General features: G+C 62.6%; 57 protein-coding genes and 1 tRNA gene (1 of these 58 running past the window's edge). 39 read left to right on the top strand and 19 right to left on the bottom strand.

Features of this window, described 5'->3' with window-relative positions; genetic code table 11:
* Positions 1–373, bottom strand: partial view of a nucleobase:cation symporter-2 family protein gene (locus AQS8620_RS08730; protein WP_085836486.1) — the 5' portion only. 1016 nt of this gene lie to the left of the window's left edge; the window shows 373 of its 1389 coding nt (coding positions 1–373); the start codon lies at positions 371–373; the stop codon falls past the left edge of the window.
* A gap of 322 nt (positions 374–695) precedes the next feature.
* Here AQS8620_RS08730 and AQS8620_RS08725 point away from each other — a divergent pair, with 322 nt between their 5' ends.
* The 5 genes from AQS8620_RS08725 to tpiA all read left to right on the top strand — a co-directional run bounded on the left by AQS8620_RS08725 (position 696) and on the right by tpiA (position 4028).
* Positions 696–1070 carry an SUF system Fe-S cluster assembly protein gene (locus AQS8620_RS08725; protein WP_085836630.1) on the top strand — a complete coding sequence of 125 codons (375 nt, stop codon included), beginning with the start codon at positions 696–698 and terminating at the stop codon, positions 1068–1070.
* Between the two features lie 176 nt (positions 1071–1246).
* Entirely contained in the window at positions 1247–1933 is a 687-nt protein-coding gene (locus AQS8620_RS08720; protein ID WP_085836485.1) for a hypothetical protein, read from the top strand.
* Entirely contained in the window at positions 1926–2669 is a 744-nt protein-coding gene (locus tag AQS8620_RS08715) for a DUF3307 domain-containing protein (protein WP_085836484.1), read from the top strand. Before AQS8620_RS08720 ends, AQS8620_RS08715 begins: the two co-directional genes overlap by 8 nt.
* A gap of 23 nt (positions 2670–2692) precedes the next feature.
* Positions 2693–3067, top strand: coding sequence for a HesB/IscA family protein (locus AQS8620_RS08710; protein WP_085836483.1), 375 nt, complete (start codon positions 2693–2695; stop codon positions 3065–3067).
* A 211-nt stretch (positions 3068–3278) separates the two neighbouring features.
* Entirely contained in the window at positions 3279–4028 is a 750-nt protein-coding gene (gene tpiA / locus AQS8620_RS08705; protein WP_085836482.1) for a triose-phosphate isomerase, read from the top strand.
* Between the two features lie 53 nt (positions 4029–4081).
* Here the strand turns inward: tpiA and AQS8620_RS08700 are convergent, their stop codons facing one another.
* On the bottom strand, positions 4082–5239 hold the full coding sequence (locus AQS8620_RS08700; RefSeq protein ID WP_085836481.1) for an FAD-dependent oxidoreductase: 1158 nt from the start codon (positions 5237–5239) through the stop codon (positions 4082–4084).
* A 275-nt stretch (positions 5240–5514) separates the two neighbouring features.
* Complete coding sequence (dksA, locus tag AQS8620_RS08695) at positions 5515–5937, bottom strand: RNA polymerase-binding protein DksA (RefSeq protein ID WP_085836480.1); 423 nt, start codon at positions 5935–5937, stop codon at positions 5515–5517.
* A gap of 213 nt (positions 5938–6150) precedes the next feature.
* Here dksA and AQS8620_RS08690 point away from each other — a divergent pair, with 213 nt between their 5' ends.
* The 6 genes from AQS8620_RS08690 (at position 6151) to AQS8620_RS08665 (ending at position 11007) form a co-directional block, all read left to right on the top strand.
* On the top strand, positions 6151–7002 hold the full coding sequence (locus AQS8620_RS08690; protein ID WP_085836479.1) for an AAA family ATPase: 852 nt from the start codon (positions 6151–6153) through the stop codon (positions 7000–7002).
* On the top strand, positions 6999–7475 hold the full coding sequence (locus AQS8620_RS08685; protein ID WP_085836478.1) for a GNAT family N-acetyltransferase: 477 nt from the start codon (positions 6999–7001) through the stop codon (positions 7473–7475). The genes AQS8620_RS08690 and AQS8620_RS08685 overlap by 4 nt, the downstream gene beginning before the upstream one ends.
* Positions 7472–8866: a DUF2927 domain-containing protein gene (locus tag AQS8620_RS08680; RefSeq protein ID WP_085836477.1), complete on the top strand. Its 1395-nt coding sequence runs from the start codon at positions 7472–7474 to the stop codon at positions 8864–8866. The genes AQS8620_RS08685 and AQS8620_RS08680 overlap by 4 nt, the downstream gene beginning before the upstream one ends.
* A 31-nt stretch (positions 8867–8897) precedes the next feature.
* Entirely contained in the window at positions 8898–9062 is a 165-nt protein-coding gene (locus AQS8620_RS08675; protein WP_085836476.1) for an apolipoprotein acyltransferase, read from the top strand.
* Positions 9063–9065: 3 nt separating this feature from the next.
* A complete protein-coding gene (locus AQS8620_RS08670; protein ID WP_085836475.1) occupies positions 9066–10250 on the top strand; it encodes a vWA domain-containing protein in 1185 nt (394 codons plus the stop codon).
* 76 nt (positions 10251–10326) lie between these two features.
* Positions 10327–11007 (top strand): M48 family metallopeptidase, encoded by a 681-nt coding sequence (locus AQS8620_RS08665; RefSeq protein WP_085836474.1) that lies wholly within the window; start codon positions 10327–10329, stop codon positions 11005–11007.
* On the opposite strand, the gene AQS8620_RS08660 is transcribed toward AQS8620_RS08665, so the two are convergent.
* The 4 genes from AQS8620_RS08660 to AQS8620_RS17065 form a co-directional block, all read right to left on the bottom strand.
* The gene (locus tag AQS8620_RS08660; RefSeq protein ID WP_085836473.1) at positions 11004–11555 is read right to left on the bottom strand and encodes an RSP_2648 family PIN domain-containing protein; all 552 of its coding nucleotides are present in this window, start codon (positions 11553–11555) and stop codon (positions 11004–11006) included. The two genes, AQS8620_RS08665 and AQS8620_RS08660, sit on opposite strands and share 4 nt — an antisense overlap.
* Complete coding sequence (locus AQS8620_RS08655; RefSeq protein ID WP_085836472.1) at positions 11555–12763, bottom strand: RSP_2647 family RNA methyltransferase; 1209 nt, start codon at positions 12761–12763, stop codon at positions 11555–11557. The genes AQS8620_RS08660 and AQS8620_RS08655 overlap by 1 nt, the downstream gene beginning before the upstream one ends.
* Before the next feature lie 66 nt (positions 12764–12829).
* Positions 12830–13483 (bottom strand): DUF6778 family protein, encoded by a 654-nt coding sequence (locus AQS8620_RS08650; RefSeq protein ID WP_143267485.1) that lies wholly within the window; start codon positions 13481–13483, stop codon positions 12830–12832.
* A 224-nt stretch (positions 13484–13707) separates the two neighbouring features.
* Positions 13708–13854 carry an RSP_7527 family protein gene (locus AQS8620_RS17065; protein ID WP_159453221.1) on the bottom strand — a complete coding sequence of 49 codons (147 nt, stop codon included), beginning with the start codon at positions 13852–13854 and terminating at the stop codon, positions 13708–13710.
* 573 nt (positions 13855–14427) lie between these two features.
* Between AQS8620_RS17065 and edd the strand changes: the two genes are divergently transcribed.
* The 4 genes from edd to AQS8620_RS08630 all read left to right on the top strand — a co-directional run bounded on the left by edd (position 14428) and on the right by AQS8620_RS08630 (position 20173).
* Positions 14428–16233 carry a phosphogluconate dehydratase gene (gene edd / locus AQS8620_RS08645; protein WP_085836470.1) on the top strand — a complete coding sequence of 602 codons (1806 nt, stop codon included), beginning with the start codon at positions 14428–14430 and terminating at the stop codon, positions 16231–16233.
* 48 nt (positions 16234–16281) lie between these two features.
* A complete protein-coding gene (locus AQS8620_RS08640; RefSeq protein WP_085836469.1) occupies positions 16282–19119 on the top strand; it encodes a [protein-PII] uridylyltransferase family protein in 2838 nt (945 codons plus the stop codon).
* 79 nt (positions 19120–19198) lie between these two features.
* Complete coding sequence (locus AQS8620_RS08635) at positions 19199–19483, top strand: hypothetical protein (RefSeq protein ID WP_085836468.1); 285 nt, start codon at positions 19199–19201, stop codon at positions 19481–19483.
* A gap of 171 nt (positions 19484–19654) precedes the next feature.
* On the top strand, positions 19655–20173 hold the full coding sequence (locus tag AQS8620_RS08630; protein ID WP_085836467.1) for a protein tyrosine phosphatase family protein: 519 nt from the start codon (positions 19655–19657) through the stop codon (positions 20171–20173).
* 94 nt (positions 20174–20267) lie between these two features.
* Here AQS8620_RS08630 and AQS8620_RS08625 read toward each other — a convergent pair whose 3' ends face one another.
* The gene (locus AQS8620_RS08625; RefSeq protein WP_085836466.1) at positions 20268–20909 is read right to left on the bottom strand and encodes a bifunctional 4-hydroxy-2-oxoglutarate aldolase/2-dehydro-3-deoxy-phosphogluconate aldolase; all 642 of its coding nucleotides are present in this window, start codon (positions 20907–20909) and stop codon (positions 20268–20270) included.
* A 240-nt stretch (positions 20910–21149) separates the two neighbouring features.
* Here AQS8620_RS08625 and AQS8620_RS08620 point away from each other — a divergent pair, with 240 nt between their 5' ends.
* From AQS8620_RS08620 to ilvN, 7 genes are all read left to right on the top strand, one after another.
* A complete protein-coding gene (locus tag AQS8620_RS08620; RefSeq protein WP_085836465.1) occupies positions 21150–21620 on the top strand; it encodes a YbaK/EbsC family protein in 471 nt (156 codons plus the stop codon).
* 145 nt (positions 21621–21765) lie between these two features.
* Entirely contained in the window at positions 21766–22197 is a 432-nt protein-coding gene (locus tag AQS8620_RS08615; RefSeq protein ID WP_085836464.1) for a DUF2852 domain-containing protein, read from the top strand.
* A gap of 223 nt (positions 22198–22420) precedes the next feature.
* Positions 22421–22879: an RDD family protein gene (locus AQS8620_RS08610; RefSeq protein ID WP_085836463.1), complete on the top strand. Its 459-nt coding sequence runs from the start codon at positions 22421–22423 to the stop codon at positions 22877–22879.
* Between the two features lie 138 nt (positions 22880–23017).
* Positions 23018–23866: an arginyltransferase gene (locus AQS8620_RS08605; RefSeq protein WP_085836462.1), complete on the top strand. Its 849-nt coding sequence runs from the start codon at positions 23018–23020 to the stop codon at positions 23864–23866.
* A gap of 552 nt (positions 23867–24418) precedes the next feature.
* Positions 24419–26164: an acetolactate synthase 3 large subunit gene (locus AQS8620_RS08600; RefSeq protein ID WP_085836461.1), complete on the top strand. Its 1746-nt coding sequence runs from the start codon at positions 24419–24421 to the stop codon at positions 26162–26164.
* An 11-nt stretch (positions 26165–26175) separates the two neighbouring features.
* Positions 26176–26448 (top strand): hypothetical protein, encoded by a 273-nt coding sequence (locus AQS8620_RS08595; protein WP_143267484.1) that lies wholly within the window; start codon positions 26176–26178, stop codon positions 26446–26448.
* Positions 26449–26461: 13 nt separating this feature from the next.
* Entirely contained in the window at positions 26462–27025 is a 564-nt protein-coding gene (ilvN, locus tag AQS8620_RS08590) for an acetolactate synthase small subunit (RefSeq protein WP_085836459.1), read from the top strand.
* Positions 27026–27325: 300 nt separating this feature from the next.
* On the opposite strand, the gene AQS8620_RS17150 is transcribed toward ilvN, so the two are convergent.
* A complete protein-coding gene (locus AQS8620_RS17150; RefSeq protein WP_200809608.1) occupies positions 27326–28165 on the bottom strand; it encodes a helix-turn-helix domain-containing protein in 840 nt (279 codons plus the stop codon).
* 419 nt (positions 28166–28584) lie between these two features.
* Between AQS8620_RS17150 and AQS8620_RS16885 the strand changes: the two genes are divergently transcribed.
* The gene (locus AQS8620_RS16885) at positions 28585–28776 is read left to right on the top strand and encodes a hypothetical protein (RefSeq protein ID WP_143267483.1); all 192 of its coding nucleotides are present in this window, start codon (positions 28585–28587) and stop codon (positions 28774–28776) included.
* Positions 28777–28974: 198 nt separating this feature from the next.
* On the opposite strand, the gene AQS8620_RS08575 is transcribed toward AQS8620_RS16885, so the two are convergent.
* On the bottom strand, positions 28975–30543 hold the full coding sequence (locus AQS8620_RS08575) for a DHA2 family efflux MFS transporter permease subunit (RefSeq protein WP_085836456.1): 1569 nt from the start codon (positions 30541–30543) through the stop codon (positions 28975–28977).
* 5 nt (positions 30544–30548) lie between these two features.
* The gene (locus tag AQS8620_RS08570) at positions 30549–31721 is read right to left on the bottom strand and encodes an HlyD family secretion protein (protein ID WP_085836455.1); all 1173 of its coding nucleotides are present in this window, start codon (positions 31719–31721) and stop codon (positions 30549–30551) included.
* 205 nt (positions 31722–31926) lie between these two features.
* On the opposite strand from AQS8620_RS08570, the gene AQS8620_RS08565 reads away from it, so the two are divergent.
* Complete coding sequence (locus tag AQS8620_RS08565; RefSeq protein ID WP_085836454.1) at positions 31927–32640, top strand: TetR/AcrR family transcriptional regulator; 714 nt, start codon at positions 31927–31929, stop codon at positions 32638–32640.
* A 2-nt stretch (positions 32641–32642) separates the two neighbouring features.
* On the opposite strand, the gene AQS8620_RS08560 is transcribed toward AQS8620_RS08565, so the two are convergent.
* Together AQS8620_RS08560 and AQS8620_RS08555 are read right to left on the bottom strand one after the other, a co-directional pair.
* Positions 32643–33281: an NrsF family protein gene (locus AQS8620_RS08560; RefSeq protein WP_085836453.1), complete on the bottom strand. Its 639-nt coding sequence runs from the start codon at positions 33279–33281 to the stop codon at positions 32643–32645.
* The gene (locus AQS8620_RS08555) at positions 33278–33865 is read right to left on the bottom strand and encodes a sigma-70 family RNA polymerase sigma factor (protein WP_085836452.1); all 588 of its coding nucleotides are present in this window, start codon (positions 33863–33865) and stop codon (positions 33278–33280) included. The genes AQS8620_RS08560 and AQS8620_RS08555 overlap by 4 nt, the downstream gene beginning before the upstream one ends.
* Before the next feature lie 216 nt (positions 33866–34081).
* Between AQS8620_RS08555 and AQS8620_RS08550 the strand changes: the two genes are divergently transcribed.
* From AQS8620_RS08550 to AQS8620_RS08535, 4 genes are all read left to right on the top strand, one after another.
* Complete coding sequence (locus AQS8620_RS08550) at positions 34082–34354, top strand: BufA1 family periplasmic bufferin-type metallophore (RefSeq protein WP_085836451.1); 273 nt, start codon at positions 34082–34084, stop codon at positions 34352–34354.
* 67 nt (positions 34355–34421) lie between these two features.
* Complete coding sequence (gene bufB, locus AQS8620_RS08545) at positions 34422–35273, top strand: MNIO family bufferin maturase (RefSeq protein WP_085836629.1); 852 nt, start codon at positions 34422–34424, stop codon at positions 35271–35273.
* Complete coding sequence (locus tag AQS8620_RS08540; protein WP_234990430.1) at positions 35260–36009, top strand: HvfC/BufC N-terminal domain-containing protein; 750 nt, start codon at positions 35260–35262, stop codon at positions 36007–36009. The genes bufB and AQS8620_RS08540 overlap by 14 nt, the downstream gene beginning before the upstream one ends.
* Positions 36006–36470: a DoxX family protein gene (locus AQS8620_RS08535; RefSeq protein ID WP_085836449.1), complete on the top strand. Its 465-nt coding sequence runs from the start codon at positions 36006–36008 to the stop codon at positions 36468–36470. The genes AQS8620_RS08540 and AQS8620_RS08535 overlap by 4 nt, the downstream gene beginning before the upstream one ends.
* A 75-nt stretch (positions 36471–36545) precedes the next feature.
* Here the strand turns inward: AQS8620_RS08535 and AQS8620_RS08530 are convergent, their stop codons facing one another.
* Positions 36546–37979 (bottom strand): alanine/glycine:cation symporter family protein, encoded by a 1434-nt coding sequence (locus AQS8620_RS08530; protein ID WP_234990429.1) that lies wholly within the window; start codon positions 37977–37979, stop codon positions 36546–36548.
* A 471-nt stretch (positions 37980–38450) separates the two neighbouring features.
* Here AQS8620_RS08530 and AQS8620_RS08525 point away from each other — a divergent pair, with 471 nt between their 5' ends.
* Positions 38451–40163: a Hint domain-containing protein gene (locus AQS8620_RS08525; protein WP_085836447.1), complete on the top strand. Its 1713-nt coding sequence runs from the start codon at positions 38451–38453 to the stop codon at positions 40161–40163.
* Here the strand turns inward: AQS8620_RS08525 and AQS8620_RS08520 are convergent.
* On the bottom strand, positions 40141–41073 hold the full coding sequence (locus tag AQS8620_RS08520; RefSeq protein ID WP_085836446.1) for a LysR family transcriptional regulator: 933 nt from the start codon (positions 41071–41073) through the stop codon (positions 40141–40143). The genes AQS8620_RS08525 and AQS8620_RS08520 overlap by 23 nt on opposite strands.
* 157 nt (positions 41074–41230) lie before the next feature.
* On the opposite strand from AQS8620_RS08520, the gene AQS8620_RS08515 reads away from it, so the two are divergent.
* The 7 genes from AQS8620_RS08515 to AQS8620_RS08485 all read left to right on the top strand — a co-directional run bounded on the left by AQS8620_RS08515 (position 41231) and on the right by AQS8620_RS08485 (position 49099).
* On the top strand, positions 41231–42724 hold the full coding sequence (locus AQS8620_RS08515; RefSeq protein ID WP_085836445.1) for an ABC transporter substrate-binding protein: 1494 nt from the start codon (positions 41231–41233) through the stop codon (positions 42722–42724).
* A gap of 103 nt (positions 42725–42827) precedes the next feature.
* Complete coding sequence (locus AQS8620_RS08510; protein ID WP_085836444.1) at positions 42828–43778, top strand: ABC transporter permease; 951 nt, start codon at positions 42828–42830, stop codon at positions 43776–43778.
* Entirely contained in the window at positions 43775–44593 is an 819-nt protein-coding gene (locus AQS8620_RS08505) for an ABC transporter permease (RefSeq protein ID WP_085836443.1), read from the top strand. The genes AQS8620_RS08510 and AQS8620_RS08505 overlap by 4 nt, the downstream gene beginning before the upstream one ends.
* Complete coding sequence (locus AQS8620_RS08500; protein ID WP_085836442.1) at positions 44590–45402, top strand: ABC transporter ATP-binding protein; 813 nt, start codon at positions 44590–44592, stop codon at positions 45400–45402. Before AQS8620_RS08505 ends, AQS8620_RS08500 begins: the two co-directional genes overlap by 4 nt.
* Complete coding sequence (locus AQS8620_RS08495; RefSeq protein ID WP_085836441.1) at positions 45395–46204, top strand: ATP-binding cassette domain-containing protein; 810 nt, start codon at positions 45395–45397, stop codon at positions 46202–46204. The genes AQS8620_RS08500 and AQS8620_RS08495 overlap by 8 nt, the downstream gene beginning before the upstream one ends.
* A 75-nt stretch (positions 46205–46279) precedes the next feature.
* Positions 46280–47707 carry an amidase gene (locus AQS8620_RS08490; protein WP_234990428.1) on the top strand — a complete coding sequence of 476 codons (1428 nt, stop codon included), beginning with the start codon at positions 46280–46282 and terminating at the stop codon, positions 47705–47707.
* A 21-nt stretch (positions 47708–47728) separates the two neighbouring features.
* Complete coding sequence (locus AQS8620_RS08485) at positions 47729–49099, top strand: aminotransferase family protein (RefSeq protein ID WP_085836440.1); 1371 nt, start codon at positions 47729–47731, stop codon at positions 49097–49099.
* A 3-nt stretch (positions 49100–49102) separates the two neighbouring features.
* Here AQS8620_RS08485 and AQS8620_RS08480 read toward each other — a convergent pair whose 3' ends face one another.
* The 4 genes from AQS8620_RS08480 to AQS8620_RS08465 form a co-directional block, all read right to left on the bottom strand.
* Positions 49103–50035, bottom strand: a complete 933-nt coding sequence (locus AQS8620_RS08480; RefSeq protein ID WP_085836439.1) for a Csu type fimbrial protein — start codon at positions 50033–50035, stop codon at positions 49103–49105.
* The gene (locus AQS8620_RS08475) at positions 50035–52548 is read right to left on the bottom strand and encodes a fimbria/pilus outer membrane usher protein (RefSeq protein WP_085836438.1); all 2514 of its coding nucleotides are present in this window, start codon (positions 52546–52548) and stop codon (positions 50035–50037) included. Before AQS8620_RS08475 ends, AQS8620_RS08480 begins: the two co-directional genes overlap by 1 nt.
* Positions 52549–52630: 82 nt before the next feature.
* On the bottom strand, positions 52631–53062 hold the full coding sequence (locus tag AQS8620_RS08470) for a fimbrial biogenesis chaperone (RefSeq protein WP_085836437.1): 432 nt from the start codon (positions 53060–53062) through the stop codon (positions 52631–52633).
* A 46-nt stretch (positions 53063–53108) separates the two neighbouring features.
* Complete coding sequence (locus AQS8620_RS08465) at positions 53109–53603, bottom strand: Csu type fimbrial protein (protein ID WP_085836436.1); 495 nt, start codon at positions 53601–53603, stop codon at positions 53109–53111.
* 569 nt (positions 53604–54172) lie between these two features.
* On the opposite strand from AQS8620_RS08465, the gene AQS8620_RS08460 reads away from it, so the two are divergent.
* From AQS8620_RS08460 to AQS8620_RS08455, 3 genes are all read left to right on the top strand, one after another.
* Positions 54173–54262: transfer RNA gene (locus AQS8620_RS08460), tRNA-Ser, on the top strand.
* Positions 54263–54395: 133 nt separating this feature from the next.
* Entirely contained in the window at positions 54396–54665 is a 270-nt protein-coding gene (locus tag AQS8620_RS17305; protein WP_370737888.1) for an Arm DNA-binding domain-containing protein, read from the top strand.
* Positions 54634–55130: tyrosine-type recombinase/integrase (locus AQS8620_RS08455; protein WP_370737887.1), on the top strand; the 497-nt coding region annotated here is incomplete at its 3' end. The genes AQS8620_RS17305 and AQS8620_RS08455, both read left to right, overlap by 32 nt.

Raw genomic sequence — 55130 nt, 5'->3', positions numbered from 1 at the left:
CGAAAATCATCGCCAGAATGTCTTCGGGGGTGCCCCCTTGGCCTTTGACCGCAAATCCGGCGGCCAGCACCGCGCCCAGAAAGGCAAAGGATGTCCCCTGCAAGGATAACAGGCCCGAGCCAACAGGCCCGAAGCGGCGGCACTGGATGAAGGTGGCCACGCCGGAGACGAAAAACGCCATCGCGATGAGATAGGGCACATGCGCGCCAAGCCCCAGCGCCCCGCCGATGATCAGCGTCGGAGTGGCAATCCCAACGATGGAGGCCAGCACATGCTGGATCGCTGCAAGGGCGGCTTTGGGCGGCGGCGGCACGTCGTCAAGGCGGTAGACCAGTTGAGAGCTCGTGGGTTGGGGGCTGGCTGTGTCGGACATCGGGAACCTCGCGTCGGTGGTTTGCGTCAGGAGCAGGTCAGGAGCAGTCGGGCCGCAACGCAGGCGCTCCGCCTGCCCGTTCAGCCTGCCCGTTCAGCCTGCATCCTCAGCCTGCGCGCCGCTGCGGGGCGGCGAAAGCCGCCTTGCGCGGGGAACAACCGGTATTTGCATCATCGGGCGGGCAAAGCGGTCAAATCATGCCCATTTTCTGAAACCTTGCTTAAATTCCCGGCAAAGAAAGGAGCGGCCGCGCGGACGGAGTGGCCCTAGACCTCGGGGCGACAAAACCCTATATGATTAGTCGGAAATGCACGAGGATATCATGAGCGAAGACGCCACTCCCGTTGAAGGGCCCGTCGAGGGCACACCGCTGATCAAACCGTCAAGCACCGACAACCCGCTGCACGAAGCGATTGTCGAGGCCTGCCGCACCGTCTACGACCCTGAAATTCCGGTCAATATTTTTGATCTTGGCCTGGTGTACACGATCGAAATCTCCCCCGAGAGCGAGGTGCGCGTGATCATGACGCTCACCGCGCCGGGCTGTCCGGTCGCCGGCGAGATGCCCGGCTGGGTGTCGGATGCGGTCGAGGCCGTTCCCGGCGTCAAACAGGTGGATGTCGAACTGACGTGGAACCCGCCGTGGGGCATGGACATGATGTCCGACGAAGCCCGCCTTGAGCTGGGCTTTATGTAGCGCAGCGGCGAGACAGCGATGACAGGCGCGCCCTTCGGGGCGCGTTTTTGTTTGGCGCGCGCGTTTTGTGCGGCAAGGCCGTGCGCAGGGCCAAACAAGCAACCCCAAAAGGGTGCGTATCGCCAAACGCATCCTAAAAAGGTTGCAAATGGTCAAAAGCATCCTATTATGGATGCATGAAAGCCCCTCTTTCCCAAACCATCGCCGTCCTGACCGGCGACCTCGTCCAGTCAAGCACCCTGTCGCCAAGCGCCCTTGAAGAAGCATTTGACGCGTTGCAGCGCTGCGCCGCGCTGCAAGAAAGCTGGGTGGGCGACAGCCTGCGCTTTACGCGTCATCGCGGCGACGGCTGGCAGGTCGCCCTGCCCACGCCGCAATTTGCCCTGCGCGCGGCTTTGGCCTTTCGCGCCCATCTGCGCGCGCTGGGCGACACCAACGGCGCGCCAATCGACAGCTATATCGGGATCGCAACCGGCCCTGCGCTGGGCGATCTGGGCAGCGATCCGGGCCGCGATCTGAACGGGCGGTCGGATATGGTGTTTGTCGTCTCGGGGCGGGCACTCGACCGGATCAAATCCGACAAGGACGCCACCAAAGGCCCACCCGCGTATTTGCGCCTTGCCAGCCCGCAGCCAAGTCTGCGCGCGGTGACGATCCTTGTGGATTATATGTCGCGCGGCTGGACCCCTGCGCAGGCCGAGGTCTGCGCGCGGATGCTGGCCCCCGCGCCACCCAGCTATACCGATCTGGCAAAAGCGGTTGGCAAATCGCGCCAAGCCGTCACAAAGTCGCTGACGGCGGCGGGGTGGTTCGAACTGGCCGCCGCCTTGGCCCTGGTCGAGGAGGAAATGGACAATGTTTGACACGCTTGCGGTCCTGCTTTTGGCGCATGTTCTGGCGGATTACGTGTTTCAAAGCGGCGCAATGGTGGCGCGAAAACACCATCCCCGCGTCCTACTGGGCCATGCGCTGATCGTCTGGCTCTGTGCGGTAGCGTTGATCGGGACATTGGACGCGTGGCAACTGGCGGCGCTGGCGGGTGCGCATCTCGCCATCGACGTGATCAAGGTCTACGCCGCCACCCATCGGCAAGCGGGCGAGACGGCGGGACTGTATCTGGCGGACCAACTGGCGCATCTGGTCACGCTGGCCGCTGTGGCGGGGTTTGCGCCCGACCTGTTTGCCAGCGGGGTCTGGGCGGATCTGCCCTGGATGCCACGGGCCTGTCTCTTGCTGGCGGGGGCGATTTACACCACCCGTGCGGGCGGGTTTGCCGTGGGTCAGTTGATGGCCCCTTTTGGCGCGGGACGCCCCGAGGCCAGCCTGCCACGCGGCGGCGTGATGATCGGGCTGTTGGAGCGCGGGCTGATCTACCTAATGTTTCTCGCCGGACACCCCGCTGGCATCGGCTTTTTGATCGCGGCCAAATCCATCCTGCGCTTTGAGAGCGGATCGAAAGACAGCGCCACGGCGGAATATGTGATTATCGGCACGCTGGCGTCTTTTGGCTGGGCCATCGCGGTGTCCCTTGGCATTTGGGCCATTCACAATGGGATGATTGGTGCGCCCCTCCTTGAGATCATGGGCACAAGCGACTAGATTGGGGTCAAAGGAGACCTGCCATGTTCGCTATTCCCGGAAAACAGGCCGTGACCATTTCGCCTGCCGCCGCCCGCCAGATCGCCCGCCTGATGTCCAAGGACAACAGCGAAGGCCTGCGCATCGGCATCAAGAAAGGTGGCTGCGCCGGCATGGAATACACGATGGAATATGTAAACGAAATCAACAGCCTAGATGAGGTTGTTGAACAGGATGGTGCGCGCGTGATGATCGCCCCCATGGCGCAGATGTTCCTTTTCGGCACGGAAATCGACTATGAAACCTCGTTGCTGGAAAGCGGGTTCAAGTTCCGCAATCCCAATGTGGTCGAGGCCTGCGGATGTGGCGAGTCGATCAAATTTGCCGATCTGGAACCCCCTTCGGCGGGCGCAGCCTAACCCTTTGCGCCCTGCACAGGCGGCGACCGATTGCGCCGGTGTGATATGCGGGCGTGATTTGCCCCGCATTATTTCGCCGCAATCGGGCCCGCGCGGCTCAGGCCTGCGCGTTTTGCGCTTTTCCTCAGACGCTCGCGTGCTACTCCTTTGACCAGATTTTCTGTCAAAGCTCATTTGACGGAAGTGACTGTCAAACGCAGGGGAGTTGAGGATGGCTGAGCGCCGCATGTTGATCGCCGGAAACTGGAAAATGAACGGGCTTGCGTCCCAGATCGCGGAGGCCGAGGCCGTCGCGGACACATGGCGCGCGCCCAAATCCGAAGTGCTGATCTGCCCGCCTGCGACCCTCGTCGGGGCCTTGGCCTCGGCATTGGGGGGCAGCGCCGTGGCCGTGGGCGGTCAGGATTGCCACGCCGAACCCTCCGGCGCGCATACGGGCGATATTTCGGCGCAGATGCTCAAGGATTCAGGCGCGCGTTTCTGCCTGACCGGCCATTCGGAACGCCGCACCGATCACGGCGAAAGCGATGCGGATGTGCAGGCGAAATCGCATGCGGCGCAAGCTGCGGGGCTGATCGCAGTGATCTGCATCGGCGAAACGCTTGACGAGCGCGAGGGCGAAAAGACGCTCGACGTTATCCGCGCGCAACTCGCAGGCTCTGTCCCCGACACGGCCACCGCCGCCAACACCGTCATCGCCTATGAACCGGTTTGGGCCATCGGCACCGGCCTTGTGCCGACCATCGCGCAAATCAGCGAGGCCCATGATTTCATGCGCGCCGAACTGGTTGCCCGCTTTGGCGCGCAGGCAAACGACATGCGCCTGTTGTATGGCGGTTCGGTGAAACCGGCCAATGCGGCCGAAATTTTTGCGGTTGAAAACGTCGATGGCGCGCTGGTGGGCGGGGCCTCCCTGAAGGCTGCCGATTTCAACGGGATCATCGCCGCAGCCGAAGGCTGAGCACGCCCGCGCCTTCGCACCGCGCCAAAGGCGGCCCCGATCGCGGGACCGCCTCAGGCGGTGGGGTCGAAATTATACAGCCAGTCAAAGCGCTCGACCACGGCCTTGGGCGCGAACCGCCCTGCGCCGCGCAACAGGGTATGGGCAAGCTGGCGCTTGGGGCCGCTGAGGTGATAGTTGCGCGCATTGGCATTGGCGGCCTCGATCACACGGATGACACGCGGGCGGCGCTCGGCCTCGTAAAAGGCAAGCGCCTCATCCATGGGCAGCGCCGCAAGCCGCGTGGCCAGCGACCAGCCATCCTCAAGCGCCATCACCGCCCCCTGCGCCAGAAACGGCAGCGTCGGATGCGCCGCATCCCCCAATAGGGCAAAGCGCGGACCGACCCAGTGGCGCGCGACCGGATGGCGAAACAGCCCCCAGCGATGGACACGCGCGACGCGCGCCAAAAGCCCCTGCACCTCGGGCGCAAAGCCGCCGAATGCCGCCCGCAGCACCGCCGGATCATCCTCGTGCGACCAGCTATCGGGGGTCCATTCGGCCTGTTCCTGCACCGCGACGATGTTGACCTGGGTGCCGTTGCGCAGCGGATAGGTCACCAGATGCCGCCCCGCCCCCATGTACAGCCGCGCTTCCGCCGGTTCGCCACCGATCGCGGGCACCACGGCGCGCCAGGCGGTTTGACCGGTGAAGAACGGCGTGCTGGATTTGTTGAGCATCGGGCGCAGGTCGGAATGCAGACCATCGGCCCCGATCGCAAGCGCATGGCGCGCCGTGGTGCCATCTGCGAAATGCAGCGTCACGGCCAGATCATCCGACGTATAGGCCGTCACCTTATTGCCCGTCACGATGCGCACGCCCACGCCGCGCGCGCCCTCGGCCAAAAGATCCAACAGATCGGCGCGATGCATGAGCAGAAAATCCTGCCCCGGCAAATGGCGTGCAAAATCGAGGTTGATCACCCCGCGCGCCGAGCGCCCGTCGATCAGGCGCACACCCTGCGAGCGGACCGCGCGCGCGCGCGCATCCAGCCCCAGCGCGTCCAGAACCCGCACCCCGTTGGGCGAAATTTGCAGGCCTGCGCCCACTTCCCCCAACTCGGGCGCCTGTTCGTAAACGGTGACTTTCGCACCGCGCAACGCAAGCGCGCGCGCGCAGGCCAGCCCCGCAATACCCGCGCCGGAAATAGCGATATCGAGACCAAAGAGCATGGGCAGACCTTTCAGGGCCAAAGTCGGGCACCACAAATTCAGAAAGAATGACGGCGGTGGTCAAGTGCTCGCAGCAAAACAGCAGGGCACAAAAAAACACCGGTACACATGCACCGGTGTCTATCATACCTTTGGAACACTGGGAATGCTGCAATGCAGCAAAAACCCGATATTCGACAAGAGCGTGGCGTCACTTTGGCCAGCGCGCCAGAGCGCACGCCAAATAGTGCGTCGGATGCAGCCCCCGGCGCAGTCCCCGGGGCCAGTCGTCGCGGTCAGTCGTCGCGGTGCACTTTTTCGCGCCGCTCGTGGCGTTCCTGAGCCTCCAGCGACAGGGTCGCGATGGGGCGGGCATCCAGTCGCTTGAGCGAAATCGGCTCGCCGGTGTCTTCGCAATAGCCGTATTCGCCCTCTTCGATCCGGCGCAGGGCCGCGTCGATTTTGGTGACCAGTTTGCGTTGGCGGTCGCGCGTGCGCAATTCCAGCGCGCGGTCGGTTTCCTCCGACGCACGGTCGGCGACATCGGGAATGTTGCGGGTGCCATCTTGCAGACCTTCCAGCGTGTGCCGGCTTTCGTCTTGCAATTCTTCCTTCCAGTCGAGCAACTTACGGCGGAAATATTCGGTTTGACGGGCGTTCATGAACGGTTCGTCATCAGTGGGCCGGTAATTTTCCGGCAAAACGACTTCGGCTTCCATACTCTGCTCACCTTTTGCGACGCGGATGTCGAACGGGACATTAACGCCGCTGTTCTCTTCCAGTTATCCGAGGACCGGACCTGTCCGCCCCCCGACAATTGGCGCTCGTTTACTGCTTTTAGGCGAGGTTGTCACTACCCGAACACGTGCCCTTGTAGGTTTCCGACAGGCTGATAGATTTAGCGCGGTGATATGACAGGGTGCTGAAATTATATGCAATTTTCCTCAACTTCGAGCTATGTGGCGCCGCGCGACCTGACGGTTGCGGTGAACGCGGCCATAACGCTGGAGCGCCCCTTGCTGGTCAAAGGCGAGCCGGGCACCGGCAAGACAGAACTTGCGCGCCAGATCGCACAGGCGATGGGCATGGAGTTGATCGAATGGCAGGTCAAATCGACCACCCGCGCCCAGCAGGGTCTCTACGAATATGACGCGGTCAGCCGCCTGCGTGACAGCCAGTTGGGCGACCCCCGCGTCGAAGATGTAAGCCACTACATTCGCAAGGGAAAACTGTGGCAGGCCTTTGAGGCGCCCCAGCGTGTGGTGCTGCTCATCGACGAAATCGACAAGGCCGACATCGAATTTCCCAATGACCTTCTGGCCGAACTCGACCGGATGGAATTCCATGTCTACGAGACGGGCCAGACGGTGCGTGCGCGCCAGCGGCCCGTTATTCTCATCACCTCGAATAACGAAAAAGATCTGCCGGATGCGTTTTTGCGGCGCTGTTTTTTCCACTACATCCGCTTTCCCGATGCCGAGACCCTCGCAAGGATCGTCGCCGTTCACTTTCCCGACATCAAATCCGATCTGCTCGCCGCAGCCCTTGAGCAGTTCTTTGAAATCCGTGACACTGCGGGACTGAAGAAAAAGCCGTCCACGTCGGAAATGCTCGACTGGCTCAAACTGCTGTTGGCCGAGGACCTTGCGCCCGCCGACCTGAAACGCGACGCTGCGACTGCCCTGCCCAAACTGCACGGTGCGCTTTTGAAAAACGAACAGGATGTGGCGCTTTTCGAACGCCTCGCCTTTATGGCCCGTGGCCAAAGGAACAGCCCCCGATGAGCGACACACACGTCCAGCCGCCTCTGTCGCTGCGCCCGATCACCGCCCGCGACTGCGCCGTTTGGGAAGCGATGTGGGGGGACTATCTGGCGTTTTACAACACGTCCCTGCCCCCTGAAACCTACGCGGCCACCTTCGCCCGCCTCACCGACACAAGCGGCGTTGACCTGCATCGCGGGATCTTTGCCTGCGACGCGGATGGCACCCCCGTGGGGCTTGTCCACTATCTGTTTCACGTTCACGGCTGGACGCCCAAACAGGTGTGCTACCTGCAAGACCTCTGGGTCACGCCACAAGCGCGCGGCAAAGGTGCTGCGCGCGCCCTGATCCAAGCGGTTTATGACGCCGCTGACGCTGCCGATGCGCCGCAAGTCTACTGGATGACCACTAAGGACAACACGCAGGCCCGCCATCTCTATGACAAGGTTGCAACCCTGACCCCGTTCATAAAATACGCGCGGCCCACAACATGAGCAAACGCCACCTCCTGACCGGATTGGGCGCGGCCCTGTGGCTTGCCGCCTGCGGCACGACCGGCGAATTTGACGGCGATGTGGCCTCGTCGCCCCCCAACACCACCCGCGCAGCGGCCGCCCTGCCCGATCTGCCGCCGATGAAAGTGTTTCAGGCCCGCGCGCAAGCCCGCCCGACCCGAAGCAACGCAACGATTGCGCGCGACATTCTGGAACTGACCTTCAGCCTCGAGCGCGGCACCGCCCTGCCGGTTCTCACCCGTTTCGAGCATCCCGTGCGCGTGCGCGTCACCGGCGCGCGCATTCCGGCCTCGGTCGGCCCCGATCTGGACGGGTTGCTGCGCCGGTTGCGCGCCGAGGCGGGCATCGACATCACCCGCGTGGGACCGCGCGACGATGCCGACATCACGATCGAGATGATTTCGCACGCCGCCCTTGAGCGCCACGTCAGTCAGGCGGCCTGTTTTGTCGCGCCCAACGTATCGGGGTGGAAAGAATACCTTGCGACCCGCCGCTCGCAGACCGCGCAATGGACGGCGCTGACCGAACGCGGACGTCTGGGCATTTTCATTCCCGAAGATACCAGCCCGCAGGAAATCCGCGACTGCCTACATGAGGAACTGGCCCAGAGCCTTGGCCCCCTCAACGATCTCTACCGGCTGACGGATTCGGTGTTCAACGACGATAATTTCCACTCGGTTCTGACCGGGTTCGACATGCTGGTGCTCAAAACCATCTACGACCCTGCGCTGCGCTCGGGTATGAGCCGCGCGCAGGTGGCGGCCGCCCTGCCCGCCATTCTGGCACGTCTCAACCCCGCGGGCGGCAGCGCCCCCGTTGCGCCGCCAATGGCCACGCCCCCCAATTGGACCGAGGCAATCCAGACCGCGCTGTCCGCCACGAATGCGCAGTCGCGCAAATCCGCCGCCCGCCGCGCCGCCGCCATTGCGCGGGCCAACGGCTGGAGTGACGCCCGCGCGGGATTTTCGCTTTACGTGCTGGGGCGGATGACGATCGGCTCCGATCCCGACCTTGCGCTGACCTCTTTCTTGCAGGCCGACGCCCTGTTCGACCGCCTGCCCGACGCGCAGTTGCACCACGCCAAAGTCGCGATGCAGCTGGCCGCTTTCACCTTGACCGCGGGCCAGCCCCGTTCGGCACTGGATCTGGCGGACGGGGCCATTCCGGCGGCACGTCAGGCCGAAAACGGCGCGCTTTTGGCCTCGCTTTTGATGATCAAATCGGAGGCGCTGGCACTGCTGGGGCGCTCGACTGAGGCGCGCGCAGTCCAACTCGACAGTCTGGCGTGGGCACGCTATGGGTTTGGTTCGGATACGGAGGTGATCGAAAGCGCCGCCGAAATCCACAGGTTGGCGCATCTGTCGCGCTAACCCTTTTGAAACACAGGACAAAGGACGCCCCATGATCGTGATCGCGCTTGCCATTCTTGGCGCTCTCATCGGCGGCTTCACCGCCAAACGCCGCACAGGTACAGCCCTGGATATCGCGCAATATGCCGCCGTTTACGCCATCGGCTTTGCCATCGTCGGGCTGTTTGCCACTGTGATCCTCGACCGCTCGGTCTGACGGATGTTCCTGCCGTTTTTCGAAGGTTTGCGAAAGACGGGCGTGCCGGTGTCGCTGCGCGAATTCCTCGGGTTTCTGGAGGGGTTGCGCGCGGGGCTGGTCAGCTACGACAGGGAGGCGTTCTATTTTTTTGCCCGCACCGCCCTGGTAAAGGACGAGCGGCATTTTGATCGCTTTGACCGTGCGTTTTCGCAAATCTTTCAAGGTCTTGAGGCCATTCCCGACTCGGCTGTGATCGAGGCGATGGATCTGCCCGCCGACTGGCTTACCCAAATGGCCCAAAAGCATCTCAGTGCACAGGAGCGCGCTGACATTGCCACAAGCGGCGGGTTCGAGGCGCTGATGGAGCGCCTGCGCAAGCGTCTGGCCGAGCAAAACGAACGTCACGAAGGCGGCTCGAAATGGATCGGCACCGCAGGCACTTCCCCCTTCGGGGCCTATGGGTACAACCCCGAAGGCGTGCGCATCGGTCAGGACGACAGCCGCCATCAGCGCGCGGTAAAAGTCTGGGACAAGCGCGAGTTTCGGGATCTGGACGGCGCGCAAGACCTCTCAAGCCGCGCGATGAAACTGGCGTTGAAACGGCTGCGTCGCTGGGCACGCGACGGGGCGGCGCAGGAACTGGACCTCGACGGCACCATTCGCGCCACCGCCGAACAGGGCTGGCTTGACGTGCGCACCCGCCCCGAGCGGCGCAACGCGGTCAAAGTATTGATGTTCTTTGATATTGGCGGCTCTATGGACGCGCATGTCGATGCGGTACAAGAGCTGTTCAGCGCGACACGCGATGCCTTCAAACATCTGGAATTCTTCTATTTCCACAATTGCCTTTATGAGGGGGTGTGGCGCGATAACGCGCGGCGCTGGTCGGCGCGCACGCCTACGATGGAGCTTTTGCGCACCTATGGGCCCGATTGGAAATGTATTTTCGTCGGCGATGCGTCGATGTCGCCCTATGAAATTGCCGTGGCCGGTGGCGCAAGCGAACATTGGAACGCGGAACCCGGCGCCGTCTGGCTGGAACGCGCGCGCGCGCAATGGCCCGCGCATCTGTGGCTCAATCCCGTCCCGCAGGATCATTGGCGCTACACGCAATCCATCACGATGCTGCACGCGCTCTTTGAGGGTCGCATGGTGCCCCTCACGCTCGACGGGCTCAGCACCGGCATGACACTACTGGGGCGCTAGTGGGGCGCTCGCGCAAAGTCACGCACCCCGAACACGGGGGCTTGAGAGCGGGACCGCGAGAGCGCATATCTAGAGCATGTTAAAACTCGCCCCGCTTTTGCTCGCCATCGCCTACGGGTTTGTGATGTATCGCTTTTCGGTGATGCGGACCCGCAAGGCGCTGGATGCACAGTCCACCGCTTTGGCCGATGCGGGGCTGGAGCGCGCCTTTGCCCCGCTGGCGCAGGCGCTGGACGTGATCCGCATTCCCGTCAATATTTACGAAATCGAGCCGGTGAACGGTTTGGCCGCCCCAGACGGGCGGATTTTCATCACCCGTGGATTTTACAAGAAATACCTTGCAGGCGAGGTCGATGCCGATGAGCTTGCGGCGGTGATCGCCCATGAGCTTGGCCATGTCGCCTTGGGCCATTCGCGCCGCCGGATGATTGATTTTTCAGGACAAAATGCGATCCGCGTCGGGTTGATGATGGTGATCGGGCGGATGGTTCCCTGGATCGGTCCGCTGCTGGTCAACGGGTTGATGCGCCTGATTTCTGCCCGCCTGTCGCGCGGCGATGAATATGAGGCCGATGCCTATGCTTCGGCTCTGTTGATCAAAGCGGGAATCGGCACAGCGCCGCAAAAGTCGCTGTTTCGCAAACTGGAAGGGCTGACGGGGGCCACGGGCGCTGCGCCTGCGTGGTTGCTGAGCCATCCCAAAACCGGCGAGCGGATCGCCGCGATCACCGCCAACGAGCGCAAATGGGGCGTTTAGCCGATCGCTTTTGCCAGACGCGGCAGGCGCGCCTTTTTCAGCAGGGCGCGCGGAGTCCAGGCCTGCCCTGACAGGCGCTCGGCCTCGCCGCGCACCTCCTCCACCGCTGCGCTCACCAGATCGGGCGCGTCGGACCAGAATTCCCAGAGCAGCCCGTCCGGATCACGCCGCGCCAGCCCTTCGGCCTGAAGCAGGTGGCGCGGAAAATCCTTGTTGTTGAGGGTGATGATCGCGTCGGCGTGGCCCGCAATGGCGGCGGCAAGCACATGGATGTCGTCCTCGTCGGGCAGATGCAGGCGGTTTTCCAGACCGGCGTGCACCGCCACTTCGGCCTTGGGAAAAGCGGCGCGCACAAGGGCGACCTCGCCGCGCGCCTGGGCTTCCCCCGTGGGGCCGATCTTGCGGGCCGCGCGCGCCCATTCCTCGAGGATTCGCGCGGACCAGAGCGGCGTGAACAGCCCCCTGCCCGCCACTTTGAGCAAAATCTCCCGCATCACGGTGGGATAGAGCACGCAAGCGTCAAGCAGCAGTTTGGGGCGGGCCAGCATCACAGCATCCGGAACACAAGCGCCTTGAGATAGCCGCTTTCGGCCAGCTGCGGCATCAGCGGGTGATCGGCGCCTGCGAATCCGGTGTAGATCAGCTGGGCGGTGCGCCCCGCGCGACCGATGCCACGGATACAGGCGGTGCGAAACGCGTCCAGATCGGCGGCATGGCTGCACGAACACAGCACCAGATAGCCGCCCTCTTCAACAAGAACCGAGGACATCCGCGCCACGCGTTCATACGCCCGCAAACCTTTTTCAAGCGCAGGTTTCGACGGGGCAAAGGCGGGGGGATCGCAGACCACCACGCCGAATTTGCGCCGCTCGGTTTCCAGCGCGGCCATCGTGTCGAAGGCATCGCCCTTGCGGGTGGCAAAGGTCGTGCCTGCCTTCATCGCCTTGGCACCCAGTTCGGCCAGATCGAGCGCGGGTTGCGAGCTGTCGACCGAAATGGCCGATTTCGCGCCACCGGCCAGCGCCGCCAAGGCAAAGCCGCCAACATGCGAGAAGACGTCGAGGACTTTTTGATCTTTCACGAGCCCCTGCACAAAGGCGTGGTTGGGGCGCTGGTCGTAAAACAGACCGGTTTTCTGCCCGCCCAGAATATCGGCCATATAGGTCGCGCCATTCATCAAAACGGGAATCGGCCCCGTGATCTCGCCTTTGAGAACAACGGTTTCCTCAGGCAACCCCTCAAGGCTGCGCGAGCGGCCCGTGCCGTTTTTGACGATGGCTTTCACGTCGGTTGCAACGGCCAAAGCGGCGGCAATATCCTCGATCATCGCTTCGGCCCAGGCGGCGTTGGGCTGGATCACGGCAACATCGCCAAAGCGGTCGATCACCACCCCCGGAAGGCCATCGGCCTCGGCGTGGACAAGGCGGTAGAAGGGCTTGTCAAACAGGCGCGTGCGATGGTCGAGTGCCATTTTCAACTTGGCCACCAGCCACGCGCGATTGATCACCACGCTTTCGTCGCGTTCGAGCATCCGCGCGAAAATACGGCTGTTGGGGTTGACGGCAACCGTGCCGAGGAACTTGCGCTCAGCGTCCTCGAGGCGCGCAATCGTGCCCGCAGCGAGCGCCTTGGTGCGGCGGTCGGTCACAAGTTCGTTGTCAAATACCCAAGGGCTGCCGTGGCGGATCGCGCGGGCATTGGCTTTGGGCATGAGGCGAATGGTCGGCAGGTCGGCCTGCGAAATCTCTTGGGTCATGCCCCCTCATATCGCCGTTTGTGCGGCGGCGGAAGGGGCAAGACCTCTGTGCGTTCGACCCGCGCCTCAGATCGGCTGGGGCGTGGTCAATTCGCGCACGATCACTTGGGCCAGATGGTCCGTGATACGCACCTTTTGGGTCTGCCCTGCACGCTCGGCGCGGATTGCGTCCAAACCGCCAAAGGCATTCAGTGTGCCGTCCACCATATGGGCGGGAATCAGCACCTCGCCGCTGCGCGCATCGCGCACGGTCATGGCAAAGATCACATTGTGATCACCCCCGATGGAATGGCGGGTCTTTTCGGTGAGCGAATGAAAGCGCGTCAGGGTGATATCGACGATGACCGCCCGCTGCCCCGACAGGGTCGCCGCCCCTGCGTTCAAGCCTTGGGCAAGGATCGCCTCGACCTGTGCGTAGCGGTCCCCAAGGGCATCCCCCCGCCAGACGATATCGGCTTTGGGGTAATAGGCATCGGCCTCGGACACTTCGAGTGTGCGCGGAACGGTGATATTCACTTTTGCCACGTTGAAATCGGGCAGGACATAGGCCTGAGCGCCCGCTTGCAGGCCCGTCACCGGCGTATCAATCGGCAGGCCGCGCGTGGCGGTTTCCACCGTGGTACAGGCTGTTGTCCCCAAGACCAAGGCCAGCGCGAGCGCCAGCTTGCCTGTAAACTGCTTGCCTGTGAAAATCCGATCTACCTTGCCTGCACGTCCCATACTGCTCTCCTGTCCTTCGCTGCGGATTTTCCATCCGTTGAGGACATCATGGTTAACAAGCATGGCAAAATTAGGGTTAAAAACGCAAAAATCCCGGGCAGGATGCCCAGGATTTTTCACGGTTCGTGTAGTCACACCGGTCTTTCAGACACACGGTTCTCGCAGACACACGGGCCAAAACCCAAAGCGTCGTTGGCCCCTGTTGACCCCTGTGTGATCTGACCTTAGGCGGCTTTATGCGCACCTTTGGGGGACACGGAGAACAGATCGCGCAACTTGGCGCTGACCAGAACGGCAAAGGAACGCATGGCCGCAGCGCGCATTTGGCGTGCTTGGAGTTCAACGTCTGCAGTGTTCAAAGGCGTGTACATATCTTTAATCCTTTTGATCGCCAGTCCGGTGTTTACCGTCGCCCTGCGGGCCGTTTTGGCGGTTGGTTTATGTGGGTGCTGCGCATCTGCGCTGCCTTGAGATGACATTACGCCCGGTGCGCGCGCCTCACCACAGCCAATGCCGTATGCCCGCTATGCAGTTGCAGCAAAGCAAGTTTCCAAATTGTTAATTAAGCAAAAACAGTAACTTGCGCAAATCCTGCGACCCAAACCCTTTTCAGCCTTGCGCCCTGAGACTAGCCGCCCGACTGCGAGCGCATAGCTTCACCACGTTTTGCAACCCAAGTGCGAAAGCCCCGCCGCCCCTTAGCCGCGCAGGGTGCGTCCAGAACGACTCGTCGCGCGCGCTCTACGCGCCCTTGCCGGATTTTTGCGCGCCTGAAAATCCGCCGCAGCGGCCCGCCCGCGCCCCAAACCGCGCCGAAACCATGGCAATCCGACGCAAGCCACCGAATATGTTAGCGCTATCACTTGCACGTTAGCGCTAACGAGCGTAGGCTGGGATCACACAAACAGCAGCCTGAAACAGTCGTCTACGGGAAGGCCCTCCTTATGACCCTCAATGCCACTCTTGCCGATGTCACCGCACGGATCACCGAACGCTCGCGTGATACCCGCCGCGCCTATCTTGAACGCCTTGACCAAGCCGCCGCGGCCGGTCCGGTGCGCGCGCACCTTTCGTGCGGCAACCAAGCCCACGCCTATGCCGCAATGGCGGATGACAAAGCGACGCTGGCCGAAGGGCGTGCCGCCAACCTTGGCATTGTGACGGCCTATAATGACATGCTGTCGGCCCACAAACCCTATGAATCCTACCCCGAACTGATCCGTGAGGCCGCGCGCGAAGCCGGTGCCACCGCCCAGGTCGCCGGCGGTGTGCCCGCGATGTGTGACGGTGTGACCCAAGGCCAGCCGGGCATGGAATTGTCGCTGTTCTCGCGCGACACGATCGCGCTGGCGGCAGGCATTGCCATGTCGCACAACTGTTTTGACTCGGCTCTCTATCTGGGTGTCTGCGACAAGATCGTTCCCGGCCTGATCATGGCGGCTGCGACCTTTGGACATATTCCTTCGGTGTTCGTGCCCGCCGGTCCGATGACCTCCGGCCTGCCCAACGACGAAAAAGCGCGCATCCGCAACCTGTTTGCGACCGGTGAAATCGACCGCAAGGGCCTGATGGAGGCTGAAATGGCGTCCTACCACGGCTCGGGCACCTGCACGTTTTACGGCACCGCCAACACCAACCAGATGCTGATGGAGGTCATGGGCCTGCACCTGCCCGGCGCGTCTTTCGTCAACCCCTTCACCGAATTGCGCGATGCCCTCACCAAACAGGCCGCCAAACGCGCGCTGGAAATCACGGCCCTTGGCAATGATTTCATCCCCGTGGGCCGCATTCTCGACGAAAAGGCCTATGTCAACGGATTGGTCGGGCTGATGGCGACGGGCGGCTCCACCAACCTTGTGCTGCACCTGCCGGCCATGGCGCGCGCTTCGGGCATCCTTCTGGATTTGCAGGACTTCTCCGATCTTTCCTCGGTCGTGCCCCTGATGGCCAAAGTCTATCCCAACGGTCTGGCCGATGTGAATCACTTCCACGCCGCGGGCGGGCTTGGCTATATGATCGGCGAGCTGCTGGATGCGGGGTTGATGCATGAAGACGTCAAGACCGTGATGGGCGAGGGCCTGTCGGGCTACGCGCGCGACCCCAAAATGATCAACGGCGAGCTCACCTTTGTGGAGGGCACCCGCGAAAGCCTGAACGACAAGATCCTGCGCCCGGCCTCTGATCCCTTCCAGCCCACCGGCGGTTTGAAAGAACTCAAGGGCAATCTCGGACGCGGGGTGATGAAAGTCTCCGCTGTCGCGCCGGAAAAACACGTCATCGAAGCGAAATGCCGCATTTTCCACGATCAAAAAGACGTCAAAACAGCGTTTCAGGCGGGTGAATTTACCGAAGACACCGTGGTTGTGGTCCGCTTCCAGGGGCCGCGCGCCAACGGCATGCCCGAGCTGCATTCGCTGACACCCACCCTGTCGGTCTTGCAGGACCGCGGGCTGAAAATGGCGCTGGTCACCGATGGTCGCATGTCAGGCGCATCGGGCAAGGTTCCCGCCTGTATCCACGTCGCCCCAGAGGCGGCCATGGGCGGGCCGCTTGCGCGGCTGCGCGACGGCGATCTGGTGCGCGTCGATGCGACCTCGGGCGTGCTGGAAGTGCTGGAAGCCGATTTCGACAGCCGCGACCCTGTTGTGGCCGATCTGAGCGGCAACCAGTTCGGCATCGGGCGCGAAATGTTCTCGCTGTTTCGCAACAATGCGGGCAACGCCACCGAAGGCGCCTGTTCGATCCTCTAGGCCTGAGGGCTCTTGCAAACACCCCTGCCCCGCGACAGTCTGCGGGGCATGGATACTGCTTCACGCCTCACCCGCCTGCCCCGCCCCTTTGACCCCGATCGCGGCGCGGATGCCCGTGCGCTGACGCCGGATTTGACCGGCCCGCTCAGCGATTTGGTCGCCGGTGCGGCGGGCTGCGCCCCCTATCTGGCTGGGCTGATCGCCCGCGAAGCCGCGTGGATCGTCCCCGCGCTGCAGGCACCCGAGGCGGCCCTGGACGCGGAACTGACCCGGATTTCGCAGCTTGAGGGCGATGCGGTCAGCGCCGGTTTGCGCAGCGCCAAGCGGCGCATCGCGCTGCTGGCGGGTCTGTGCGATCTGGGGGGCGTCTGGTCACTTGAGGCGGTGACCCGCGCGCTGACGCGGCTGGCCGATCAGGCGACACACACAGCCCTGACCACCCGCGTGGCCCATGAAATCCGGCGCGGCAAAATTCCCGGTGCCCATGCAGATGACGCGGCCACGGCGGGCGGAATGACGGCAATGGCGATGGGCAAAATGGGGGCCTTCGAGCTCAATTATTCTTCCGACATCGACCTGATCTGCCTGTTTGACGAAAGCCGCTTCGAGCGCGGTGACCAGATGGACGCGCGCGCCGGTTTCATCCGTGCCACCCGCGCCGCGATGGCGCTGCTGAGTGACCTCACCGAGGGCGGCTATGTGTTTCGCACCGATCTGCGGCTGCGCCCCGACCCTTCGGTGACGCCGGTCTGTTTCGCGATGGAGGCCGCCGAGCGCTACTACGAAAGCGTGGGCCGCACCTGGGAACGCGCCGCCTTCATCAAAGCGCGCGCCTGTGCGGGCGACATGCAGGCGGGCGCGCAGTTCCTCGAACGCCTGACGCCCTTCGTGTGGCGCAAGCACCTCGATTTTGCCGCCATCGACGACACCTTTGATATGCGGCGCAAAATCCGTGATCACAAAGGCCTCGGCGGTCCGTTGCAGCTGGAGGGGCACAACATGAAACTCGGCGCGGGGGGCATCCGCGAAATCGAGTTTTTCACCCAGACCCGCCAGTTGGTAGCCGGCGGGCGCGATCCCTCCTTGCGCGCACGCGCCACCGTGGACGGGCTTGCCGCCCTCGCGCATAAAAACTGGATCACCCAGGATGTCGCCCAGAGTCTGACCCGGGATTACCGCGCCCACCGCGAGGTCGAACACCGCCTGCAAATGCTGCGTGATGCACAGACCCATTGCCTGCCGACCGCCCCCGAAGACTTCGCGCGTCTCGCCGCGTTTATGGACACGGATGTCGCCAGCCTGCGGCGCGACATTCTTGAGCGGGTGGAACGGGTGGGCGCGCTGACGGAGGATTATTTCGCCCCGACCGCCCCCGCCCCCGCGCCGCAGCTTCCGGCGGAAATGAAGGTCATCACCGACCGCTGGACCAGCTATCCCTGCCTGCGTTCCGAGCGCGCGCGCGCGATTTTCGACCGCCTCAAGCCCGACCTCTACCGCCGCCTGCAAGCATTGGACGCACCGCTCGATGCGCTCACCCATCTGGACGGCTTTCTCAAAGGGCTGCCCTCGGGCGTTCAGCTTTTTGCTCTCTTCGAAGCCAACCCCCCACTGGTCGATCTGATCCTCGACATCGCGGGCACCGCCCCGCATCTGGCGCGCTACCTGTCGCGCAACGCCGATGTTCTGGACGCCGTTATCGGGGGCAGTTTTTTCGAACCCTGGCCCGATCTGGCGACGCTGACGGGCGATCTGGGTCGTGCGCTGGCGCGATGTGACGACTATGAGGCCAAGCTGGACATGACCCGCCGCTGGGCGCGTGAATGGCACTTTCGCACCGGCGTGCACCAGCTGCGCGGCCTGATCGACGCCGACCAGGCGGGCCGCCAATATGCCGATCTGGCGCGCGCCTGTGTCGATGGCATCTTTCCGGTGGTGCGCGACATGTTTGCCGCCAAACACGGCGCGCCGCCGGGCAATGGCGCGATGGTGCTGGGCATGGGATCGCTCGGGGCGGGACGCCTGACCGCCGCCTCCGATCTGGACATGATCGTGATTTACGATGCGGAAGGGATCGAGGCCTCGGATGGCAAACGCCCCCTGCCCACGCGCAGCTACTACGCCCGCTTCACCCAAGCGCTGATCACGGCCCTCACCGTTCCCATGGCCGAAGGCAAGCTCTACGAGGTCGATATGCGCCTGCGCCCCTCGGGCAAACAGGGGCCCGTGGCAACCTCGCTTGCCGCCTTCGAGCGCTATCAGCGGGAAGAGGCGTGGACCTGGGAACATCTGGCGCTGACCCGCGCCACCCCCGTCGCGGGCGCGCCGGCACTGCGCGCAGCCGTTGAAGAGCGGCGGCGCGCCATTCTGAACGCCAAGGGCGCCCCCGCGATGACGCGCACCGACACCGCCACGATGCGCGCGCGCCTTGCCAGTGCCAAACCGGCCCATTCGGTCTGGGACCCGAAGAATGGCGCGGGCCGGCTGATGGATATCGAACTGACCGCCGAAGCCTGCGCCCTGATGGCCCATTCCCCGCAAAGCTGTGTCTATGCGCAGCTGGAGGCTGGCGTTGACATCGGTTGGCTGACGCGCGCGCAGGCGGATCAGCTGGGCGAGGCCTACCGGCTGATGTGGACCCTGCAATCGAGCGCGCGCCTGCTTAGCGGCGAGCGTTTCGACCCCGATCTGGTCGGCGTGCAGGGCCGCGACTTTGTCGCGCGCGCCGCCGGCGTGACCAGCATCGACGCTTTGGCCGCGCGCATCGCCACCGCAACCACACAGACCGGCGCGCTGATTGCGCAGCTTTTGCCCCCGCCACCAGATGCGCCACCAGATACGGCCCCAGATACGCCCCCAGATACGTCCCCGGATGTTCCCCCGCGCTAAGGCGCGCTTGCCCTTGCGCGGCGCAGGGCCTATCACACAGCTTCGAGCAAAGCGCCACCGCCCCGAGAGGAGTTGCGACATGTCCTATTATGGTCCCGACGACGCGCTGCGCGACATCGACCCCAGCGGGTTGATCCGCGAAGCCTACCGGATCGACTCGCTGCACATCAGTGAAGCGCGCTCCATCTTTCTGGATTGGGCACTGAAATTGCCGCTGGGCAGCGCGCCCGATGTCGCCATCACGCGACTTCTGGCGGTGCTTGCGGGGCGTGCACCTGCGGATCACCCGATGACCCAGATCCTGCGCGACGGGCTGCGCCCTGCGACACGCGCGCGGCGCGGCGGGCGGGCCGGACGCGGATAAACCTATTCAAATTGCTGTCATTCATGCCGTTTTAGACAGGTGTTTTAGCGCTTCTTTAAGGCCGATGTCGCAGGGTGGCTCCGTAACGTAACGTGCCCTGTTTCGCACCGCGCCCGTGGCTTTTCGCACCGGCTCCCGTGTTGCCAAGGGACGCCTGACGCGGAGAGCAGGATGAAAATCAAGCGTTTGAACGGGATGTTCACGATCTCGACCCAGGTCGACCCCGATAAAATTGGCAAGCTTGCGGGCCTTGGCTATCGCAGCATCATTTGCAACCGTCCCGATGACGAGGAACCCGGTCAACCCAGCTTTCGCCAGATCGACGCCATGGCCAAACAGCACGGGATTGTGGCGATCTATTTGCCCATCGTGCTGTCCGACCTGAGCGACGTCCAGAAAAACGAATTTTCGGCCGCAATCGAAGTCATCCCCAAACCGATTGTCGCCTATTGCCGGACCGGCGCGCGCAGCGCCGCCCTCTGGAATGACTTCGACGCCCGCCAGAACGATTACACGGGTCGCGAGCGGCGGCGCAAAAGCGCGCAAGATATCGCGCCCCTGACGCAGGTGGCCCAAACCGGTGCGCAGCTTTCAGAGCCGCGCGACAGCGACACCGTCAACGGGCGCCCGCTGAGCGCGCGCGAAGCTGCCTATATCGCGCGCTTTGCCACCCGTGCGCAGGCCGGCTAACCCCTGTAACGCGCCCGCACAATGTCGGCGATAAAAAACGGCGCCCCAAGATCGAAGCGCCGTTTGGCATGATTTGCGCTAAAGCGAAGGCGGTTCAGCGCCCGAGGCTTGCGGCCTCGCGGGCGAGTTCCTCGATGGCTTTCCAGTCACCTTTCTCCACCAAAGCCGCCGGCGCGACCCAAGAGCCGCCGCAGCACAGCACATTGGGCAAGGCAAGGTAATCGTTCACATTTTTCATCGAGATCCCCCCCGTGGGGCAGAATTTCGCGGCAGCAAGGGGCGAGGAAAAGTTCTTGAGCGCCGGTGCGCCGCCATTGGTTTCAGCGGGGAAAAATTTCATCGTGGTATAGCCGCGCTCAAGCAGCTTCATCACATCCGAAGGCGTGGCCGTGCCGGGCAAAAGCGGCAAATCCGCCGCTTCGCAGGCGGTCAACAGCGTGTCGGTCAGCCCGGGCGAAACGCCGAACTTTGCCCCCGCGGCAACGGCATCCTTGACGTTTTGCGGGGTCAGCAATGTGCCTGCGCCCACAACGCCGCCCTCGACTTTGGCCATTTCGCGGATCACATCCAAGGCGGCCGGCGTGCGCAGCGTCACTTCAAGGGCGGGCAAACCGCCCGCGACCAAGGCCTCGGCCAAGGGGCGCGCATGGGCCACGTCATTGACGATCAACACCGGAACGACGGGGGCCAACTGGCAGATTTCAAGCGATTTGGCGGAGGCTTCTTGCGGGGTCATGGCAAATCCTTTGAGCAGGGCGCACCCCTTTCACACGAAAGGAGGGCTGTGAGTCCGTTAGCGCTAACTAGACGCAAATCCACAGAGAAATCAACCGGATTTGCCCAAATACAGCCCCGTCCGCCTGTCCCGTTACGACCGCGGCGCGATCCTGCGCGCGCTTGGACGAGCGCTGGACAGTGCAGGGGCGATTTGCCAAAGTCGGCGCGCCGTTTTTTACACACTACAAGGACCGTCGCCATGAGCAAGAGCCTCAAACGGGTCATCGCCGCCCTCGATGGCGCAAAGGTGGCCAGCCGCCCGATTGAAATGAGCGGCGAAACCCGCACCGCAGCCCAAGCCGCGCAAGAGGCGGGCTGTTGCCTTGATCAAATCGCCAAGTCCATCCTGTTTCGGGGGGCAACCTCGGATAAGGCCGTCCTGTTTGTGACCGCAGGGGGCAACCGCGTCGATCCTGCCAAAGCCGCGCAGGTGGCGGGCGAGCCACTGGAGCGCGCGGACATAAAATGGGTGCGCAGCGTAACCGGTTTTGCCATCGGCGGGGTCGCCCCCATCGGCCATCTCGTGCCGCCGGTCATATTTTTCGACCCCAAACTGTTGGGATTCGATGAAATCTGGGCGGCTGCAGGCACGCCGCGCCATATCTTTGCCATCTCCCCCCAAGATTTATTGTCAATTTCCAGCGCACAAATAGCTGATTTCACACAGTAAATACATTTAATGTAAAAAACATTCACATGAACACTTGCGCAGGTCGCCCGCAATGCCAATCTAGGGAATGTAAACGACATTCACATCAACACCCGAACCGGCCCAATCAACACCAACCGGCGCGGCACAGTCCGAAAGGCACCAAATGAGCGATACGATTTCCACCGCATCCCTGCCCGCCACAAGCTGGCTCGGCAAAACTGAAAACTGGCTTGATTCCAAAGGACGTGGCGCATGGATCGCCGCAATGGTCTTGGGCTTCATCTTTTTCTGGCCCCTTGGCCTCGCCCTGTTGGCCTATATGATCTGGAGTAATCGCATGTTCAAAAAATCCGGCCCCTGCCGCGCCCGCGCATCCTCCTTTACCAGCAACGCCTACAGCAGTTCGGGCAACAGCGCCTTTGACGCCTACAAGCTGGACACATTGCGCCGCCTCGAAGACGAACAAGAGGCCTTCCAGGCCTTTCTGGAGCGCCTGCGCTCGGCCAAGGACAAGGCAGAATTCGACCAGTTCATGGACGACCGCGCCAAACGCGCTGCGCAAAGCCGCGCGCAAACCGACGCAGAAATCGCCTGACACCGTCCGCGTTACCACTGGGCCAGTTTCCACCGGTTCTGTTTCGCCCCCTGTTTCGCCGCGCCACCAGCGCGGCGGGACCTTTTTTCGGTCCGGCCACGGAGACGGGTCGGGCCCGAGACGGGGCATAATTTCGCGCGCCGCGTGCCATTTCACATTCCAGCACTATCTTCAGTCCCGCGGCTTTCCTGCGAAACCCACCAAAAAAGGCTTTGATGTTTTCATGAGCGATCCCTCCCCCTCTCAAAACTGGGGCCTGCCCGACCCGCAAACGCAGGCTGAATTTTATGCCGATGTGGCGCTCAAACGCGCGCTGGCATGGGTCGTTGATGCCCTCATCATTGCGCTGATGACCGGCGTGATCGTCCTCTTCACAGCCTTTATCGGTTTGTTTTTCCTACCAGTCCTGTGGATGATCCTCAGCTTCACCTACCGCGTCATTTCCATTGCGCGCATGTCTGCCACCCCCGGAATGCGCCTGATGGGAATTGAATTTCGCACCGCATCGGGCGCGTTGTTCGATGTTGGATCGGCCTTTGGACACACGGCTCTCTATGCGATCTGGGTCTCCACCGGCATCGCGCAATTTGCCTCCATGGTGATGATTGTGGCCACAGAACGGCGCCAGTCCTTGTCGGATATGATCCTCGGGTCGGTCGTGATCAACCGCGCGCAGCTTTAGGCGACAGCCGCGCTTTTGCGCAGTCCCTGCCTTGGGGCCGCGCAGATAGGCACAGTTTGGGGAAAATTTGACAAACCGTCGGGCTAGGAATGGCAACCTCCCCTTGCTAGGGTGCCATTCTTGATTACATAATGCCCCATGCGCCACACACTCCCGATCGCTCCACAGTTCTATGTGACGGCTCCCCAGCCCTGCCCCTATCTCGATGGGCGCATGGAGCGTAAGCTGTTTACGGCGCTGCAAGGGGAAGTGGCCGAAACGCTGAACAACAGCCTGTCCAAACAGGGGTTTCGACGCTCGCAAAACGTGCTGTACCGCCCCTCTTGCGCCGATTGCTCGGCCTGCCTGTCGGCGCGCATCCGTGTGGCGGATTTCAAACCGACCAAAAGCCAGCGTCGCGCGCTGGCCAAGAACCGCCATTTGCGCCGCTCTGCCAAAGCCCCTTGGGCGACAGAGGCGCAGTATGACCTCTTTCGCGACTATCTGGACACCCGCCACTCGGATGGTGGCATGGCCGATATGGATGTTTTCGAGTTCGCAGCGATGATCGAGGAAACGCCGATCCGCTCGCGGGTGGTGGAATATCACGCGCCGCTGGAAGGGTTCGAACGGCGCACGGAACTGGCCGCGACCTGTCTGACCGATGTGCTCGATGACGGGCTGTCGATGGTCTATAGTTTCTATGCCCCCGACCGTGTCAAAGACAGCCTTGGCACCTACGTCATTTTGGATCACATCGAGATCGCCCGCGAAGCCGGCCTGCCCTATGTCTACCTTGGCTATTGGGTGCCGGGATCGAAAAAGATGGGCTATAAGGCCAAATTCTCGCCGCTGGAAATTTACGTGGGCGGCGCGTGGCGCGACATGGGGGATCCGGCGCAATATTCCCCCGACATGCCCCCTTTCGAGGCCGACCCCATCGCCGAGCAAGTCGCAAAGATCGATCTGCCCGACCTCGCCGGTCCCCGCCCGCTCGAGCGCGACTAGCCGCCACGGACCGCGCCCCGACCCGCTGCGCCCCCGTCTGCCCGCCGTCCTGTTAGCGCGTCGTGCCACACCCCTGCCCGCCGTCATGTTACGCCCGCCAAAAACCCGCCCTCGCGGGACGCCCTTTGTTGTGCTGCGTCGGGGCCTCTGGCCCTATGGGGGCGCCTTTTGGCGGCCTTTGGCGCGGTTATTTTTCGCTTTCCATCGCGAATTCGTCAAGTTTTGCAATATTGTTGCGCAAAAATATGCCCCAGCGACACAAAACATGCGGTTTTGGCGGTTGACGCCCTTTTGTGGGAATCGTAATGTCCCCAACGTATCTAAAGGAGCCCCGATGATGACCCTCGTCGTCGTACTTGTAGGAAAGACGCGCATGGGCCTCAGTTGAGGTTGACCCAATCCGGTTCCCATGCGCCCCCGCCAGATCGTCGGGGGCTTTTTTATTTCTAAGACCCAAACACACCAACCCCTTGCGCAGGCCTGCCCCTCAAGACATCCCCGCGCCCGACCCAAAGCCTAAAGACACGCCAGAAGCGTGAAACGGAGAGAGTGATGACACGTCAGATGACCGGAGCGAAAATGGTCGTTCAAGCCCTGAAAGATCAGGGCGTGGACACAATATTCGGATACCCCGGGGGCGCTGTCCTTCCGATTTATGACGAAATTTTCCAGCAGAACGATATCAAGCACGTTCTGGTGCGTCATGAACAAGCGGCGATCCACGCCGCCGAAGGGTATGCGCGTTCCACGGGCAAGGTCGGCGTCGCGCTTGTGACTTCCGGTCCGGGGGCGACCAACGCCGTGACGGGTTTGACCGATGCGCTGCTCGACAGCATCCCGCTGGTGGTGTTTTCCGGTCAGGTTGCGACCTTCATGATCGGCACCGACGGGTTCCAGGAGGCTGACACCGTTGGCATCACCCGCCCCTGCACCAAGCACAACTGGCTGATCAAAGACACCGACAAACTGGCCGATACCGTCCATCAGGCGTTTCACGTCGCCACATCGGGCCGTCCGGGGCCGGTGCTCATCGACCTGCCCAAAGATGTGCAATTTGCGCAGGGCGAATATGTCCCTCCGCAAAAGGCCAAAAAATCCTACTACCAGCCCAAGGTGAAGGCCTCGATCGAGGAAATCACCGATCTCGTTGCGCTGATCGAAAAAGCCGAACGGCCGCTGTTTTACACCGGGGGCGGCGTGATCAACTCCGGTCCGGCTGCCTCGCAATTGCTGCGCGAACTGGTCGATACCACCGGCTTTCCCATCACCACGACGCTGATGGGCCTCGGGTCCTATCCTGCCTCCGGCAAGGGCTGGCTCGGGATGCCCGGCATGCACGGTCTCTATGAGGCGAATATGGCGATGCACGACTGCGATCTGATGATCAACGTCGGCGCGCGGTTCGACGACCGGATCACCGGCCTTGTGTCGGCCTTCTCGCCCGGCTCCACCAAGGTGCATATCGACATCGACCCCTCCTCGGTGAACAAGATCATCCGTGTCGATCTGCCGATCATCGGCGACGTCGGCCACGTCCTTGAGGACGTTTTGAAGGTGTGGAAGTCGCGCGGTCGCAAGACCAAATCCGCCGCCCTGAAACAGTGGTGGGCGCAGATCGAGACGTGGAAAGACATCCGCTGCCTCAACTACACCAATTCCCAAACGGTGATCAAACCGCAATACGCCCTCGAACGGCTGCAAGCCCTGACGGGTGGCATGGATCGCTACATCACCACCGAGGTCGGCCAGCACCAGATGTGGGCGGCTCAATACCTCGGGTTTGAAGCCCCCAACCGCTGGATGACATCGGGCGGGCTGGGCACGATGGGCTATGGGTTTCCCGCCTCCATCGGTGTGCAGATGGCCCATCCCGAGAGCCTTGTGATCAACGTGGCGGGCGAGGCAAGCTGGCTGATGAACATGCAGGAAATGGGCACGGCGATGCAGTACCGCCTGCCCGTCAAACAGTTCATCCTGAACAACGAACGCCTTGGCATGGTGCGCCAGTGGCAGGAGCTTCTGCATGGCGAGCGCTATTCCTCGAGCTGGTCGGAAAGCCTGCCCGATTTCGTGAAACTCGCCGAAGCCTTTGGTGCAAAGGGCATTTTGTGCTCGGACCCCAAGGATCTCGACGATGCGATCATGGAAATGATCAAATACGACGGTCCGGTGATCTTTGACTGCCTCGTCGAAAAGCACGAAAACTGCTTCCCGATGATCCCGAGCGGCAAGCCCCACAACGAAATGCTGCTTTCGGCAGAGGCCGAAGCCTTTGAAGGTGGCGGGGCGCTGGTGTGATGCGGTTCGGTGTGACATTTTTCGCGCTGTCGCTGCTGGCGGCCTGTTCGGCAGGCCCCGATGCCGTCACAAGCGAGCAAACGGTCGGCCCCTTCACCTATCAGGTGAGCGTGTCGGGCACGAATGCTGTCGCGCGCAATTTTCACACCGGGCGGCTCAACTTTGCCGAGCTTCAGGAAAACGCCGTCATTGCGATTGAACGCGCGTCAGGGTGTTCCCTGCGCACGATCGTCAAACGCGGCGAGCTTAACACATTTGACGCCACGCTCAGCTGCGCGTCCTGACGGGAGAGACCCCATGTCTGCACTCAAGATCGAAAAAGGCTCGTCGAGCCACTCCGTTTACGCCCTGCGCGACCCCTTCGCCGAGCGCGAGGAAAAACACACGCTGGCCGTGCTGGTTGAAAACGAACCGGGCGTTCTGGCGCGCGTCATCGGCCTGTTTGCCGGTCGCGGCTACAACATCGAAAGCCTGACCGTGGCCGAAATCGACCACAAGGGCCACCGCTCGCGCATCACCATCGTCACCAGCGGCACGCCAGAGGTGATCGAACAGATCAAAGCCCAGCTGGGGCGCATCGTGGTGGTCCATGAAGTCCATGACCTCACTGTCGAGGGCGCAGCCGTCGAGCGCGAGCTGGCGCTGTTCAAAGTGTCCGGCACGGGCGACAAGCGGATCGAGGCCCTGCGCCTTGCCGAAATCTTTCGCGCGAATGTCGTCGACAGCACCTTGGAAAGCTTCATGTTCGAGTTGACCGGCCCCTCGGACAAGATCGATGCCTTTGCAGAGCTGATGCGCCCCTTGGGCCTGACAGAACTTGCCCGCACAGGGATCGCTGCCCTCGCCCGCGGGACGGCCTAACCGCCCCTTTACGCAAGGTCGCCATTGCGAATTTTAAAAAACGGCTGCACATTTCTGTGCGGCCGTTTTTATTTCCACCGCGACAGAGTCTGGAATTCCATACCTTTGCGGCAAAACATCAATATAAATTCTGGATTTGATTAATCTATATTTAACGAAACCAGCCCATTCCCGACAAAAAAGGGATGAGGTTACGGAAACAAAAACACGGCTTCATGAAATAAACAGGCGCCAAATAAGTCAGGAAAAATGACATTTTTTTCATCCCAATGCTGGCGGCGCGCCTCGGGTTTTATGACTTTACTGTGCTCTGTTAAAATACAATCGGATCGCATCCGCCTGGCCCGCGATCGGATGTAATCCGCACCTGCGCCCGGCAGCAATCAAATCCGAAAACCCGCCGTCAATCCGCTCCAGTATCGTCTTCGCACTCATCTCCATGTCGGGGAAAAAGCGATGGGTCAGCATCGAAGTCCCATGCATCAGGCGGGGGTTCCCCATCCAGGCCGCTTCGTAAAAGCAGTAGTTCACGATGCGGTTTTTGGAGGACACCATGATCAAGGACACCCCCCCCAGATGCCCCAGGGCCAGCCCCTCGATCCGGCGTTCGCGCAGGCTGTTCGACAGGCCCAGACGGGCCGCAATATGGCCAGGATGAAGGGCCGCGACTTCCGTGCGCCCCTGCAAATTCCGCCGCACACGCATCAGATGGACCGTCACATTGCGCAGATCTCCAAAGGCTTGTCGGTATTGCAGATAAAAGCCGGACGTGAGTGCATTCTCGCCCACCTCTGTCAGCCCCCCGCTTTGCATCAGGCGCTGCAACGCTGGCTCATATGTCAACGCCTCGCGCACAGGTTCCGGCGGGGTAATGACATCGAGCGGCTCCAGCAGGATGCGGGCATCCACGCCGAAATAGGTACAAATCCTGTGCAAGACATCGGGGCGCGGAAAGGCTTCGCCAGAGAGGTAGCGGTTGAACTGCGTGCGGTTGATCATCAGGTCGCGGCAGACCTGCGAGACAGATTTCTCCAGCGCAACCAGGCTGCGCAAATTCGATCCAAGCACTTGACGAAGCGCAGACGGATCGGAACCGGCCATAGCAGAAGAAGCCCCGGAAACGGGCGTTTTTCGGTTCATTTGCCCTCTCCCCTGAGCAATAAACAATTCCGGCTCGTTTCGAAATTATAAAAGAAAATTCATGCGAGCTATACTAAAGAATATTGTTCACGAATTTCAGAATAAAATCAAGCATCCTAAAAGAATGCCGCAGCAGACCATGCGATTTGACGCGCGATAGCGTCAACTATTTCCCCCGATTGACACAAGCCGCCCCCTAAATTTGCAAATTATTTTATGACATTATCGTAAGATCAGGTTGGAGGTTGCTTATGTATGGCGTTGTTCTTTGGACAGATAAAAAAAGAGGCCGCGCCGTTGTTTGGTGCGATGATCACGACCGTCTGGCCTTTATGCGCGACAGATCTGCCCTCACGGATTCGACTCACGCCCCCCAGCCCGGTGACCTCGTGAAAATCCGCTGCCGCGATGAAGGCCAGATGCGGTACTGCACGGCCGTCACCCTTGTTGGCAGTGGCAATTTCGCAAATCTTCCCCGATCGCTGGTGGAGGCAACGCAGGCGGTCGTGTCGCAGGCACGCCGCTCGCAGGATGCCCAGATCGAGGATCTTTCACGTCATATCGACGTCAGCAGATCCGCGCCCTGTGTTATCCAGATCGCGCAGGGCTGAACCGGACCGGAAAAGGCGCTCTCCCCGTTCGCCTGACCGCTTCGTGTGTCCCGCATGGGACAAGCCCCGCGCCAGAAACCTTTCCGGCGCGGGGCGATTATTCGGCCGCCCCTCAAGGCCCTGCTCAAGGCCGCCCCTCAAGGCCCTGCTCAAGGCCATTGTCGTGCGCGGCGCTCTGGGCGGCCCTAATGGGCGGCCCTAATGCGCGTCCACTTTCGCGCCTTTGGGCGGCGCTTTCATCAGCAATGCCATCACTGCCAGCCCCACGAACAGACCCGTGATCAACACAAAGACATCGATGAACGACATCACATAGGCCTGCTGTTTCACCCGACCGGCAATCTGCGACAAGGCCCCGACACTGCCGTCAAGCCCGTGCGCCGTCAGATTGGCCGCCAGCATGTTGATCTGGCGCATCGCCTCGTTGCTGGACCATGTCACCGCCTCGCTCAGGCGCTCGGAATGCAGCGCAGTGCGGTTGGTGAGCAACGTGTTGATCACCGCCAGACCGACCGCCCCGCCAAGGTTGCGCATAAGGTTGTACAGCCCCGAGGCACTTTTCATTTTGTCGCGTGGCAGCGTCCCGAGGGCAAGGTTGTTGATCGGCACCATGCAAATCATCAACGACAGCCCGCGCAGGATTTGCGGCCACAGCAATTCGTGAAAATCCCAATCCGCCGTCATCCCCGTCAACATCCAAGTCGAGGAGCCAAAGCCCAGGAAGCCCAGAAGCAACATCAGCCGCAAATCCATTTTCGACGACAGGATGCCCGCGATGGGTGCCGAGGCAAACATCGCCAAGCCCGACACAAAGACGGTCTCGCCGATCATCAGGCTGTCATATCCGCGAATGGCCGACAGGTAGAGCGGGTAGAGATAGGTCAGCCCGTAAAGGCCGATCCCCATGACAAAGGAAAACATCGACCCGACGACAAAGTTGGTGTCGGTGAAGGCGCCAAAGTCGACCACCGGATCGTCACGGGTAAAACTTCGATAAAAGGTGACCACTGCCCCCACCACCATGGTGAGTGCCAAAATGGCCACGGTGCGATCGGCGAACCAATCGTTGCCCGGACCTTCTTCGAGGACATATTCCAGCCCCCCCAGAAAACAGGCCAAAGCCCCAAGACCGATCCAGTCGAAATTGTCGAACAGCTTCCAGTTGGGCTTGTCGAAATCGATCAGCGCATAGGCCCCGAACGACACGGCAATCCCCGCCGGTACGTTCACCAGAAACAGCCAGTGCCACGACAGCGTATGGCTAAGATAGCCGCCCACCGTTGGCCCGACCGTGGGCGCAAGCGTGGCCACAAGCCCCACCATCGGCGAGACGATATTGCGTTTGGAGGCGGGAAAGATCGTAAAGGCTGCGGCAAAGACCGACGGGATCATCCCCCCGCCCAAAAACCCCTGCGCCGCGCGCCACAGGATGATCTCGTTCACGCTGCTCGAGGTGGCACACATGAAAGACGCAAGCGTAAAGCCCGCCGCCGACAGGGTGAACAGATTGCGCGTGCCCATCATCCGCGCCAGAAACCCCGACAGCGGGATCATGATCACCTCGGCAATCAGATAGGATGTCTGCACCCAGCTGACTTCATCGGTGCTGGCCCCCAGCCCCGCCTGAATATCGGTAAGAGAGGCCGACACGATCTGGATGTCGAGAATGGCCATGAACATGCCGAAAACCATGACCAGAAAGGCCGCGATCTTGCGCGGGGTCAGGACCGGTTCTTCTTCGGTCGAAAGTGTCACTACGTCCGCCATGACATTTACTCGGCCAGCGTGTCAGCGGGGGCGGCCGCGGTCGTCTCCTGTGCTGTCACGGTGGTGGCATCCGCGGGTGCGGTGCGGCTGTCGACGGTGACGATGGCCGAAAGACCCGCCCGCAGCTGGCCGGTTTGCACCACGCTATCGGGCAAGGAAATGCGCACCGGAACCCGTTGCACGATCTTGGTGAAGTTGCCGGTCGCATTATCGGCGGGCAACAGCGAGAACACCGATCCCGTCGCAGGGGCGGTCGAGGCCACTTCGCCCTCGAATTCATGATCGGGCAGCGCATCCAGGGTCACATGGACCTTCGAGCCGGCAAGCACGCCTTCCATCTGGGTCTCTTTGAAATTGGCCTCGATGTAGAGACCGTGGTCGGGCACCACCGCCGCAAGCCGCGTGCCGGCGCTGACCAGATCGCCCTCTTCCAGCGCGAGGTTGGAAATGATGCCGTCGAACGGGGCGCGCAATTCGGTGTAGTTGAGGTTGCGCTGCGCCTGATCCACCGCAAGTTTCAGCTCGTGCTGGGCGCTGACCTCTTCGGCGCGCTCGGCTTTGATCACGGCGACCTGTGCATTGGCCGAGGTGACGGCGGACTTGGCGGACACGAAATTGGCGTTGGCCGTGGCAAAGGTGGCGTTGGCATCGTCCAGCGTTGCCTGGCTCGCGATTTTGCTTTTGGCAAGCGAACTGGCGCGATCGCGCGCTGTGGTCGCATTGTCGAGGGTGGTCTGGGCCGCATCGCGCGCGGCCTCGGCCTGTTCCACGGCGGCCTGAGCGGCCTGGACTTGCGCGTCGATCCGCGCCAACGTGTCACCGGCACTGTCGAACTGGCTTTGCGCCGTTTCCAAGGCGATCTGATAGTCACCGTTGTCCAGCGTTGCAATCACCTGACCCTTGGTCACATGGTCGTTGGCATCCACATCGACCGAGGCGACATAGCCCAGGATACGGCTGGACACGATGGCGATATCGGCAGTGACATAGGCATCGTCGGTTTCGACCATAAAGCGGCCATCGGTCCACCATTTGTACCCCTCGAACCCGATGCCCGCGAGCACCACAAGGGCGACGCCCATCAGGATGGCCTTTTTGCGGCTTTTGGGTTTTTGAGCGGGCGGGACTGCGGTGTCTTGCTCGGGCGGGACGGGAGAAATGCGTTGGGGCTGGGACATAAGGAGGCCTTAGGGAGAGGTTTTATCGGATCACGGGCAGAGGTCTTGGAGGCCGCAAAGCGCGGCAGGGAGGGAGACCGCTCCAATCGAACTGCTTGGTTCACTTTGGTGACATAGAGCGGTGAGCGGAGTCGATCAAGGGTTTATCGAACCGATAAGTTCGATTAGATGGAATTCACCTGTCCCCGAGGAGGCCCGACCTTTCATGAGTGACGATTCTGCGCCTGCATCCGCCCCTAAATCCGCGGCCAGCCCCGATAGCGGCACAGCGCCCTGTGCAGGCCCGCACAATGGCGCCCCGAAGCGCCGCCATCTGGCTGGGGAAGATCCCGCCAAACGCGCCCAGATTCTGAAGGGTGCGCAAAAGGTGTTCATGGAAACCGGCTTCGAACGCGCCGCAATGGGCGAAATCTGTCGCGCGGCGGGCGTCTCCAAGGGCACGCTCTACGTGTATTTCGAAAACAAGGAGGACCTGTTTGTCGCCCTGGTCGAAACCACCCGCGATGCGTTTTTCCAAGGGATGGACGCGAAATTATGCTGTGCGGGCGATACAGAAACCAAGCTGCGCGCCTATGGGATGTCGCTGGGCACCTTGATGTGTACGCCCGAGGTTCTGCGCGCCCAGCGGATCGTGATCGGCACCACCGAACGCATGCCCGATCTGGCGCGCCGGTTCTATGACACGGGTGCCCGCCAGATCCAGGACGGGCTGGAACGGTTTTTGCGCGCCTGTTGCGCGGCGGGCGAGTTCGAAATCGAAGACCCCCGCCTTGCCGCCTATCAGTTCATCGAATTATGCTCGGCAGGTCTGTGGCGCCGCCGCCTGTTTGGCAAGGACAGCGCCCCTGCCGATCCCGAAACCGTGCGCAAAGTCGTCGATCAGGCGGTGCGGATGATGCTGCTGACCTATCGCCGCTGAGCCTACCAGCGCAGGAAAAACCGCCCCGCAAGCGTGCCCAGCGCCGTCGAAACCGCGATACCCGCACCGTACCAGGTGATAAAAAACAACGGGTTGTCTTCGGTGCAATGCAGCGCATAGCCCGTGGCCGCCGCCGCGCCGCAGGCCAGCCCCAACAGCGCCCCCGAAAGCATCGGTCGGGTGCTTGCCCCGCGCCGCAACACGGCCACCCCCGTCACCAGCGGAAACAGCGCAAACACCGGCACAGCCGTGAGGCATTTGGCCAAAGTCTGGCCCGAAAACGCCGCCCCCAGCGCCGCTTCGGGTGTGCGCAGCAGCGCCCAAAGCCACAGCGTCGCCGCGATTGCCGCAACCACCGCCAAGGGCCACAAGGACAGTGCCCGCGCCTGCGCCGGGCGCATCAACCGCAACGCCCCTGCCCCTGCGACCAGCGTCAGGGCCAAGGGGATGCCCTGTTTGAGCAGCGTGACCGGCGCGCCCAGAACCTGCGGCCAGTCGGACCGCATCCCCATCCAGTTCACGAAATAGACCACCGGCACCGCAAGCGCACACAGGCACAGCAGCGCCCCCCGCGTGCGGTGCAACCCACGGGGCCGGTCGGCCTCAAGCGCCAGCGATGCAATCAGGTCGTCGGTCTTCATTTCTCGTGTCCTTTGCGGGTCTCCGTCTGGCCTGCGCCGCGCGAAGACTTCTGGCTTGCGCCGACCAGCTTTTTCATCGCGCGGTGAAACGCGACACGCACCGCGCCTTCGCTCATCGACAGCCGCTCTGCGATCTCGGCGTTATTGGCGCCCTCCAGCGACACCGCGCGCACGATTTCCTGCGCGCGCGGGTCGATATGCGCCAAAGCCCGGTCCAGATCGCGCTGCACCAACGGCTCGGGCGCGGCCTCGGCGGCAAGCACCTCGGCGAAATCCTCGACCGGAAGATGCACCGCCGTGCCGCGTTTGCGCAGGGCGTCGATCACCTTGTAGCGCGTGATGGCAAACAGCCACGGGCGCAGCGGGCTGTCCTCGCGCCAGGTGTGACGCTTGGCATGGATCGCCAACAGCACCTCCTGGACGATGTCGTCGTGCTGATCGCCCCCCAAGCCAAAGGCCTTGGCCCGCACGATTCCGCGCACCACCGGCGTCACACCGTGCAAAAACCGCGCGTAGGACGCGCTGTCCCCGCGATTGGCTGCGCGCAACCATGCCGACCACTCGGTCTCTGCCCGTTCGCTCATTGCTGTCATATCTTCGGTATCATCTGACAGGCCACTTCGCGGCCCCTCCCTCCCTGTTACAGCCTGCGCGACATTTTTCTGCCCTGCAACCGCGCAGATCACAGGAGCGTGATCGCGGTGAAACCGCGTAACAGATCGCGCCGGCGTTGCGAACTGCCCCCCGAGGACCAACAGCGGTCCTTTGCCACACACCACCCCAACAGGAGGATACGACCCATGAAAATGACCAAAGCCCTGACCCTGAGCGCCACCCTTGCTACCGCTTTCGGTGCAGCCGCCACCGCCGCCCATGCCGAGGACGCGATGGAAAAATGCTACGGCGTGGCGCTTGCGGGCGAAAACGATTGCGCCGCCGGTCCCGGCACCACCTGCGCGGGCACCTCGACGATGGACTATCAGGCCAACGCCTGGTCGCTCGTTCCCGAAGGCACCTGCACGACCATCGAGACCCCCAAAGGCATGGGCACGCTTGAACCGATGGACATGTAAGCCCCCTTGCGGCGCGACCCAGATGCCGGTCGCGCCGCTTTTTACCCGTTTGAAAGGACGCGGAACCATGCCCCACCTTCCCGCTTGCGCCGGCCTTGGTTTCAAGGCGGAACATTTCGACACCATTCGCCAGCAGCGCCCGGACATCGGTTTTTTCGAAGTCCACGCAGAAAACTACATGGGGGCCGGTGGTCCGCCCCACCGCCAGCTGACAGCGCTGCGCGCAGACTATGCGATATCCCTGCATGGCGTCGGCCTGTCCATCGGCGGCAGCGCCCCTCTGGACCGCGCACATCTGGCCCGCCTGCGCGGCTTGATCGACCGCTACCAGCCCGAAAGCTTTTCCGAACATCTGGCATGGTCGAGCCACGGCGGGGACTATCTCAACGACCTGCTGCCGCTGCCCTATACGCAGGCGACCCTTGCGCAGGTCTGCGCGCATATCGACCAGACCCAAGAGACCCTTGGACGGCAGATCCTGCTTGAAAACCCCGCGACCTATCTGCTGTTTGACGAGTCCGAACTGCCCGAAACCGAGTTTCTGCGCGCAGTGGCCCAGCGCACGGGCTGTGGTCTGTTGCTGGATGTGAACAATGTGTTTGTGTCCAACGTAAACCACCGTGACGATCCGCGCGCCTATCTGGCCGATTTTCCGCTGGAGCATGTCGGCGAGCTGCATCTGGGCGGCCATACGCAAGAAGAGCTGCCCTCGGGCCCCTTGCTGATCGACGCCCATGGCAGCCCTGTCGCCGATCCGGTCTGGGCCCTATATGCCGACACGCTGGCGCGCCTTGGGCCGATGCCGACCCTGATTGAATGGGACACGGATGTGCCTGCCTTTGATGTGCTGCTGGGCGAAGTCGGTCAGGCCGAGGCCCTGCTTGCAGCATCACGGGAGGAACGCCGTGCAATGGCCTGATACAGAACAAAATTTCCGAAACGCCATTTTCGAAAGCACCCCCCCGACAGGGATCACGGCGCGCGCGCCGCGTGAGGCGGAAATCCGGTTTTGCGTCTATCGCAACAATATCACCCATTCGCTCTCGCGGGCGCTTGCCAGCAGGTTTGCCGTGATCGAGCGGCTGGTGGGCGGCGCCTTTTTCGCCGCAATGGCACGGGAATTTTTGCACGCCCATCCGCCACGCTCGCCCGTCCTGCACGCATGGGGCGCGGCGTTTCCCGCCTTTCTCGACGACTTTGCCCCCGTGGCGCATCTGCCCTATCTCTCGGCTGTGGCGCGGCTGGAGCTGGCGCGCGGGCGGGCCTATCACGCCGCCGATGCGCCGCCCGCCGACGCCCGTGCCCTTGCGCAAGCGGCGCAGGAGCCCGCGCGCCTGTATCTGGACCTGCACCCCAGCGTGCAAAGCCTTTGCGCACCGCAGGCCTTTGTCAGCATCTGGCGCGCCAATCAGGCAGGCACCCCGCCCGGCCGCGTCGTTGCCGACCACCCGCAGGCGGCTGTGGTGCTGCGCGATGCCCGCGATCAGGTGCAGGTGCTTGAGGTCGCCCTTGGCGATATCGACTGCCTTGGCGCGCTGCAGGCAGGTCGCAGCCTTCTGGAGGCCGCGAGCCTGACCCAGGATCCCGCCGCCCTGTTCACCCGCCTGATTACGGCAGGCGCCATCACCCGTTTCAGCCTTGGAGAGGCCCCATGACCCTTCGTGCCCCACGTCCTTGTCCCCTGTGCAACTCCCTGTGCAACGCCCTGCGCGCGCGCCTTGAAGGCGCTGTGGCATGGGATATCGCCGCCCTTGCGCTGCGGGTTTTTCCGGCCTCGGTCTTTTGGGCCTCGGCGCGCACAAAGGTGGAGGGCGTGGCAATCAAGGACAGCACCTATTTTCTGTTCGAACACGAATACGCCCTGCCGCTGATCCCGTCGGATCTGGCGGCGGTGCTGGCCACGCTGGCCGAACATGCGCTGCCCGTCCTGTTGGTGCTCGGGCTTGCCACGCGGCTGTCGGCGCTTGGATTGCTGGGCATGACTCTGGTGATCCAGACCTTCGTCTATCCCGATGCGTGGCAAACCCACGGGCTTTGGGGCGCATGTTTTGCCGCCCTCATCGCACGCGGGCCGGGGCGACTGTCCCTTGATCATCTGTGGGATCGCGGACGCTAGGCGCTTGCAGCGGCCGCAAAAAGGCCGGCGCAGTATCCCGCGCCGGCCCTTCCTTTGCCAACCGTCTCTGAGCGATTAGCCCTTGTAAGAGGGCGCATCCGGCCAGGCTTTGGGGTCCGTGTCGAGATCGGGGAATTTCGCCGGATCAAAAACGGGACGTTCCACCCCCGCCGCCAATTGCGCGCGAAAATCGTTGATCACCCGCAACGCGATGGGGAACATCATCATCAACGCCAGCAAGTTGACCACCGCCAGAATGCCCATCATCGGATCGGAGAAGTTGAACACCACCGTCGCCGCCGGCGCCGTGGCCCCGAGGAACACAATAAAGATCACCGCGATGCGCAGGATATGCTTGGCGATGGTTTTTTGCGTCATGAAATTCAGCGCATTTTCCCCGAGGAAGTAGTTGTACATGATCGAGCTGAACGAGAACAACAGGATCGCTGCGGTCAGGAAATACTGCGCCCAGCCGCCGACATGGTCGACCATGCTTTGCTGTGTCAGCGCCACACCGTCGATCCCGTCTGCACCGGGCACGTAAGTGTCCCCCAGCAAGATGACGAAGGCGGTGCACGAACAGATCACCATCGTGTCGATGAAAACCGAAAACGACTGGGTGATGCCCTGGCTCACGGGGTGGCGCACATAGGCGGTCGCCGCCACGTTGGGGGCCGATCCAAGCCCTGCCTCGTTGGAAAAGAGACCCCGACGCAGGCCTTGGGCAATCGCCGCCCCCATGCCGCCCGCTACCGCTTCGCGCAGGCCAAAGGCATTGGTCACGATGTCCCAGATCACGGCCGGCACGTTGAACAGGTTCAGCACGATGACCAGCAAGGCCATGCCGATATAGCCGAACGCCATGACCGGAATGATCACATCGGCCACTTTGGCGATACGATGGATCCCCCCATACACGATCAGCCCGGTGCAGATCGCCAGAACAATGCCCGTAACGGGACGCGGAATCGCAAGGCTGTCAAGCGCGGCACCGGCCACCGTGTTGCCTTGGAAGGCGTTGAAACCGATGGCAAAAGACGCAATCAGGCAGACCGCGTAGATCACCGCCAGCCAGCGGTAATTCGCGCCCAGACCATGCACGATGGCCTGCGCCGGACCGCCGCGATATTCCGCGCCCTCGGTTTTGCGCTTGTAGACCTGCGCCAGCGTGGCCTCGACCAGCGCCGAGCACATGCCCACCAGCGCAATCGCCCACATCCAGAACACAGCCCCCGGCCCACCGGCCGTGATGGCCACCGCGACACCGGCGATATTGCCCCCCCCAACACGACCGCCGACCGACACAAGCAAGGCTTCGCGGGCCGAAATCCGGTTGGGGTCGGCGTTTTGATCCGGCGTCAGGACCCGGAACATCCGCTTGAAAAACCGCAGCTGCACAAAGCCGCTGGCGATGGTGAAAAAGACGCCGATGACGACGAGGAAGGGCACAAGTGCCCAACCCCAGGTCAAGTCATTGACCCCGTTGAAAATCATATCGAAAAAACCCAAAGTCCACTCCTGTCGGATGCGGGGCAGGCTTGGACCTGCCCTCTTGTGTGTGATGGTGCTGCGGGCAGAGTGCCCGACGACCCAGACGCCCGCAACAATGCGCCCTTCATGTTGCCCTAGGCACGAGAATCACGTTTTGCACCACGCGTGTCGGGTCCCATGGCCCAACCTAGCCCCCAAGTGCAAAGAGGGGAGAAAAAAGCGGCGCATTTGTCTTTATTCTTGTGCATTTGCGGCTTTGCGGCGGCATTTCACATCGTCGCCGCCCCAACGACATGATTTGACGCAGGTACCGGCGCATTACATGGGTGACCGCATCCCCTTCAATGAAAGCCGCCAAACCGACTTAATTTTTTTTTTACGGGCGATAGGTAGGGTTGGGCGGATTGAAACAGGCTGTGCGGGAGAATGACAATGCCGAGAGCGACATCGCGTTTGACCAGCACGACTCCCGACTAGGGGAACACTATCATGCCAAGCGGCAGCGGAGGTCCAACGACAACCTATAGCTTTACCGGCTTCAAAGCCGGTGACTTTGTTGTCAACGGCGACAAGGTGTCGATCAAGCCGGGTTGGTCGGCCTCCAATGACGCGGTGCATTTCGACGTCACTGATGACGACACGCGGTTTTCGGGCGATGACGCGAACGATAACATCGGCAACGATCCCGACCAGACAGGCGTCGTCACCGCCGCCAACGGATCCCCCATCGGTTCGGGAAAGATCTATCTCGAACAGGGCTGGACCCTCTCGGACGGCGAAGGCAACTCCTTCAACCTGTATGAAGTCAAGATCGGTAATCAGGTGGTCGGCTACATTACCGATGGCCCCATGGTTCCGGGCGCGACCTATACCGCCGGCCCGACATTCGACGTCACCAATGCCAATGCCATCGAAGGCTATGACAGCATCGTCAGCCCTCACTACGAGCAGTCGCAGGGCCAGACCTATGATGGCAGTGCGAATAACGATAGTTTTTCTACGGGGGCCGGTTCGGATACGATCTACGGCGGCGCCGGCAACGATACGATCTACTACGGCTCGGGCGGCGCAACGCAGGCCGACGGTGATACCGTCTACGGCGGCGACGGCGATGACTACATCGACGACCAGAATGGCACAGGACCGGTCTACAACGACACGCTCGATGGCGGCGATGGCAATGACACCATTTATGGCGGTGGCGGTGACGACCGGATCTATGGCGGGCGCGGCGACGACAGGATCTACGGTGAGGATGGCGATGACACCATCTATTTCGGCACCGGAAACGACATCGTATCGGGCGGCAACGGCAATGATACCTTCGTTATCTGGGCAGGCGACGACCAGAATACGATCACCGATTTCGATCTGGGTGACAGCGACGGTGACGGCTTTACCAACGACCAGATCGACATCCACAACTTTTTCGACGCCGAAGGCAATCCGCTTCATGCCAGCGACCTGATCCTGTCGGAAAACGGGTCTGGCCATGCGGTTGTCACCTTTCCCACGGGCGACAGCATCACCTTTACCAACCTGAGCCTCAGCCAGATCTCCAACCCCGGCACGCTGCATTCCATGGGGATTCCCTGCTTTGCCGCTGGCACGCGCATTTTGACCGACACGGGGGCACGCGCGATTGAAACCCTGCGCGCCGGCGATGGAATCGTCACCGCCGAGGGCACGGTGCTGCCCCTGCTCTGGGCGGGCTGCCGGCATGTCAGCGTGGCAGAAATGGCCCGGCGCCCCGAATTGAAACCCGTGTCCGTGCGCGCAGGCACCCTTGGCAATGATGCGCCGCTTGTGGTGTCGCCCGCGCATGGCCTGTTGGTCGACCGCCACCTGCTTGGCGCGGGGGCGGATAAATTCGTGCGCGCGCGCCACCTTGCCGGACAAGGCGACGGGCGGTTCCGCTTTGCGCGGGGCAAACGGGCCATCGACTACTGGCACGTTCTGTTGCCGCGTCACGCGGTCATTTTCGCCAATGGCGCGCCCAGCGAAAGCCTCTATCCCGGGAAATTCTCTCTCGCCGGTTTCGACCGCGCGGAAAAGGCCGAGCTCTTCGATCTTTTCCCTGCGCTCGACGCTGTGTTGTCGGATCGCGGCGACGTGACCACGCTCTATGGCACCAAGGCGCGCCAGTTCGCAGGTCTGGGCCTGATCGCGCAGCTCTCGCTCAAACAGGCGCGCTTTGTCTGACGCCCTCGGTAGGGAATTCCCGGCGCAGGAAACTGTCGAGAAACTCCAAAAGCCGGCGCGCGGCAAAACTTTGCTGGCGCGAAATGGGGTGGCTCAGTTCCAGCAGTGTCTCGATCCGCTGGCGGGCCTCAAGGGGGCGCATCACCAGAGAACCGGCCTCGATTTCGCGCTGAACGGTCATCTGCGGAAGGATCAAAAGCGCCGATCCGCGCCGCCCCAATTCCTTTTGCAATTCCAGCGATGACGTGGTGAAGGCGGGCTCGGCCTGCCCTGCGCCCGCCGCGCGAAACCGCGCATCAAGCGCGCGGCGCACGCCAAAGCTGCGGTCGGGCAGCGCCAGCGGCGTGCGGGCCAGATCGGCGATCGTGATCTGGGACTGCGCCGCCAGCGGATGATCGGGGGACAAGATCGGCTCATGGCGCACGGCGGTCCGAAAACGGGTTTCCACGCGGCTGTCGGGCGGGGCAAACATCGTCACCGCGATATCGGTCAGCCCTGTGGCCACCGCATCCAGCGCGCCCTTGGCCGAGGTGACCGTCACCTCGATATGCAGGTTCGGGTGGTCCGCCGAAAAAGCCGCCAAAGCGGGTGCAAGGATCGAACTCGAGGCCGCACCATTCACATGCAGCGACACAGAACCGCTACGCAACCCTTTGAGGTCATTTATCATTTGCTGAGCCAGATGGATATCACGCGCGATCTGTGTGGACTTTGCCGCCAGGACCTCTCCGGCGGCGGTCAGGCGCACGCCCCGCGGGGTGCGTTCGACCAGCGCCGCGCCAAAGCTGTGCTCGATCTTGTCCAACTGGCGCGCGACCGCCGTGGGCGACACGCCAAACGCATCGGCCGTCTGGCGGATCGACCCCGAGCGCGCCAATTCGTGAAAAATTTCGATTGCTTTCAAGTCCATACCGCGGCTTTCGGGTGATCGTTGCGTGAGTGCTACGGTTTTCGTAGCACAGTAAACACGCAGTTCGCCATTCCATTCCACTCGAACATGGTTTTCACTGGCCCCAAGGCGTGCTTCAACAACGCCAAACCGATCACACGTCCAACAAGGAACGACCATGCGCCTCACACTGCCCTCCCTCCTGAAATCGGCCTCCACCGCTGCCCTTCTCTGCGTCACACCGACAGTCGTCCTCGCTGCGGGCGACGTGAGCTTTGTGCAGGCGGTCGAGCCTCCGGGCCTTGATCCCACCGTGTCCTCGCCCGTCGCCGCCGGTCAGGTCGTCTGGCAGAACCTGTTCGAAGGGCTCGTGACCATCGACGCGGCGGGCGAAATCCAGCCCCAGCTGGCCAGCGCCTGGGAGATTTCCGAGGACGGGCTGACCTATACGTTCACGCTGGTCCCCGATGTGAGCTTTCACAACGGCCAGGCCTTTAGCGCCGAAACGGCGAAATTCACCCTTGAGCGCATCCTCTCCGAGGACAGCACCAACGGCCAAAAAGCCCTCTACACGGTGATCGACAGCGTCGAGGCGCCCGATGCCGCCACGCTGGTGCTGCATCTTTCCGCGGCCTCCTCCGACCTGCTCTACTGGCTCGGCTTTCCCGCCGCCGTCATGATCGAGCCGACCTCCGTGGAAACCAACGCCACCGATCCCGTCGGCACCGGCCCGTTCAAACTGGACGAATGGCGCAAAGGGGATCGCGTGATCATGTCCGCCTTTGACGGCTACTGGGGCGAGACACCCGCGCTTGACACCGTAACCGCCCGCTTCATCGCCGATCCCCAAGCACAGGTCGCCGCGCTGAAATCCGGGCAGGTCAACATCGTCGCCGAACTCGCCGCTCCTGAATTGTTCGGCCAATTCGTCGAGGATGACACATTCGTGGCCCATGTCGGGTCGGGCGAAATGGAAGTCGTCGCGGGGATGAACAACACCCGCCCGCCCTTTGACAACGCCAAGGTGCGTCAGGCGCTGATGATGTCGATTGATCGCAACCTGCTGATCGAGGCCGTGAAATCCGGCTACGGCACGCCCATTGGCACGCATTTCTCCCCCGCCAGCCCCTATTACGAGGACCTCACGGGCCTCTACCCCTACGACCCCGAAGCGGCCAAGGCGCTTTTGGCCGAGGCGGGCTATCCCGACGGGTTCGAATTTACCTTCAAAGTGCCAACCCGCACCTACGCCCAGCGTTCGGCGGAAATCATGCAGGCGTTTTTCGCGCAGATCGGCGTCACCGCCACCATCGCAAGCTCGGATTTCCCCGCCGCCTGGGTGCAGGAAGTGTTCAAGGACACCGATTACGACATGACGATCATCGGCCATGCCGAACCGCTCGACATCGGCATCTATGCCCGCGATCCCTACTATTTCAACTACACCTCCGACGCCTTTGACGCGGCCATGGCCGATGTGGCCGCCGCCGCCACGCCCGAGGCCCGCGCCGCAGGCTACAAGGCCGCCGAGGAGGTCGTGGCCAAGGATCTGCCCGCGCTGTTCCTCTACTCCGAACCCAAGCTGGGCGTCTGGGATGCGGGTCTGACGGGGGTTTGGGAAAACGGTCCCGTACCGTCGAACGACATGACAGACGTGGCTTGGGCCGACTAACCGCCCGCCTCTCCGGTTTCCGCGCGTCCGCTCCCCTTGGACGCGCGGGATACAATCGCGATCCGGTCTGCACGCCAGACCTTTGGCTGACAAAGGCCCCCGAATGCCCCCTCTCAAGAAATTCTCGCGTCAGATCGCAGGGCTCGTGCTGCTGCTTGCGGTGACTTCGCTGGTGATTTTCCTCGCCATCGAAGCCGCCCCCGGCGATCCTGCGCAAATCATGCTGGGCACCAATGCCCAAGCCGACACCGTGGCCGCCCTGCGCGCCGAACTTGGCCTCGATCGCCCGCTGATGGTGCGATACCTCGCGTGGCTGGGCGGTGTGTTCACCGGCGATCTGGGCACCTCCTATACCTACGGCACCCCCGTGGCCGAGCTGATTGGCGAGCGGTTGCGCGTCACCCTGCCGCTGACGGCGATGGCCACGCTGCTTGCGGTGGCGATCTCGCTGCCGCTCGGTGTCTGGGCCGCCCAGCGCCCGAATGGTCCCGTCGACACGCTTGCCTCGGTGTTTTCGCAATTCGGCATCGCGGTGCCCAACTTCTGGATCGGCCTGCTGCTGATCCTTGGCCTTGCCCTCGGGCTTGGCTGGTTTCCGACCGGCGGCTTTCCGGGATGGGGCGCGGGCTGGTTGGCCGTGCAGGCCCTGATCCTGCCCGCCGTGGCGCTGGCCCTGCCGCAAGCGGCGGTGCTGACCCGCGTCACCCGCGCCGCCGTGATCGAAGTGACCAACGAAGATTTCGTGCGCACCGCGCGCGCCAAAGGCCTGACCCGCAACCGCGCCCTCTGGCGCCACACGGTCCCCAACGCCCTGCTTCCCGTGGTCACCATGCTCGGCTTGCAAATTCCCTTTCTCATTTCCGGCGCGGTGCTGGTGGAAAATGTCTTTACCCTGCCCGGTATCGGCACCCTCGCCTATTCCGCCCTGTCGCAGCGCGATCTGATCGTTGTGCAAAACGTTGTCCTGCTTTTTGCCATCGTGGTGATGGTGGTGAATGTGATCGTCGATGCGCTTTACGTGCTGCTTGATCCCAGACTGCGGGGGCGCGCATGAAACGGCTTCCCCTGTCGCTCGTCCTTGGCGGGCTGATCACCGGCGCGCTTGTTGCCGCCGCCCTCATCAGCCGTTTCTGGACCCCGCATGATCCCGTGGGCATGGACATCCTCAACCGCCTCAAGGCCCCGGGCGACGTCGGTCTTTTGGGCACCGACCAGATCGGGCGCGATGTGTTTTCGATCCTGATGGCCGGCGCCTGGACCTCGCTTGGCATCGCCTTTGCCGCCACGCTGATCGGGGGCACCATCGGAACGCTGGTCGGCGTCACGGCTGCGGCGCGCGGTGGCTGGCTGGAACGGCTGGTGATGTCGGTAAACGGCGTGCTCTTTGCCTTTCCCCCGATCCTGTCGGCCATCCTTTTGGGCGCGCTGATGGGTCCGGGGGCGGTGACCTCGATCACGGCGATCGGCCTGTTCATGATCCCCGTCTTCGCCCGTGTCACCCGCGGCGCGGCGCTGCAAATCTGGTCGCGCGACTACATCCAGGCCGCGCGCATGGCCGGCAAGGGGCAGGCGCTGATCACCCTCGAGCATGTCATCCCCAATATTTCCGCCCAGATCATCGTGCAACTTGCGATCCAGACGGGGCTTGGTATTCTCACCGAAGCGGGCTTGAGCTTTTTGGGGATGGGTGTCTCGCCTCCCACCCCAAGCTGGGGGCGGATGCTGTCGGAGGCGCAGACGTTCCTGTCCAGCGCGCCGCACCTCGTCCTTGCGCCCGGCTGTGCGATTGCGCTTGCGGTGCTTGGTCTCAACCTGCTTGGTGACGGTCTGCGTGACCTTACCGACCCCAAACGCGGGAGTGGCGCATGATGTTATCTGTCCAGAACCTGAAGGTCAGCTTTGCACCGCGCAAAGGCACGCCCGTCGAAGTCGTACACGGCATTTCTTTTGACCTTGCCAAAGGCGAAACCCTTGGCATCGTTGGCGAAAGCGGCTCTGGAAAATCCGTTCTGTCGCTCGCTACCATGGGGCTGTTGCCGCGCAATGCGCGCTGCTCGGGCAAGGTGCTGCTGGATGGCAGCGATGTGCTGAGCGCCTCCGAGCGGCAGATGTGCGCCCTGCGCGGACGCAAGATCGGCATGATTTTTCAGGAACCCATGACCGCGCTGAATCCGGCCATGCGCATTGGCGCGCAAATCGCCGAAGGCCTGCGCCTCAACAAGGGGCTGAGCAAGTCAGACGCCCGCGCCGAGGCCCTGCGCCTGCTGGATCTGGTGCAAATTCCCCATGCCGCCGAACGTATCGACGCCTACCCCCATGAGATGTCCGGCGGGCAGCGCCAGAGGGTGGGCATTGCCATTGCGCTTGCGCTCGAACCCGAACTGTTGATCGCGGATGAGCCGACGACGGCGCTCGATGTGACCGTTCAGGCCGAGGTGCTCGATATTCTCGAACGGCTCGTCAGCGATCTGGGCATCTCGATGGTGCTGATTTCCCATGATCTGGGCGTGATTGCGCGCGCATGCGACCGCACCCTTGTGATGTATCGCGGCGATCAGATCGAACTGGGCGCGACCGAGCAGGTGCTGCGCGCCCCCGCCCAAGACTACACCCGCAGCCTGATTTCGGCCATGCCGCGTCGGGTGCGCGCCTCGCTGGAGGGCACCGCCCATGTCTGACCCCTTGCTCTGTGTGCGCGGGTTGCGCCGCCATTTCACCGCGCAGAACCGCGTGATCAAAGCCCTCGATGATGTCTCCCTCGACCTGCATTCAGGGCGCATCATGGGCGTCGTGGGCGAAAGCGGGTCGGGCAAATCGACGCTGGCCAAACACGTTATGGCCCTGGAACGCCCCGATGCGGGGGAGGTGCGGCTGGACGGTCAGAACCTGTTCGCCCTCTCGCCAAGCGCCCTGCGCGCCAAACGCCGCGATTTCCAGATGGTGTTCCAAGATCCCTACGGCTCGCTCGACCCGCGCCTGACCGTGGGCAGGATCATCGCAGAACCGCTGCATCTTGTGCCCGACGCCCCCAAAGCTGCGGCGCGGCGCGACATGATCTGTGCCGCGCTCGAAGATGTCGGCCTGCCCGCCGAGGTGATCGACCGCCACCCCCATGCCTTTTCGGGGGGGCAGCGCCAGCGCATTGCCATCGCCCGCGCCCTGCTGACCAAACCGCGGCTTCTGGTGATGGATGAGGCGACCTCGGCGCTGGATCTGACCGTGCAAAAGCAGATCCTGCAACTGATCCTCGATCTGCGCGCCCAACATGGCGTCACCGTGCTGTTCATCACCCATAACATCGGCGTGGTCGACGAAATCTGTGACGATGTGGTGGTCATGCAAACGGGTCGCGTGGTCGAAAGCGGGCCTGTGCGCCAGGTGCTCGATGCCCCGCGCGAGGCCTATACCGCCAAACTTCTGTCGGCCGAACCCATGCTTGATGTGATCGGGCGCAAGGAACGCGCCCGCGCGGGGCCATAGCCGACAAACCCCTGTTCTTTCGTAATTTATTCCAAACACCCCCTCTAAAAATCCCCGTCAGGAGGCTCTTTTGTCATGGCCAGCCCGCAGCTAAAACCGACCCAGATGTCCGATTTGCTTGATCAACCCGCCCGCGCTATTCTGGCGTCCTTTCAATCGCGCGTGCTCTCACCCGTCGACTACATGAGCGCGCTGATCAGCCGCGTTGAAGCCTCCGAACCCCATGTCGCGGCCTTGTGGAATTTCCGCCCCGAACAGGCGCTCGAACAGGCCCGCGCCTCCGAAAGCCGCTGGGCCAAGGGCGCGCCCCTCGGGCCGCTCGACGGGATGCCCGTGACGGTCAAAGAGCTGATCGCGACCAAGGGCGACCCGATCCCGCTGGGCACCGCCGCCGTGCCGCTGGTGCCTGCCACCCAGAACGCCCCCATCGCGGACCGTCTGATCGAGGACGGGGCGATCATTTTCGCCAAGACCACCTGCCCCGACTACGGGATGCTGTCCTCGGGACTGTCGACCTTTCACGCCCTTTCGCGCAACCCGTGGGATGTCACCCAAAATCCCGGCGGCTCCTCGGCAGGGGCCGCTAGTGCCGCCGCCGCCGGCTATGGTCCGCTGCACATCGGCACGGATATCGGCGGCTCGGTGCGCCTGCCTGCGGGCTGGACGGGGTTGTTCGGCTTCAAACCCTCGCTGGGCCGTGTGCCGATCGACCCCTATTACACGGGTCGCTGTGCAGGCCCCATGACGCCCAGCGTGGCCGATTCCGCGCTTTTGATGCACAGCATTTCGCGCGCCGATACGCGCGATGCGACCTCGCTGCCCTATGAGGCGCTCGACTATGACATCGCGGCGGCGGATGTGTCGGGCATGACTTTGGGGCTGATGATGGACGCGGGCTGTGGCATCGACCCCGACCCCGAGGTTCGCGCGGCCGTGCTGCAAGCCGCCAAGGACTTTGAAAAACGCGGGGCGAAAATCGTGCCCATCGGGCCGGTTCTGACGCGCACCATGCTGGACGGTCTGGACGTGGCATGGCGCGCACGGTTCTGGGGGATGATGGAATCGCTGCCCCAAGAAAACCATGCCCGCATCCTGCCCTATATTCTGGAATGGGCGCGCGAAGGCGGCAACGCCAGCCCCGTCGCTGTCGCCCAGGGCTATGAGCAGACCTTTGCCATGCGCAAAACCACGGTGGCCGCCTTTGACGGCATCGACGCCATCCTGTCGCCCGTGAACCCCAACGTCAGCTACCCCGCCGATTGGGCCAGCCCGACGAATGATCCGCAAAAACCCTTTGAACATATCGCCTTCACGATGCCCTGGAACATGGGCGAACAGCCCGCCTGTTCGATCAACTGCGGCTTTTCGCGCTCTGGCATGCCCATCGGGTTGCAAATCGTTGCCCCCCGTTTTGCCGATACCACCGTTTTCGCCCTGGCGCGCGCCTATGAGCAATGGCGCGGACCGATCACCAACTGGCCGCGGTTCGACACCGCGCTTTGACCCCTTCTTGAGGACCCTTGCATGACGACCCTGCCCAACGATATTTCCGCCGTGATCGAGGCCGACCGCGCCCATGTCTGGCACCATCTGTTGCAACATAAGGCGCTGGAAACCAGTGATCCGCGCATCATCGTCAAAGGCGACGGCATGCGCGTTTGGGATGCGGGCGGGCGCGAATACCTCGACGCGGTGTCGGGCGGCGTCTGGACGGTGAATGTCGGCTACGGGCGTACCAGCATTGCCGATGCCGTGCGCGACCAACTGGTCGAATTGAACTATTTCGCCGGCAGCGCAGGCTCGATCCCGGCGGCGAAATTCGCCCAGAAGCTGATCTCGAAAATGCCGGGGCTCGCGCGTGTCTATTTCGCCAACTCCGGCTCGGAGGCCAACGAGAAGGTCTTTAAGATGGTGCGCCAGATATCGGCGCAACATTACGGCGGCGGCAAGTCCAAGATCCTGTTTCGCGAGCGCGACTATCACGGCACCACGCTGGGCACGCTTGCAGCCTGTGGCCAGCCCCAGCGCGCGGCCCATTACGGCCCCTTCCCCGACGGCTTTGTCGAGGTGCCCCATTGCCTTGAGTACCGCGCGCAATGGGAGGGGCAGGACTACGGGCGCCGCGCCGCCGATGCCATCGAAGAGGTGATCCTGCGCGAGGGTCCCGACACGGTCGGCCTTTTGTGCCTTGAACCGGTCACCGCAGGGGGCGGCGTCATCGTGCCCCCCGCAGGATATTGGGATCGCGTCCAGGAAATTTGCAAAAAATACAACGTCCTGTTGCACATCGATGAAGTGGTTTGCGGCATGGGGCGCACGGGGGAATGGTTCGGCTATCAGAACTTCGGCATCAAACCCGATTTCGTGACTATGGCCAAGGGCGTGGCCTCGGGCTATGCGGCGATTGCCTGCACGGTGACCACGAATGCCGTCTTTGAAAAGTTCAAAACCGCCGAGGACCCTCTGGGGTATTTTCGCGACATTTCCACCTTTGGCGGCTGCACGGCGGGGCCTGCGGCGGCGCTGGAAAACCTGCGCATCATCGAAGAGGAAGGGCTTTTGGAAAACACCCGTGCGATGGGCGCGCGGCTGATGGGCAATCTGCGCGACCTGATGGCGCGCCACAGCGTTATCGGTGACGTGCGCGGCTGCGGGTTGTTTGCGGGGGCCGAACTGGTCACGGATCGCACCACCAAGGCACCGCTGGACGAGGCGACCTGCGCGCGCATCGTGGCCGAAACGGCGGCGCGCGGCGTGATGATCGGGGTGACCAACCGCTCCCTCCCCGGTTTCAACAATACGCTGTGCCTCAGCCCTGCGCTGATCGCCACCTGCGCGGATATCGACGCGATCACCGATGCTATGGATGGCGCGCTTTCGGAAGTTTGTGGTTAGTCCTCAATAGTTTACCGTCACAACAACGCTGTCGGTGTAGACGCCTATCTTGGGCGCCTGCCCCTGATAAATCCGGCCAAACACCGAAAACCGCTGCGTCAGCCCGTTGCCCGTCCCGCCCACTTGCTGGGCGGGCGCGCTGCCCCAGACCTGCGTGCGCGCGCTGTCCATAAACAGCCCGTAGTCCAGAGTGTCGATCCCGCTGCTCAGCTTGCGATAGGCCGGATCCGAAACCCCTGTCCCCGTGCCAAGACCCAGTGAAATCGTGTAATCCGTGTCTTCGGTGCAGCGCATATCGATGCTGGCAACCGCATCGGCGGGTTTGAACCCCAAGCCGCTCACCTGCCCGAAATTCAACGACCCCACGCTGAGATCGCAGCTTTCGACCACGCCTGCCGTCACGTTGAAGCCCGGCACCGGTGTCACCGTGCCGAGCAATCCGCAAGAGAGCACACCATAGCTGAGTTCAACATCGCTGCCGGCCGAAAAGCTCGATGAAAAACTGCCCGAAGACAGCGCAGAGGCGGAATTCAGCACCTCGGCATAAATCGGGATGGTGGTGCTGCCCGACCCCAGGAGCACCGGCACCGAGACATAGACGCTGGTGAGGACGCCGTTCGCGGCGCTATTGCCGTAGGGCCGCAAGATATAGGGGACGCTGCCCTTTGACCCCGTCATGTAGCGCGGCGACATGCCGCTGGCGGCCCCCCCCGACCCCGCGCCAAAGCGCACACAGGCCCCCACCGGCGACACAAGCGCCCCGCGACAGCTCACGGTCAGCGTGCCGGATGTGGTCGCACTCGCCCCCGCCCGCAACGACACCGCCCCGAAGTTCAAATCACTGACCCGGGCCTCGCAACTTTGCGCAGAGGCCGCGACAGTCGAGACAAACAGCGCGCAGAGCACGCAACAGAGCAGGCGGAAAAATCGCGACATCACAGGCACTCCACAGGATCGACCACCTCTTGCAAGGCGCCCGTCGGCGCAAAGGCAAAGCTGGCATGGCAGGGGGTTGCGCCCCCGACCTCAAGCTGGTTGGACGCTTTGGCCGCAGCGATCCACGTCTGGCCGTCGTAGCCCACAAAGGCCGCCGCGCTTTTGCCGTTGACCGTGACCGGCGCGCCAGCGGGCACCACCTGACCGCGCGCATCGCGCAGCACGACCATGACACCCGCCGCGGTGTTTTCGCCCTTGAAATCCACCAGAGCGCCCGTGCGCCGCGCAGGCACCACATCCATCGCCGTCACCCCCATCGAAACCGGCATCGGCAGGTCGGAGACCTCGACCGACACGCGGTTGGAGGCGTAAGAGTTCAGCCCCGGCACCAGCGCGCGCCCCGAGCGTCCGGTTCTGGCCACCTCGCGGTTTTGCAGGTAGATCGGCATGTCGGCCACGCCCGTATCGACCACCGCAAAGCTGTCCTCGATCCGCCCGCCAAGCGCCAGCGCGCCCCCCGTGAGCACAAGCGCACCATCGACCTGGCCCTCGATGTAATAGCCATCCTCGCTGCGCTGCAAACCGGCGGCGAATTCGGCCAGAGAGGCGCGGTATTCGCCCTTTGCGCCAAAGGAGGTCGCGCCATCATCCAGCGACACCTGCCCCTGATAGCCCCAATCGCCCACATCGCTTCCCATCGTGCGCGACACGGACAACTCGCGGCTCGTGCCGCCTGCCTCATCAGAGGAGGACGTGGCACGCGCGAAGGTTTTTGCACCCAATTTCAATGACATGCCAAAGGACATCTGGCTTTCGTCCGTGTCCAGATTATACGAGCCGGACATGGAAAACGCCCCCCGCCCGCTGTTGAAAGTCGTGCCATAGGAAGCCGCGACCAAACGGTCGGCGGAGTTCTCGCGCTCCGAGCGCACGTAAGAGAGGCCAAGTTTGCGCTGCTCGCGCGTCACCGGAATCCCGATGCTCAGCACGTCCTGCGCCAGCGGCACCTCCAACAGCGACCCCGAGCTGGCCAGCGTGTCAGCGCCCAGATAGTTCACGCCCGTAACATAGGCCAGATCTGCGAAACCGCCGTCGCTGCGGCTGGCTTTGGCGTTGATATCGACCATTCCGATCTGGGTGTGCATCCCCATTTCAACAAAGCCGCCGCTGGTGCCATCATAATCGGACGCCGCGGCTGCGATGGACAGCTCGCCCAGCGCCAAAGGCACGGCCGTGAGTCCCGCACCGGCCATTTTCAGCGTATCGCTGGCCTCGAAATGCCCGTCCACCGTCACCAGCGGCGTCACCCCGTAGCGCAGGCTGCCGCTGAGGATGGTACTGTCACCGTATTGCGCGCTTTCAAGGCCAAAGGCCTGACGCGCCCGCCCGGCCGCAAGGCTGTAGTCGATCATGCCGGCCTTCATCAGATTGCCGGAATTGAAAAACGACACGGTCTCGTGGCGCACGCGCCCGTCTGCGCCCTGAATGACGACTTCTGCATCGCCTGCACCGGTTTTGACCGGCAGGTCCTCAAGGCGAAACGGGCCTTCGTCGACCTCGCCCGAATAGATCCGGTTGTTTTCGATGAACACATCCACCGAAGAGGGCACCGCCGCCGCGCCCGAATAGCTGAGCCGCTGGTCGGTCACGAGGTCCGAGCGCAGCGAAAAATTGCGCGACACGGCGAGGCCACCCAGACGCACCGAACGCGTCCAATCGGGGCCCTGCGTGGAATAGTCGCCAATGGTGAGGGTCATCGCCTTGTCGGCAAAATCTTTGGTAAAGGCCGTTTCCTGGCGCACAAAACTGGGTGTGCCCGTGTCGCTGGCGCCGCTGCGCAGCGTCTGGGAATAAAAACCGGTCGAAGACAGCGTGCCATAGGGCGAATAGATCCAGCCCTCGAAACTGCCCGCAAGGGTGGTGGACCCGACAAGAGCGCCGTCGAGCGGCGCGTAATGCGCCCCCGTCAGCGCGTAGTTCAACACCGCACCCGTCGCGTGATCCGCAGCTTGTGGGCTGGTGAGACCCGAGGCCGAAATCACATGGGGCAAAAGCGCCGCATCAGGGGCGGTGATCAGAACGCGCTGCGCATCGGAATCGTAGACATAGGTCAGCCCCTCAAATTCAGAGAGGGCAATTTCGCTATCGAGAATCTGACCGGCGATGATTTTCTGGGCGATCGAACCGGGAATGCGCAGGCCGACATCCTGCAATTCATCGCTGGTCGAGCGCAGATCGCTGCCATCGAGACGACCGGAAAACTCGGCCACAAGATTGGTGTCTTTGCCGTTGATCGACACCGCCAGAAACAGCGGCACGCGATCGCCGCTCAGCGCGCCCATGCCGGTGATCGAGGCGCTTGCCTCAAGCCCCGATCCGCCCCGCGTCACAGCGTCAAGATCCTGCGCGGCCAGCCCGTTTGCCAGCGGCAGCGTCAGGATTGCCCCCAACGCGATCATGCCCGCCTTGCGCCGCACGGCCCCGGCGCGTGGATTTGAAAATGTCGATGTCATGTGCTCAAGCCCCCTTGATGCGCATTTCGATGCCGGTCAGGCGATCACGTGCCGCCTGACCGGAAGGGTCACAGCCGCACCGTCAGGCCTGAAAGCACAGAGGCACGGAGTGACGCACCTGAAGCTTCACGGCCTGTTCGGCCTGCTCGGCACCGGGCAAACGGTCCACGAGCACGCGGTAGCATTCACGACCGCGCACAGCGCTCTTCTTGGTCCGCACAACCCGCACGGTCAGTTCCTGACGCGGGTCAAGCTGGGCCATGGGCGGGCTGATCACGACATCCCGCGTTGCCTTGACGTTGCGCGGGTCGGTGCCCTCTTTCCACGACACCACGCGCAGCTGCACGACCGAGGCCTGCGCGCCGCCCGCCTTGACCGTCAAGGTCGAGGCCTGCCCCGCCACATTCAAACGGGTCGGCGAAACGGAGACATTTTCCGCAAGCGCCCCGAGAGGCGCAAAAGCGGTCAGTGTCGCAAGGAAAAGCGCGAGAGACTTGCGGTGAAGATTTTTCATAAGTTGCCTCAATTGTTACTATTTTTACGATTTATGGGGGCGTATTTTAGTAGCTCAGCGTGACTTCGAGCGTGTCCGAGTAGTTGCCAGCCGCGTAATTGCCTGCGGGGATCTGACCGTAGACGGGAATGATCTGGGGGACAGCAGCCGTCACGCCATCGTTGTACAGCTCGCCACCGACGCTGATCTCAGAGGCATGGCCCGAATCCGACATGATCGAATAGGGCAGAAAGGTTTCGCCGTCGCTGGTCGCCATGCGGCGCACACCCGAAGCGGCATTGTCCCCGCCATCGACGGTCACAAGAATGCCCGAACGGCTGGCGGTACAAATCACGGTCACCAGACCGGGGGTGATTTCAGAGGAGATGCTGGACGTATCAAGCGTCGCAAAAGACAGCGCCGTTCCGGTGGCGATTGTGCAGGTATCGGCAACGATCGCCGAGACGGCCAGATTGGATGTTGCCGTTTCAGCCGCATGTGCGGGCCCTGCAAGAACCAAAGCGCCGGCAAGCGCGGGGAGGAGAGAGAAAGTGCGTTTCATGGTTTTTCCTGTGTGAAATCAGTGTCGAAATTTACAGTTCATGGGAGGGGTGCCGCGGCCCGCCCCTTTGCAAAGCGGATCGTGGCCTGTGATTGATGGTTAATTATTTGCTAAATTTTGGGGCCGGATTGTGGCTGCAACACGGTAGAGACGCGCCATTGCACCCCAATCGCGCAACAGCGCCCTCACAGTTTTCACAAGTCACCTATCGCAAAACGCCCGCCCCCGAAGCGTCACTCGCCCCTTGGTTGTGACCTATGCGCTCCCCCGCGCTCCCTGCCCTCCGCGCCGCGCACAAAACCGCCCCCACCCTACCGCCTCCCTGCCGCCTCCCTGCCCGCCTGGCCCTGCTGCCCAAGACATGACATGCACGACCGCCCAGCCGCACGCGCGACGCAGGCATCGCACAGGACTCACACAGAGATCGCCAAGACCGCGGCGCTGCGAAAGGCCGCAACACCCCCGCCCCCCGCCCCGGCACGCCACCTCACGCCACGGCGCGGTCCAAATTTCAAAAAGCGATATTTTTGCCTTGTACTCCCCGCGCACGCTTGGCTATACGCGTCGGTGGAGACGTGGCCGAGTGGTCGAAGGCGCTCCCCTGCTAAGGGAGTAGGCCCGGAAGGGTCTCGAGGGTTCGAATCCCTTCGTCTCCGCCACCACCTAATTCCATTAGGTTTGAACAGGTCGCCTTTGGCGGCCTTTTTCTTTGTTCATCATAGACTTACGTCATCTGAACTTTGTGTTGGATTTCTTTCGATTGGTCGCCTGTTCTTTCATCGGGTGGTATGAATGATGGCGGCCCTTTCGGGAAAGCTCACGCGCAAGCGCGTGGATACCCTCGGCGCCGGGCGTCATGGCGATGGCAACGGGCTGTACCTCGTTGTGGATCCCAGCGGCGCGCGGCGGTGGATTGTTCGGGTGACGGTAAAGGGGCAGAAGAACCGGCTTGGGGACCGACTTTGGGTTGGGCGGCGCGGATATTGTGACGTTGCCCCAGGCGCGCGATCGAGCGTTGGAGTATCGGCGCATGGCCAAGCAAGGCCTGAACCCCCGTTTTAACGCGCGCCAGGACATTCCGACGTTCGAAGAGGTCGCTCTTCAGGTGCACATCGACCGGATGCCGACTTGGAAGAACGCCAAGCACGGCCAGCAGTGGATCAACACGCTGCGCGACTATGCTTTCCCCAAAATCGGTCGCATGCCGGTCGATAGCGTCGGCCAGCCGGAAATCCTGATGTGCCTGTCCCCGATCTGGACCCAAAAGCACGAGACCGCGCGCCGCTTGTCCCAGCGGCTGAAGGTCGTTCTCGATGTGGCCAAATCCAAAGGCTATCGCGCCGGTGAAAACCCCGTGAGCGCCATTCAGGATGCGGGCGTTCTGCCCAAAGTGGTCAAAAAGGCCAAACATCACAAAGCGATGCGCTGGCAGGATGTGCCTGCGTTCTATAGCGACTTGGCGGGTCGCACGGCGATGGCGGCAAAGGCGTTGATGTTTACCTGCCTCACCGGATCGCGGACCGGCGA

The organism is Aquimixticola soesokkakensis (assembly GCF_900172375.1).
Taxonomy (GTDB): Bacteria; Pseudomonadota; Alphaproteobacteria; order Rhodobacterales; family Rhodobacteraceae; genus Aquimixticola; species Aquimixticola soesokkakensis.
This window is presented reverse-complemented; position numbering and strand designations above follow the sequence as displayed.

Coding starts and splice junctions, on each gene's coding strand:
- AQS8620_RS08725 (WP_085836630.1), top strand. CDS start 696: ATGAGCGAAGACGCCACTCCCGTTGAAGGGCCCGTCGAGGGCACACCG.
- AQS8620_RS08720 (WP_085836485.1), top strand. CDS start 1,247: ATGAAAGCCCCTCTTTCCCAAACCATCGCCGTCCTGACCGGCGACCTC.
- AQS8620_RS08715 (WP_085836484.1), top strand. CDS start 1,926: ATGTTTGACACGCTTGCGGTCCTGCTTTTGGCGCATGTTCTGGCGGAT.
- AQS8620_RS08710 (WP_085836483.1), top strand. CDS start 2,693: ATGTTCGCTATTCCCGGAAAACAGGCCGTGACCATTTCGCCTGCCGCC.
- tpiA (WP_085836482.1), top strand. CDS start 3,279: ATGGCTGAGCGCCGCATGTTGATCGCCGGAAACTGGAAAATGAACGGG.
- AQS8620_RS08700 (WP_085836481.1), bottom strand. CDS start 5,239: ATGCTCTTTGGTCTCGATATCGCTATTTCCGGCGCGGGTATTGCGGGG.
- dksA (WP_085836480.1), bottom strand. CDS start 5,937: ATGGAAGCCGAAGTCGTTTTGCCGGAAAATTACCGGCCCACTGATGAC.
- AQS8620_RS08690 (WP_085836479.1), top strand. CDS start 6,151: ATGCAATTTTCCTCAACTTCGAGCTATGTGGCGCCGCGCGACCTGACG.
- AQS8620_RS08685 (WP_085836478.1), top strand. CDS start 6,999: ATGAGCGACACACACGTCCAGCCGCCTCTGTCGCTGCGCCCGATCACC.
- AQS8620_RS08680 (WP_085836477.1), top strand. CDS start 7,472: ATGAGCAAACGCCACCTCCTGACCGGATTGGGCGCGGCCCTGTGGCTT.
- AQS8620_RS08675 (WP_085836476.1), top strand. CDS start 8,898: ATGATCGTGATCGCGCTTGCCATTCTTGGCGCTCTCATCGGCGGCTTC.
- AQS8620_RS08670 (WP_085836475.1), top strand. CDS start 9,066: ATGTTCCTGCCGTTTTTCGAAGGTTTGCGAAAGACGGGCGTGCCGGTG.
- AQS8620_RS08665 (WP_085836474.1), top strand. CDS start 10,327: ATGTTAAAACTCGCCCCGCTTTTGCTCGCCATCGCCTACGGGTTTGTG.
- AQS8620_RS08660 (WP_085836473.1), bottom strand. CDS start 11,555: ATGCTGGCCCGCCCCAAACTGCTGCTTGACGCTTGCGTGCTCTATCCC.
- AQS8620_RS08655 (WP_085836472.1), bottom strand. CDS start 12,763: ATGACCCAAGAGATTTCGCAGGCCGACCTGCCGACCATTCGCCTCATG.
- AQS8620_RS08650 (WP_143267485.1), bottom strand. CDS start 13,483: ATGGGACGTGCAGGCAAGGTAGATCGGATTTTCACAGGCAAGCAGTTT.
- AQS8620_RS17065 (WP_159453221.1), bottom strand. CDS start 13,854: ATGTACACGCCTTTGAACACTGCAGACGTTGAACTCCAAGCACGCCAA.
- edd (WP_085836470.1), top strand. CDS start 14,428: ATGACCCTCAATGCCACTCTTGCCGATGTCACCGCACGGATCACCGAA.
- AQS8620_RS08640 (WP_085836469.1), top strand. CDS start 16,282: ATGGATACTGCTTCACGCCTCACCCGCCTGCCCCGCCCCTTTGACCCC.
- AQS8620_RS08635 (WP_085836468.1), top strand. CDS start 19,199: ATGTCCTATTATGGTCCCGACGACGCGCTGCGCGACATCGACCCCAGC.
- AQS8620_RS08630 (WP_085836467.1), top strand. CDS start 19,655: ATGAAAATCAAGCGTTTGAACGGGATGTTCACGATCTCGACCCAGGTC.
- AQS8620_RS08625 (WP_085836466.1), bottom strand. CDS start 20,909: ATGACCCCGCAAGAAGCCTCCGCCAAATCGCTTGAAATCTGCCAGTTG.
- AQS8620_RS08620 (WP_085836465.1), top strand. CDS start 21,150: ATGAGCAAGAGCCTCAAACGGGTCATCGCCGCCCTCGATGGCGCAAAG.
- AQS8620_RS08615 (WP_085836464.1), top strand. CDS start 21,766: ATGAGCGATACGATTTCCACCGCATCCCTGCCCGCCACAAGCTGGCTC.
- AQS8620_RS08610 (WP_085836463.1), top strand. CDS start 22,421: ATGAGCGATCCCTCCCCCTCTCAAAACTGGGGCCTGCCCGACCCGCAA.
- AQS8620_RS08605 (WP_085836462.1), top strand. CDS start 23,018: ATGCGCCACACACTCCCGATCGCTCCACAGTTCTATGTGACGGCTCCC.
- AQS8620_RS08600 (WP_085836461.1), top strand. CDS start 24,419: ATGACACGTCAGATGACCGGAGCGAAAATGGTCGTTCAAGCCCTGAAA.
- ilvN (WP_085836459.1), top strand. CDS start 26,462: ATGTCTGCACTCAAGATCGAAAAAGGCTCGTCGAGCCACTCCGTTTAC.
- AQS8620_RS17150 (WP_200809608.1), bottom strand. CDS start 28,165: ATGAACCGAAAAACGCCCGTTTCCGGGGCTTCTTCTGCTATGGCCGGT.
- AQS8620_RS16885 (WP_143267483.1), top strand. CDS start 28,585: ATGCGGTACTGCACGGCCGTCACCCTTGTTGGCAGTGGCAATTTCGCA.
- AQS8620_RS08575 (WP_085836456.1), bottom strand. CDS start 30,543: ATGGCGGACGTAGTGACACTTTCGACCGAAGAAGAACCGGTCCTGACC.
- AQS8620_RS08570 (WP_085836455.1), bottom strand. CDS start 31,721: ATGTCCCAGCCCCAACGCATTTCTCCCGTCCCGCCCGAGCAAGACACC.
- AQS8620_RS08565 (WP_085836454.1), top strand. CDS start 31,927: ATGAGTGACGATTCTGCGCCTGCATCCGCCCCTAAATCCGCGGCCAGC.
- AQS8620_RS08560 (WP_085836453.1), bottom strand. CDS start 33,281: ATGAAGACCGACGACCTGATTGCATCGCTGGCGCTTGAGGCCGACCGG.
- AQS8620_RS08555 (WP_085836452.1), bottom strand. CDS start 33,865: ATGAGCGAACGGGCAGAGACCGAGTGGTCGGCATGGTTGCGCGCAGCC.
- AQS8620_RS08550 (WP_085836451.1), top strand. CDS start 34,082: ATGAAAATGACCAAAGCCCTGACCCTGAGCGCCACCCTTGCTACCGCT.
- bufB (WP_085836629.1), top strand. CDS start 34,422: ATGCCCCACCTTCCCGCTTGCGCCGGCCTTGGTTTCAAGGCGGAACAT.
- AQS8620_RS08535 (WP_085836449.1), top strand. CDS start 36,006: ATGACCCTTCGTGCCCCACGTCCTTGTCCCCTGTGCAACTCCCTGTGC.
- AQS8620_RS08525 (WP_085836447.1), top strand. CDS start 38,451: ATGCCAAGCGGCAGCGGAGGTCCAACGACAACCTATAGCTTTACCGGC.
- AQS8620_RS08520 (WP_085836446.1), bottom strand. CDS start 41,073: ATGGACTTGAAAGCAATCGAAATTTTTCACGAATTGGCGCGCTCGGGG.
- AQS8620_RS08515 (WP_085836445.1), top strand. CDS start 41,231: ATGCGCCTCACACTGCCCTCCCTCCTGAAATCGGCCTCCACCGCTGCC.
- AQS8620_RS08510 (WP_085836444.1), top strand. CDS start 42,828: ATGCCCCCTCTCAAGAAATTCTCGCGTCAGATCGCAGGGCTCGTGCTG.
- AQS8620_RS08505 (WP_085836443.1), top strand. CDS start 43,775: ATGAAACGGCTTCCCCTGTCGCTCGTCCTTGGCGGGCTGATCACCGGC.
- AQS8620_RS08500 (WP_085836442.1), top strand. CDS start 44,590: ATGATGTTATCTGTCCAGAACCTGAAGGTCAGCTTTGCACCGCGCAAA.
- AQS8620_RS08495 (WP_085836441.1), top strand. CDS start 45,395: ATGTCTGACCCCTTGCTCTGTGTGCGCGGGTTGCGCCGCCATTTCACC.
- AQS8620_RS08490 (WP_234990428.1), top strand. CDS start 46,280: ATGGCCAGCCCGCAGCTAAAACCGACCCAGATGTCCGATTTGCTTGAT.
- AQS8620_RS08485 (WP_085836440.1), top strand. CDS start 47,729: ATGACGACCCTGCCCAACGATATTTCCGCCGTGATCGAGGCCGACCGC.
- AQS8620_RS08480 (WP_085836439.1), bottom strand. CDS start 50,035: ATGTCGCGATTTTTCCGCCTGCTCTGTTGCGTGCTCTGCGCGCTGTTT.
- AQS8620_RS08475 (WP_085836438.1), bottom strand. CDS start 52,548: ATGACATCGACATTTTCAAATCCACGCGCCGGGGCCGTGCGGCGCAAG.
- AQS8620_RS08470 (WP_085836437.1), bottom strand. CDS start 53,062: ATGAAAAATCTTCACCGCAAGTCTCTCGCGCTTTTCCTTGCGACACTG.
- AQS8620_RS08465 (WP_085836436.1), bottom strand. CDS start 53,603: ATGAAACGCACTTTCTCTCTCCTCCCCGCGCTTGCCGGCGCTTTGGTT.
- AQS8620_RS17305 (WP_370737888.1), top strand. CDS start 54,396: ATGATGGCGGCCCTTTCGGGAAAGCTCACGCGCAAGCGCGTGGATACC.